The sequence below is a fragment of the Halomicroarcula saliterrae genome, assembly GCF_031624395.1.
Taxonomy (GTDB): domain Archaea; phylum Halobacteriota; class Halobacteria; order Halobacteriales; family Haloarculaceae; genus Haloarcula; species Haloarcula saliterrae.
In genome coordinates this window covers 1-53360 of record NZ_JAMQON010000001.1, presented here as the reverse complement: position 1 = coordinate 53360, position 53360 = coordinate 1, and the positions used below count along the sequence as shown (strand labels likewise).

Below are 53360 nucleotides of genomic sequence, written 5' to 3'. Positions count from 1 at the left end.
TTCGTCGGCTGTGACGGCTTCCCCGACTGTCGCAACACCCTGCCGCTGCCCTCGACCGGCGAGCCGCTCGTGCTCGACGACGAGTGCGAGGACCACGAGATGCACCACGTGAAGATGCTCGCCGGCCGGGACACCTTCGTCCACGGCTGTCCCCGCTGCGAGGCCGAGAAGGCCGACGAGAGCGACGACGAGGTCATCGGCCCGTGTCCCGACTGTCACGAACCGGACGGCGGCGAGCTAGCTATCAAGCACCTCCGGTCGGGCTCCCGGCTGGTGGGGTGTACGCGCTACCCCGACTGCGAGTACTCCCTGCCGCTGCCCCGCAACGGCGACATCGAGGTCACCGACGAGTTCTGCGAGGACCACGACCTCCCCGAGCTGGTCATCGACCCGGACAGCGACGACCCGTGGGAACTCGGCTGTCCCATCTGTAACTTCGAGGAGTACCGCGAGCGCAACGCCGTCGAGGAGCTCGAGGACCTGAACGGTATCGGCGGCGCGACCGCGGAGAAACTGGAAGCGGCCGGCGTGGACTCGCTCGACGCGCTCCGGGAGGCCGACGCCGACGTCGTCGCCGCCGAGGTCCAGGGCGTCAGCGCGAGTCAGGTCCGGGACTGGCAGACCGAACTCGAAGCCTGAGCGCGCTACTCCTCGGGGAGGTCGTAGCCGATGGCAAAGCGCGCGGCGGTCCCGAGCGTCCCGAACACCAGCAGGAACAGCTGCCAGCCGCTCCGGACGACGGGGAACACCCGGTCGACGGGCTGGTCGCTCGCCCCGTCCGAGCCGGGGTTGGGGTCGACGCCGGTGCTCATCTGCACCTCGCTGGAGTCGCCCATGGCGTCGAACGTCGGGCCCGACTCACCCAGATCGACGAACGTCTGGACGAGGCCCCGCTGTGAGGAGATCTCCAGCCGGCCCGAAACCCGATAGAACTGGTCGTGGAGGGGCCAGAAGAGGTTCGCACCGCCCGTTATCATGTCCATGAAGACGTGGCCGACGGCGTAGACGACGACACAGAACCACGCGACGCGGACGCCGTAGGCCCCCCATCGCCGGCGGATGACCGACTCCTCGCGCGCGTACAGGTCGACGGCGACGAGCGCGCCCGCCAGTGCCGGAATCACGAGGTTAGTGGTCGCCGCCCGGTGGCCGACCGACCAGAACAGCCCGATGAACGCGTCGACGTCCGGGATGGTGACGACGACGAGCGAGAGCGCCAGCGAGCGCCTGTCGAACGCGGCACCGAGTACCGTCGCCGCCAGCAGTCCCACGAAAGCGTAGTGGACCACCAGAGATGGCATCTACACGTGATGTAGGCAGCTAGACAGATAACGGCGCGGGGTCAGAAGGCAGTCGTGTCGACCACCGCGACCCTCACGCTCCGCTGGGCCGGCGACACCGACGCGCCGCAGTGGGACGACCCAGATCGAAGGTGGGACTGAACGCGACGCGCTCAGCGCTCTATCTTCACTGTCTCGCTGGCGGCCGCGACCAGCCGCTCGATACTGTCGCGCAGCCCCAGGAACTCCCGCTCGAAGTTCGTGTCCTGTTTCAGCGCCTGTCGCTTGGCGCGTTCCTGGGTGTACCAGTCGCTCATCGTGCCCTCTGCAATCCGCTTCTCGTAGTCCGCCGGGAGATCGTAATCGTGTCTGGCCATTGCTGTACCTGTGATGACCGGTCACCGTCACGGGGCGTCCACGTCGGAACGCGGCCGACCGCGAGTTTTGATACCGGCCACTTTCTGGTTATTACTTAGACGCGTGTCCTCTAAAGTCTTTTTCTCCACTGTTTTTGCTGCACATTTGATTCAATAATTGGACTATCTCCGCTCATCTGGTCACGAGTTCGGAACACACGGCGTGACCGTCGGTCAAAGCCCCAAATGCGACGTGGAGCTGGGCCCCTCGTCGTCGTCGATGCCGCCCTCGTGGGCGAACTCGTAGTCGTCGTCGACGAGGAAGACGGTGCCGTGGCGCTCGGCGAGGTCGACGGCGGGCAGCGTCGTCCCGGCCGCCTCGCCGTTGTCGCAATCGCCCTCGCAGGCGTCGAACAGCGAGCCGTGCCGGGGACAGATAATCTCGCCGTCGCGCATCGGCACCCCCTGTCCGGTGTCGAAGCGCTGGTCCTCGTGCGTACAGCGGTTGCGCCACGCCTCGACGCCCTCCCCACAGGGCACCACGATTACCTCTTCCGGGGCGCCGTGGGGACCCTCGGCCGTGAACAGATACGAACCGTCGTCGTGGACCCGCTCGACGCTGGTGAGCTGGTGCATGCTCGAAAGCAGTGGCGCGAGGGGCTAAGCCGTGGCGGTCACGCGACCGCGGGAGGCCCTCTCAGACGAACGTCGGCGCCTCCCGCGACCAGTCCCACGCCAGATAGTCGATGCTCGCCGTCTCGTCGGGTAGCTGGCCGTACCGCCGCAGGAACTCACGCGTCCCGGCCCGCCCGCCGAAGTCGCCGGGGAACCACCGGAAGACGCGGGGTACCCGAACCGTTCCCGCCTCGGGGTCGTGCTCGACGGTCGCGTCGAGATACGTCCGCGTCGCCAGGTCGAGCTGGTCGTCGACGGCGGCCGGCTCGTAGGCCCGGATAGCCGGACAGCTCGCCGCGCCGCAGTGCAGTGCGAAGTGGACGCGGGGGTCGACGGCGTCGAGCCTGTAGCGGTGCTCGAAACTGTCGGGCAGCAGGCGCGGCAGGTAGCCTAGCCCGTACTTCGAGCGCGAACCCCGGAGGATGCCGTGCTCGATGTCGTCCAGCCCCAGCGGGTGTCCGGCGACCGACAGCGCCGGTGCGCGGAAGAAGCGCCAGCGCGACTCGTAGAGGTCTGGCCGCTCGGCCAGCAGGTGCGTCGTCCCGGCGTTGTAGCAGTTCAGCCAGAACGCGAGCGCCGTCTCGCGGTCCGAGCGGACCGGCGCGAGGTCGGCCTCCGACAGCGATTCGAGCGCCCGCAGGAACGGGCCGGGGTCGTCACCGGTCCGCAGCGCCACCAGCAGGTCCGCCGCGAGGGCGGTCGGGGTGGCCGAGCGCTCGCCGGTCGTCTCCATGTTCCTCGGGACGGTCCCGCGGTGAAAAAGACTTCCGCGGGCGTGTTCGGTCGGCGTCTTTCTGTCTCGGCGGCCCGTCGATACCGCCCGGTATCCCGTCGCCGAGCCCACGTACACGGGATTTCCTGTCGGGTCCACCCTTCCGAAGCCGTTATGCCGACAGGCGAAGGTCATTGCGGTATGAGCGACTGGGCGGACTGGGACCACATCACCAAAATCGACCCCGACAAGACACTGTACGCCGAGGAGACATACGAAGACGTGGCGGCGACCGGTACCGACGCCATCGAGGTCGGCGGCACCACCGGGATGACAGAGGCGAAGATGAAGCGAGTCGTCGACGCCTGTAGCAAGTACGACATCCCCGTCTACATCGAACCCTCTAATCCCGCATCGGTCGTCCACAGCAACCGCCACGACGGCTATCTCATCCCTGTCGTGATGAACGCCGGCGACGTGACCTGGATCACCGGCGCCCACAAGGAGTGGATCCGCATCGACGACGACATCGACTGGTCCCGCACCTTCACCGAGGCCTACATCGTGATGAACCCCGACGCCTCCGTCGCCACCTACACGCAGGCCAACTGCGATCTGGACGCCGACGAGGTCGCAGCCTACGCGGAGGCCGCCGAACACCTGCTCGGTCAGGAGATCGTCTACGTCGAGTACTCCGGCACGCTCGGCGACACCGGGAAGGTCGCCGCGGCCGCGGACATCCTCGACGAGGCCACGCTGTTCTACGGCGGCGGTATCCACGACTACGACTCCGCCCGGACGATGGCCGACCACGCAGACACCATCGTCGTCGGCGATCTGGTCCACGACGAAGGCGTCGAAGCGGTCCGCGAGACCGTCGAGGGCGCACAGGACGCCAAAGCCGCGACGCCGACCGAGTAACCGACGTCGTTCTACACCCGTCTCATGGCCCAGCTGACAGCGGAGTCGTTGTTTCTCGTCGCAATCATGGCGGTGACAGGGCTGTCGCTGGTCGGGTTCGGGCTGTACGTTCGGCGGACCCGGGACCTCTCGCTCGTCGCCGGAGCCCGCGGGGAGACGGTCACCGACGCCGCGGGGCTGACGGCGCTGGTCGGGACCGCGACCATCGCGACCGGCGCCCTGACCGTCTCGGTCGGGCTGGTCCACCCGCTGGTTCCCGCCCCCGAGCGCGGCCTGTTGTGGGGCGGCTACATCGTCCTCACACTGGCACTCGCCGGGTGGGCACACAGGCGCGCCGCGCAGTACACCGCGTGAGAAGCGCGGCTCGCTGCGCTCCGCGCTCACGTTCCCGAGACGCGGAACGGAAAGAGGCGTCTCGCCGCTCCTCCACGGCTCACTTCGTTCGCCGTGTCGGCTTCGAGGTGACTCGCTGCTCACGGCTCCCCTAGGTCGCCGTTCGCATTTCCGAGACGCCTCACTACGTTCGGCGTCTCGCACAGAAAGACTGTCCTTAAGTCCCACCCATCAATAGCTGCCCCCATGGACGACCGCACCTACACCGCAGACGCCGAGCCGGGCGACACCGTCACCGTCGCCGGCTGGGTCCACGAGATCCGCGACCTCGGTGGTATCGCCTTCCTCATCCTCCGGGACACCACCGGGAAGATCCAGGTCAAGTTCGAGAAAGACGAGATGGACGAGGACCTCGTCGACACAGGTCTAGACGTCCAGCGCGAGTCGGTCATCTCCGTGACCGGTGACGTCGAGGAAGAGCCCCGCGCGCCCACCGGCGTCGAGGTCACGCCCGAGTCGGTCGACGTCGTCTCCGAGGCCGACCCGGAGCTCCCGCTCGACCCCTCCGGCAAGGTCGACGCCGAGCTCCCGACCCGGCTCGACAACCGGACGCTCGACCTCCGGAAAGACGAGGTCAAGGCCATCTTCGAGATCCGCGCCGAGGTCCTGCGCTCGGTGCGCGAGGCCTTCCGCGAGCTCGGTAGCACGGAGATCAACACGCCGAAAATCGTCGCCACGGGGACCGAGGGCGGCACCGAGCTGTTCCCCATCACCTACTTCGGCCGCGAGGCGTTCATGAACCAGAGCCCGCAGCTGTTCAAGCAGCTGATGGTCGGCTCCGGGCTGGAGCGGGTCTTCGAGATCGGCCCGATCTTCCGCGCGGAGGAGCACAACACGCCGCGACACCTCAACGAGGCCACCAGCATCGACTTCGAGTCGGCCTTCTACGACCACACCGAGGCGATGGACGCCTGTGAACACGTCGTCAAGGCGGCCTACGAGGGCGTCGCACAGAACTGCGCCGAGGAACTCGAAGCGCTCGGGCTCGAAGACGACTTCTCGGCTCCCGAGGGCGAGTTCCCGCGGCTGACCTACCAGGAGGCCATCGACAAGATCAACGCCGCGGGCGAACTCGACGAGCCGCTGGTCTGGGGCGACGACCTCTCGACGGAGGCCGAACACGTTCTCGGGGAGGAGGTCGGCGAACACTACTTCATCACCGACTGGCCGAGCGAAATCAAGCCGTTCTACATCAAGGACCACGACGACGACGAGGACGTCTCGACCGGCTTCGACATGATGCACCCGTCGATGGAACTGGTCTCGGGCGGCCAGCGTGAGCACCGCTACGACCGGCTCGTCGCCGGTTTCGAGCAGCAGGGACTCGACCCGGAAGCCTTCGAGTACTACACCAAGATGTTCAGGTACGGCATGCCGCCCCACGCCGGCTGGGGTCTCGGTGGCGAGCGGCTGGTCATGACGATGCTCGGGCTGGAGAACATCCGCGAGGCCGTGCTCTTCCCGCGTGACCGCCAGCGGCTCTCTCCGTAGAGCGCGAGGCCGCACGAAGGAGCGGTGAGCGGAAGGAACCGCGAGCACCGTCCGGTGTCACAGCGGTTCGAGGACGGCAGCCGATACACCCGCAATCTTTATATTTCGCAAATCTATTGGCAGTAACAATGCGCCCCCCGGGCTCCAGATATTTTCCGGTGTGATGGCGTTCGGTTTCCTGATATTCGTACTGCTCTTTGGTCTGTTCTCGTTTCTGCTATCGGTTTATCTCGTGTACTGGACGTACAAGGACGCGACGAGGCGAAGGATGGATAGCCCGGAACTGTGGGCCCTAATCGTCGTTTTCGGCAATATCCCGGGCTTCGTCGCGTATCTGTTGGTTCGGGAGTGACCGTCGGCTCGTGTGACGGACTGCCGGACGCGTAGGCCGGGTGACCTGCGTCCGGGAGACGCCACGGCGCTCGGAGTCTCAGTAGTGGTAGCCGTCGCACGACAGTAGCGCAGGCGAACGCCATCCAGCGCCGCCCGCCCGCGGCGACGGCGAATCAGTCGAGCGCGGCAGCGTCAGTCGTCGACTGGCGCCGCGCTCTCGGGACCGCCGAGCCGGACGCCGACGTCGGCCACTGCGCCCTCGTTGTCGGCCACCCAGCTCAACAGCAGGTACGCGAAGACGTACTTCGCGACGATGTCGAGGGCGGAGTAGCCCCAGGAGGTGAACGCGGTGGAAAGCACCGCGATGCCCGAGGTGCCAAGCGCCCAGAACAGCGGGTAGCCCAGCCACAGCACCACCGTCAGCAGTTTCAGCGTGCCGAAGATATCGCCCGTCCCGGCGGCCGCGGCGTCGTCGGGCCACTCGACGAGCAGGACGTACAGGACCGCGAGGAAGAAGGCCGAGCTAATGCCGAAAAACACCCAGCGCAGCGCGTACGAGGACGTGATGAGCGCGGCGGCCAGCCCGGTGACACACATCGCGATGTCCATCGTGATCGCGGTAAACAGCGTCGCCAGGTCCGTGTTCGCGAGCAGACCGAGCGCCAGCAGTATCATCGGCGTCGAGAGCGTCCACGTGAGATAGCGCCCCCACGGTGTGAGGACCGCCTCGCCGGCCAGCGGATGGCCCGGCGGCATCGGCAAGAAGCTGACAGTCAGTCCGGAGGCCAGGCCGACGTAGCTCGACAGCGAGACCAGCGGGACCAGCAGTGTCGCGACCCAGATGAGCCGCGCCCGCGGAGACTCGATGTCTCGCCCCATGTACACGAACAGGAGTATCGCGGCGCCGGCGAGCGCGATGTTCACCCATAGCGAGGCGTTGAACAGCACGTCGGACTGTATCTCTCGAAGGACCCCCGACTGCGTCGCCTGAAGGGGCGTGGTACTGGGAACTGACATACGACCCACTGTAGGAGGGTGCGCGTTAAATGTCTATTTCCCAACAGCTTTTGTGCCGGGGCCGCCGACGCTGCTCACTCAGGGAAGAGCTCTTCCTCGCGCTCGATGGCTTCGATTCGGGCGATGTCGTCGTCGCCCAGTTCGAGCCCCGCGGCCGCGCGGTTCGCGTCCAGATGCGCCCGCGAAGAGGCCTTGGGAATCGTCACGACGTTCTCGTAGCTCGTCGCCCAGGCGATGGCGACGGCGGCGGGCGTCGCGTCGTGGTCCGCCGCTATCGCCCGGAGGGTGGGCGCTTCGGACACCAGCCCGCCCGCAAGCGGCGCGTACGCGACCAGCGGGTAGCCGTGGCGCTGTGCGTGGTCGAGCAGCGATCGCTGCCGGAAGAACGGGTGAAACTCGACCTGGTGGACGGCGATATCGACGTATTCGGCGGCGGTCTCCAACTGACCGAGCGAGAAGTTCGAGAGGCCCACGTGGTCGGTGAGGCCCGCCGCCCGGACGGCGTCGAGCGCGGGCAGCGTCGTCGCGGGGTCGTAGTCGCCGCGGGGCCGGTGGACGTACAGCAGGTCCACCAGGTCCAGACCGAGGCGGTCGAGGCTCCGTTCGGTGCCGGTCCGGACGTCGTCGGCGGCGAGGCTGTCGGTCCACAGCTTCGTCGCGACGGTCAGTTCGGCTCGGTCGGCGCCGGCGAGGCCGTCGCCCACGACGCGTTCGTTCTCGTAAATCTGTGCGGTGTCGAAATGCCGGTAGCCGGCATCGATGGCGGTCTCGACGACGTCCGGGTCGTCGATACCCATCGTGCCGAGGCCGACCGGGGGGAGGTCCATACGCGGTGGAGGGCCGGCGGGGACCTACGGCTGTCGGTCAGAACTCGCTGCGCTGGGTGACTGCGTCGGCGTGTTCGGCCCACTTCTCGACGGTGGGCAACCCCCAGTAGTGGACGGCGTTGCTCCGCTCGTCGAAGTCCAGCAGGCCGATGCGGTCGAGCGCTGGCAGATGCGTCTCGACCAGCTCGCGCTCGACGGCCTCGACGGTCGTCTCCGACCCGGAGACCTCGCTCGCCTGTCCGCGCTGGGCGACAGCGGCGGCCAGCGTCTCGACCTCGACGCCGGTGTCCTCACAGTTCACGAGGTACTGGCAGACGGCTCGCCGTCGCCAGTCGGACAGCGCCTCGAACACGTCGTCTATCATCGGCGCCGTGAGTCCGCGGTTCTGGGGGGTCATCCCACGCCACTGTTCACCGCGCGGTCCGTTTTGCTGGTCGTTCATGCTCGCCTACCACAAATCACGGGCGTAGGGGACATCAACAGGACACCTAGTCGTCTAGGTTCATCCCGATTTTGCCTACCAACTATGCTTCAATTGGCATTATATATCAAGCATCTCTTGGAACAGGTTCCGTTCGGCCCGCCGGAGATGCTGGTGGAGCGTCGACGAGGCGATATCGAGTGTCTCCGCCAGCTCCTCGGCCGTCGTGTCGCGGGGCCACTCGTAGTATCCGGCGAGGTAGGCCGCCCGCAGGACCTCCAGTTGCCGTTCGGTCAGCTCCTCCGTGAGGAGGGACTCGTCGTCCTCGGGCGTCGGGCGCCGCTCGCGTTCCTGCTTGGCGACGAGCTCGAAGCCCGGCGCGTACTCCGTCAGCGTCTCCTGTATCGTTCGCGCGTCGGCGTCGGTCGGGGCCTCGACAGTGACGGTGAGCTGGGTCCCGTCGGCGACGACGTCGACGGCCCTGACGCCGACGTCGAGGAGGATAGACTGGTAGGACTCGGCCGCTCGGAGCTCGATGACGCCGCCGTCGTTCTCCGCCCGGATGACCCGCGCGCCGCGGACGAGTTCGTGGTCGCGGAGGCTTTCGAGGACGCGGTCGGGCGCCGCGCCCTCGACCGTGACGTACTCCAGCGCCTCGTCGCCGACGTCCACGCTACCGGCCCGCTGGATTCGACAGTCGTGTGCCGACGCGGCCCCGAGGAAGTAGGCGTCCGCCGACGAGGACTGGAACTCCATCTCGACGACCCGGTCGTGGGCCAGCAGCTGCCGGTTCTGGACAGCGGTGAAGGCGAACCCGACCATCTCACCGAGCACGGTGAACGCCTCGATAGCCCGCTGGCTGAACGCCTCGGGCCGGTTGGCGTACACCGCGAGGACACCGTGGACGGCCTCGTCGTGCCGGAGCGGCACGACCACGGCCGACCGGAACTCCCGCTCCAGGGCCGCGCCGCGCCACGAGGCCATCCGGTCGTCGGTCTCGACGTCGTGGACGACCTGCACCTCGCCGGTTCGGATGGCCGTCGTCCCCGGACTCACGGTCTCGGGCGTGGACCGCTCGGCGACGATATCCAGATAGCTGTCGTCGTCACCGGCGACCGTCTGGCGCGTCAGCTGCGTGCTACACCCCTCTCGCTCGCCGATCCAGGCGAACTGGTAGAGGTCGGACTCGACGAGCTCCTCGCAGACGGTCTCCTTTATCTCCGCGCGGGTCGCCGCCGACCCCAGCGCGCGGATGACATCCTGAATGAGGACGTGGACCTGTGCGAGCGTCGCCAGTTCGTCGCGCTGGCTCTCGATCTCGCGTTCGCGCTCCTTTCGCTCCGTGATATCGCGGACGACGCCCATCAGGCCGCTGTAGGAGCCGTTCTCGTCGCGCAACAGCGTGTAGTGGATGGACATCTCCCGGTCGATGCCGTCTCTCCGGCGGAAGGTCAGGTCGACCGTCGTGCTGTCCTCCTCGGCCGCCAGCAGCTCGCTGATGGTCCGCTGGCCCTTCTCCAGTTCCCCCGGTGCGAGCGTCACTTCGGCGTGTTCGCCCCGCAGGTCCGCCGGTTCGTACCCCAGATTCGTCGCGAACGACTCGTTGCAGAAGTCGATGATGCCGCGTTCGTCGAGCGTGTACAGCCCGTCCTGTGCCCGCTCGGTCAGCAGTTCGAGCAGCGCGAGCCGGGCCGCGCGGCCGGCCGTCGTCGTCACGTCTCTGACGATGACCAGCGTGTGGCTGTCGGCGACGGCCGGCAACCGATACCCCTGCAAGAGGAGATGCTGGTCGGCCGCCTCCAGCGCGGTCCGGACGGTGACCGGGTTCGTGGGGCGCTCGCGGAACCGCTCGACCGTCTTCACGTCGGGCGTGTTGGCACAGAGGGCGGCCAGCGCGTCGTAGAGGTTCCCCGCCGTGTCGTCGGGCGTCGTCCCGACGAGCGCCGCCAGAGGCTGACTCGACCAGACCACGCCGCCCTCGTCGTCGACGAGGAAGACGGCCTGCCCGGTCTCGGTCCGCCGGGTCACGTCGTTGAGCGCCTGCTGGAGCGCGTACTCGCTCCGGTCGGCCGGGCTGTCGGCGGCGCTGATGACCTTCTCCGCGAGGAAGGCGCCGCGGTTTGTCGGCCCCTTCTCGACGATGGTGGCCGCCATCTCCGTGAGGTCGCTGTTCAGTTCGGCCGCGGTGCGGTCGCTGTACAGTATCATCGGCGCGTCCACCGCCGCCAGCAGGGACTCGATGTCCGTGATGTCGACGGGGTCGATAACGAGACACGACGGCGGCGTGGTCGCGGCCACGTCGAGCGCCGCGTCGACGGTTCCGACTCCCGCCACGGAGATGTCAGCCCGATGGGCGGCCATGGCGGAGCGCGTCGTCTCGCGGACGGCCGCGTGGGCGTCGACGTACAACACCTCGATAGTGCCACTCGGTGCCGGCACGTCCGCGCCACTCACGATGAGTTCGTGACTGGGGGATTCCTTCGTCATACTGGCGCGTGCTACCGATACCAACAGGCCCGGGCGACTATATACTATCGATGACAGGGCCCGGAACTATCCCTCGCCGTCCAGCCGGACCCCCGCGGTTTCGGCGACCGAAGAAAGTGTCAACCACGTATTACACCCGGCGCGGAGCGCGACGAGGTCGTCGGCCTCGACGGTGATGCGAAGCGTCGGGCCCTCTCGGGCCAGCGTGGCGGTCGTCCGGTCGCCGTCGATGTCGCCCACTTCGGGACGGAGGCTCCGCTCGACGCGGCGTGCCCGCGCGCTGTCGGGAAAATCGAAGGTGAGAACGGTCCGGTGTGGCGGCGTCATACGGATTGGTAGCGTGGTGTACCGGTGTGTGCCGACCCGGCGGGCGCCGTCGTGAACTGCGCTACAACGGCCCGCCTCACTTGACGTCGACTTCTTTCACGTCGGGCGAGCGCTCCTTCAGGAGCACGCGGTGACCACAGTACGGACAGCGGACGCCACCGTACTCGTCGAGTGTTACGTCGCGCTTACAGCGTGAACACTTGTAGCTCATAACTGGGAATGGGGGTTCGAGACTTTACTCCTCGTCTTCGGCGAGGGCGGCGCGGATGGAGCGGCGGACGGTCTTGCCACCGGGCGTCTCGGGCTTGTAGCTCCCGCCGGTGTACTTGTAATCGCAGTAGCTACACTGCCAGATGCCGGTGCCCTGTCGGTCGACCTTGTCCTCGCCGCAGTTCGGACAGGTGTGGTCCTCGTTCATCTCCGACTCGATTTCGGCGACGCGGCGACGCGAGACGCGACCGTAGCGAGCGCCGAATCGGCCGGAGCTCCCGGTCTTTCCGCTCTTGCTAGCCATAGTACTCTTTCGTCGGCCCAGCGGCCACATAAGCCCTTCGAGATACGGTTCGCGAGGCGATTTTTTCACAGCCACAGCCGTTAAACATCTCCGCGGCGAACCCACGCGACGCCATGGACGAAGTACTGGAAGTCGTCGACGTGGTCGCGGACTCCGGCTTCGAAGGTATCGTCGCGTGGTTGCTCCGCCTCGTCGGGTTGGTCGCGATACTCGCGGGGCTGGGACTGTGGCTGTTCACCGAGATAGGACTGCTGGTGTTGCCGGCACTGCTCATCGTCGGCGGTCTCGTGCTGGTGGTCGCGCCGAGCGTCCTCCTGCTGGCCGCCGAGTTCGCGTGAACAGCCACTTGCCGTCCGCGGTCCAACAGCCGAGTCGATGGCTGTGACCGACGGCCTCCGAGCGCGTCTCCGGCACGTCGCACCCGCCACCAGCGGCCGCCTCGACGAATCGGGATTCCTGCTCGCCGGCGGGACGGCCGGCCTGCTGGGCTGGGGCGGGACACAGGTGCTTGCCTGGGTCGCCGTACCCGACAGCGCACTCCTCGCGACGGCGCTGTGGGTCGTCCTCGTCTGTGGCTTCGCCGGCCTCACCGTCCTACACGGTCCCGACGACGTGCGCTTTTCGGACGCCATGTTCGGCTGGGGGACGGTCAACGGGACCGCGACGGCGCTGACCGTGGCCGGTGTCAGCGGTCTGGTCCCGCCCCGGGTCGCGTTCTGGTTCGCGTGGGTCGGGGCGGCCGCGCTCGGGTATCTGTGGACCGGCGGGCTGCTCGTGCGGGCGGGGGCGGCCGAACGGGGCCGGAGCTACCTCGCTTCGGGCGGTGTCGCGCTCGCGGTGCTCGCGCTCGGGGCAGTCGCCTTCGAGACCATCGCGCCGGTGGCGTTCCTCCTGCTCGCAGCGTTACACGCCGTGCCGCTGGTGCTGGACGCGAAAACGGAGTTCTCGCCGGTGGCTCGCGGGGCCGTCGTGGCGCTGGTCGTCGGTGTCATCGTCGGCACGGGGTTGCTGGCCTGAGAGCTATCTGGCGACAGTCGGCAAAACGGATTTATCACAGGCTCGTCTACGCTCCGGGACGGATGCGTCACAGTCAAATCGCGGTGCTCGCCGTCGCGGTGCTCTCCCTGCTGCTGTGTGGCTACTGGCTCTACGGCGGGCGGCCGCTCCAAGCGGGCCTCTCTGTCCTGACCGCGACCCTCGCCCTGCTCACCTTCCGGCGGCTGGAAGACGCGCCGCGTGCAGTCTGACTCACTCGTCCTGTAACTCGGCCTCTATCAGCGCCTCGTTCAGGTCCGCGCGGACGTGCTCGCCGAGTTCGCGGTCGCCCGCCGTCGTCACGACGCGGTTCTCCTGGACGCTGGAGCCGTCCCGGATGAGCACGCGGACGTTCCCGTTGGCGTCGGCGCGGGTGGCCTTCGCCCGGACGCCGGTCGGCGAGGAGGCCCCGCCGGCGTCGATCGGCCCCGGAATCACTTTCTTGACGTGCGGGTGGCCGGCGACGGTGTAGACGACCCGCTGGCCCGCCCGACCGCCGATGAGCGTCGAGTGGCTCCCGCCGAGTTTCGACTCCGGCGGGGCGTCGACCACTTCGAGCGCGGGCTCGCCCTGCCGGTCGATGACCCGACCGACGGGGTCGTCGCCTTTCACCCGGAAGAACTCGTGGTGGAGCTGGCCCCGCACCGCGCTGATAACCTCGTACTCGCCGGTGACGTACACTTCCTCGGGGCGCTTGCGTCGCACCTCGTCGGCGACGAGGCCGGCGAAGTTCCGCAGTTCGACGACGACCAGCTCGTCGCTGCCCTCGCCCTCCGGGGTCGTCGTCACCGCTCGCTCGCCGACGACCGACCCGTCGAGCAGACAGGTGACCGTCGCTCGGTCGCGTTCGAGTTCGAGGACGACGGCGTCGGCGTTGGCAGTGTGACAGACCAGACAGTAGTCGCCCGGTCTATCGAGCGGCGTGGCACACTGCCGACAGTCCATACCGAGTCGTAGGGCGGCTGGCGTGGATAAGCGAGGCGGTTCTCCGTCGGTAACGTTGCGCTTGGATATCGGAACGCGAGCGTGGACAGCCGGAGATCCCTGCTAGCGATTCACAGCGACTCCGCCACAAACAGCCAGTCGCCCCTTTCAGTCCACCCGTAACCGGTTGGCCAGCCGGCATGGGTGGGACTGAAAGGGGCCGCGGTCTCGGCGAAGCACGGCGAAGTAAGCACTGTAGCGAACGCAGTGAGCGAAGCGCGCAGCGAGCCGCGCGAGTCGAGACTGCGGGGGCTTTCTGGCTCTCGCGGACAGTAGCCAAGAGAGCGCTCTCGAAAACGGCTTCGGATTATGCCGCAGGGTCGTTCTTGCGGAACTCCCGCAGCAGGACGGTGGCGTAGCTCCCTTTCGGCAGTGCGAAGTCGAACGTCAGGTCGTCGCCGTCACGCGAGACACCCAGCTCCGTCCGGACCTGTATCGCCCGCCGCGTGCCCTCGCTGTCGAACTCGCCCGGCAGCGCGAAGTCGCCGGGTTCCAGCCCCACGTCCGCCAGGACCTCGCGCGCTATCTCGCCCGGCTCGCCGTCGGCCAGCTCCGTCCCCGTCCCGACCAGCGGCGCAGTGACGAACGCGCGACCGCGCTCGCAGTGGCGCTCGACCGTCGGCAGCCGCTTCCCGGTGACCCGCTGGATGCGGTCGGTGTCGGGCAGTGGGAGGTCGCCGGGAGCGTCCGAGTCGGCAAAGCAGACCACGTCACCCTCGACCGGCCGGTCGAAGGGCAGGCCTCGCTCCAGCCGTTCCGAGAGAATCCGGTTGAAGACGTACGACTGGCCGGCGTTGACAAAGAGCGTCTGGAGGTTCGTCGGGAGCGTCTCGACGGCCTCGCGGAAGTCTTCGGGCGTCAGGCCGCTGTCTCGCGGACCCCGTTCGCTCGACTGGTTCGAGGCGCTTCGCGCCTCGCTGTTTTCGACCAGTTTGTGACACATCGACCGCTCGAACCCGAGCGCCCGCGGGAGGCGGTCGAGCGCGCCCGCCCAGTCCTCGGTCTCGTCGACGTACGCGCGGGCGGCCTGTGTGTCCTCGGGCTCGCGCTCGTGTGGGTTCCCCACGTAGGCGAGGACGGCCTCTTTCCACTGCTCGCGGACGATAGCGAGGCCGACCTCGTGGGTGACCGGCCGGCGCGAGCCAAAGCGCTGCTGGCCGAAGTAGTTCGGGACGGCGACCGTCGCCCCGCCGTCCGCCGAGTCGTCGGCGCTCTCCTCGCCGGCAAACTCCCGCAGGTCCGCGACCACTGACGCCGCGTTCTCGGGCGCGTCGGTGTCCCGAACGACGATTTCGAAGCCGTTGCCGGCCAGGTCCCCGAACAGAATCGGGCGACCGGCGCGGCCGACGACCTCGATGTCGGCGCCGTCGAGGTCGGGGAGGGCCGCCGGCTCGATGCCTTTCACCGAGAACAGCTGGCGGGTGACCGCTCGCTTGTCCTTCGTCCCGGCCCAGGAGACCCGCTCGCGGGAGACGCCGAGTCGGTCCGAGAGGGCGCTGGCGAAGTCGTTCGTGTCCCAGTTGCGGAGTTCGACCCGGCAGACGAGGTGGGGGTAGCCGCCGGTGTCGGCGTCGACCGGCGCGGTGTCGAACGACTCCAGTTCGGTGACCCGGAAGTCCTCGGGGCTCGCCCGGAGGTGCCCGCCCACGCCGTCGGCGTCGCTGACGTAGTACTCCATGCCGACCGTTCGCTCGATGGGATGGCCCTCGCGCATTGTCCGAATGTTCGCCGGGCCGGCTTTAGCGTTGGCGTTCGGTCCTCGCCACCGACGCAGCGGGCCCACGTTTTATGTAATACCCTACAGATAGTCGACACGAAAGCGCCCGTACCCCTGCCCGCGTTCCGCTTGCCCTCCACTCGGCGACCCCGTCCGCGCAGCTTCGCCGCTGTGGCTCGCCCGAACATGTGGTGAGACGGGCTGAATACTCTCAGGACAGATGAGCGAAGACGGCTCCCCCACCGACACCCCGAACCGAACGGCGACCGACACACAGCCCCAGGAGCAGGCCCGTCTCTCCACGGCGCTCGCGGGGATACCCACGGTGACCCAGCTCACCGTCGTGGTGGCGCTGCTCGCGTTGCCGGTGCTGGTGGCACTCGTCGACGCGCTGGGGCTGACGCCCGGGCCGTTGGCCGAGGTGGCGCTCCAGTGGGCCGTCGCGCTCGCTGTCCTCGGTGTCGTCGTCAGCGTCGAAGACCGGCCCCTCGCCTCGGTCGGCGTCCGCCGGCCGGCGTGGCGGGACCTCGCCTATCTCGTCGGGACGGCCGCCGTCGTCATGGCCGTCTTCATCGTCGGGCCGACGGTGCTGGCGGCGGTCGGACTACCCGTCGCGGACGGCCTCGGAAGTCTGGAGTCCACCCCCGGCATCGGGGTCGCCCTCCTGAGCGCGGTGACGACCGGCGTCGTCGAGGAGATACTCTATCGGGGCTACCCGCTCGAACGGCTGCTAGAGTACACCGACAGCGCCGCGGTCGCCGGGAGCCTCACGGTCGCGGTCTTCACGCTCGCCCATCTCGTGACCTGGCCGGTCGGCTCCGTACTCCTCGTCGCGGCGGTGTCGGTCGTGCTGACGGCTGTCTACCTCCGGCGGCGGACGCTTTTCCCGGTGGTCGGGGCCCACGTCGGTATCTGGGTCCTCGCCGTACTGGGACAGTACTACGGCTGACGGGTCGGCCGGCTCACTCGTACGGGTCGAACTCCCGGCCGAAGACGGCGAAGTAGACGACGCCGAGGACACCGACGGCGGTCGCCACGGCGAAGGCCAGCTGTGGGCCGCCCTGGAGCGTCACACTCCCGACATCGAGCGCCCAGTCGGCGCCGTAGAGCCAGCCGCCCAGCGCGGCGCTCGGGATGACGAGCGTGTTCCTGACGAGGTAGTAGCTCCCGGTGACGCGGCCGCCGGAGTCGCGCTCGGCGGGGCCGACGATGAGCGCCTTGTGGGCCGGCAGGCCGGCAAAGCGCAGGCCCGAATAGGCAAAGAGCAGCACTAGCACCCACTGGTTCGCCGGCGCGAAGATGAGCAGCAGCGGGAACAGGGCGTACACCGAAAAGCCCAGCGCGACGGCGGGCTTGAGGCCGGCGTACTCCGCGAGCTTCGAGACGGGCGCCATCGAGAGGATGGCGACCACCATCTCCACGCCGAGGAGGACGCCGAAGAAGGCGTCCGGTCGCAGGGAGAGGCCGAAGCCGGTGAACCCCACCGAGAGGAAGTCAGTGACCACGATGACGAAGAAGACGTACACCATCCCGTTGGCGAAGCGGACGAGCGTGTCCGCGACCAGCAGCGGGCGAAGGGGGGCGGGGAGTTCACGCAGGTCGGTGACGACCTGTCCCACGCCTTCGAAGGACTTCCCGAGCGTGTCCTCGCTCGCGTCGTAGAGGAAATGCTGGGCCACGGTCGCCACCGCGCCGAAGCCGATGGCCACGAGCAACACGGCCTGAAAGCCGCCGACGAAGGAGGCCGTCGCGGCGAGCAGTCCCGCCGCCAGCAGCGGGCCGACGAGAAACCCCAGCCGGCGAAAGACTTCGGTACTGGCAAACCCCATCGCCAGGCGCTCGGGCGGGACGGCCTGTTTCACGATGGCGAAGGTCGCGCCCAGCCCGAAGGATTTCCACGCCTGTGCCAGGAAGAGGCCGACGAAGACGAACGTCCAGGCGGGCAGGGTCAGCGGCCCCACAGTGAGCGAGCCGACGGCGGCGGCGAGATACCAGACGCCAAAGCCCAGCGTGGCGAGCACGCCGAAAGCGGTCAGCGCGAACCGGGAGCCGAGTCGGTCCGAGACGGCGCCGCCGGGGTAGGGGTAGACGGCGCTGATGAGGTTCCCGACGCTACCGTACAGCCCGATGACGCCGGCGCTCGCTCCCAGCACGCGCATGTACTCCGGCAGGTAGCGGCTCGTCATCTGGAAGGAGAGGGAGAACGCGAGCATCGACAGCGAGAGGACCAGCACGTCCCGTTCCAGCGCGAAGAACTGCCGGAACGAGTCGAGCGGGTCGACCGCCTCGTCGGCGCTGTCGGCTGCCATTACCGGAGGGAGTGCTCCCTCGCATTTATATCCATCAATGACGCCGCTCACACAGCTATAGAGGGCTATTGCGGGGTACCGAGTGGCCGGTAGGCGGACGATAACGAGGACGGCTCCGGAGCGACTGCCGGACAGGTGTCGTCACGTGGTCGAACACGACGGAACACAGTACGGCGAGGGCGGACCGACCGACTGGTGGCAACGCACCGAAGTCGAAATAGAGGAGTGTAGCGGTCTCACGGTCGCGCACCTCCCGGAGACCGACGACGCGTGGATATCCGGCTGGGTCGAGGTGCCGCGATGACCTACTCCGCCGACTCGTAGTCGTCGAAGCGGTCGATGTCGACGCCGTCGGCGGTGATTTCCGCCAAGACGATACCGTTGCCGGAGCCGGTGTCGCGCTCGGCGGCCGCGTTGACCGCGCGGATAGCCAGCGCGCGGGCGTCCTCGATGCTCATCTCTGGGTCGTAGTTGCCCTCGATGGTCCCGGTGGCGACCATCGTCCCGGAGCCGGTGACGGTGTAGTCGTCCTGCAGGACGCCGCCGGCCGGGTCGACGCTGTAGACGTGGCTGCCCTCGTCGTCCACCCCGCCGATGATGGGGTTGATGGCGAAGAAGGGACCACCGCGGGCGAAGTTACCCGCGAGCGTCGCCAGCGCGTGGATGCTGAGCGGTTCGTCGCGGCGGACCTCGTAGAGGTTCGCCTCGGAACGCAGCGAGCGGATGAACGACTGGGCGCCGCCGACGCTACCGACCAGCGTCATGGCCGCAGTCGGGTGAATCTGCTCGACCTTCTGGACATTTTTGTTCGAGACGAAACGGCCGCCCAGCGAGGCGCGGCGGTCCGTCGCGATGACGACGCCGTCCTCGGTGGAGAGGCCGACGGTCGTCGTTCCGGTCTTGGTGACGTTCTCCTCGTCGCGACCGCCGTCGTCCGAGGGGATCGTACCGACGTCCGGCTCGTAGGCGTCAGTGAGTCGGTTTTCGGGGTCGTACATCACTCCTCACCTCCGATGTCGAACTCGGCGAGCCGCTCGGCGATTTCCTCCTCCGTGACCTTGCTGAACTGTTCGCTCTCGACGTCGATGGTGGCGATGTCGACGCCCGTCGCGTCGAGGCCCTCGTCGTTGACCGACGCCAGCGCGCGGAGCGCGAGTTCGAGGCCGCCTTCGAGGTCCATCTCCTCTGTGTACTCCTCTTCGAGGTAGTTCTGTATCTCCTCGCGGGAGCCGCCGATAGCGACGGCCTGCCACTCGTAGGGCGTCCCCGACGGGTCCGTCTCGAAGAGGCGGGGTTCGCCGTCCTCGATACCGGCGACCAGCAGCGCGACACCGAACGGGCGTGCGCCGCCGGTCTGGGTGTACTGCTGGATGTAGTCGGTGACCTCCTTGGTCAGCGACTCGACGCTCGCGGGCTCGTCGTAGCGCAGGCGGTTGACCTGGGCCTGGCGACGCGCCACGTCGATGAGCTGTCGGGCGTCGGCGACGTGACCGGCGCTCGCGACGCCGACGTGGTCGTCTATCTCGTGTATCTTCTCGATGCTGTCCCGTTCGATGAGCGGGGAGCGCGCGTGGCGGTCCGCCGCCAGCACCACGCCGTCGGCGGTCCGCACACCGACACTCGCGGTGCCGCGTTTGACTGCCTCGCGCGCGTACTCGACCTGATAGAGGCGTCCGTCCGGGGAGAAGATGGTTATCCCGCGGTCGTAGGCCTGCTGTTCGTTTCCTTGCATTGTAGGTGCTCTCTGGTGTTCACCTGAGGTTAGTGTCTCTAGTATATAACCACATCGGCCATCTCGGTGCCCTCAGTACAGCGAGAGGTCGCCAGTGATCCGGTCGACCACGTCCTCCTCGCCCGGCCCCACCGCGAGTGCGGTGACAGTGCCGGGCTCCAGTTGGGTGTGGCCGGCGTCCCTGACGACGGCATGTGGCAGACCAGCTCGCTCGGCCGCGTCGGCGAGCTCGAACAGTTCGGACTCGCCGGTCGCTTTGAGGACGACCTTCTTCTGGCCCGAGCCCTTCCAGGCTTTGCGGACCTGCCGACCGGTGTCCTCGTAGGCCGACAGCGAGGCGTGGGCGACCTGGGCGGCGAGTTTCCCCTCGCCCATCCCGATGTCGGCCCGCGCGACGATGGCCTGCTTCATACCTCGATATAGCGACCCGTACATAAACCCCCGTCGGAGTCCCGCCGCGGTTGCACGTACCACAGGGCACTTACGCCCTGGGTGAGCAATCAGTGGGGCTGCTCGGGACTCAGACGACCTGGCCGTCGGCCTCGGTCAGCGTCTCGCCGTCGTGGATGACCTCGACGGTGAACTCCGACCCCTCGTCGTTGTTGGACATATCGACCGTCGCCGAGAACTCCCCGCCGTCCTGGACGGTCGTCTCTGGCAGCTTGACGAAGGGGTCACTCGCCGTCTCGCTGTCGAGCTGGATTTCGAGGCCCGTACCGGGGTCCAGATTGGAGGTCCCCCGAATCTGCTGCTCGGAGGCGTTATCGAGCGTGAGGGCGTCGCCCTCGTACTGCAACTGAGCGCTTGGGGACTCGCCGTCGGTCGGCGTCCCGCCATCGGCAGTGGAACTCGATGTGGCTGTACTCGTCGAATCGTTCGTCTCGCCCTCTTGACCGGTCAGTTGGCTACAGCCGGCTGCGCCGACGGTGAGGAGGGCGGCGGACGCGGAGACGTATTCTCGTCGTCGCATCGTTGCGGTAATTATCGGGTTGAACTAAATACTTTCTGTCAGAACCTCAGTCACCGCAGCGGAGACGGACGTCGACAGTCCACGACCCCGGAGGGACGAGCCCAGCGGGTTCCAGTTCGGACGCGACGACAGCGAGAGAACCCAAGTACTCACGCCGGGTCCTGCGCCGGGGTCACAGGCCGCCGCCGAGACACGATACTTTAGGTGCCCCACACCGGTAAGTCGGGTAATGATACTCTCGGACGCCGATATCCTGCGCCGTCTGGAGGACGGCGACCTCGTCGTCGAACCGCTCGACGACCCAGACATACAGATACAGCCCGCCAGCGTGGACCTGCGGCTCGGCCGCGAGTTCCTGGAGTTCCAGCACGCCAACATCCCCTGTATCCACCCGAACACCGAGAACGAGGTCGACGAGTACGTCGACCTGACCGAGGTCGACGAGGGCGGCGAGTACATCCTGCATCCCGGCGACTTCGTGCTCGGCACGACCCACGAGCGCGTCGAGATTCCCGACGACCTCATCGCCCACGTCGAGGGCCGCTCGTCGCTGGGCCGGCTGGCCATCGTGGTCCACGCGACCGCTGGACTGTGCGACCCCGGCTACAAGGGCCAGATAACCCTCGAACTGTCGAATCTCGGCACCGCACCCGTGGCGCTCACGCCGGGCATGCGCATCTCACAGCTCACCTTCACCGAGCTGAAGACCCCTGCCGACCGCCCCTACGGCGCCGAGCGCGGCTCGAAGTACCAGGACCAGTCCGGGCCCCAAGCGAGCAAGATACAGGGGGATCGCGAGTTCGGAGGCGATCAGTGATGACCGACGCCGGCGGCGTCGTGTCCGCGTCTCGGCTGCGAGCGAGTGAGTTCGGAGGCGATCAGTGATGACCGCTGTGCGTGTCATCACGGTATCGGTGAGAAACTCGGTGGAGTTCGGAGGCGATCAGTAAGATGCGCTTCATCGAGGAGATCGTCGTCGACGAGTTCCTCCCGACCTTTCGCTCGATGCTGGCCGAGGAGCTCCGGGAGCACGGCCTCACCCAGTCGGCGGTCGCCGACCTGCTGGGCATCAGCCAGAGCGCCGTCTCGAAGTACGTCCACGGCGAGGTAGAGCGCAACGAACAGCTACTGAACCACCGCGGGCTGAGCGAACTCGTCGACCGTGTCGCCGAGGGGCTGGCGAGCGGCGAGATGAGCTCCGTGCAGGCGCTCGTCGAGACGGAAGTGTTGATCCGCGAGCTCGAACAGGGCGGGGTGCTCGCCATGCTCCACGAGGACGCCGTACCGGGGCTGGCCGACTACGACAGCGAGTTCGCCGTCCACGACCCGGACTCCCAGCTCCGGGCCGCCGAGCGGACGCTGTCGTCGGTCCGGCGGGGGCTCCGGGTGCTCGAAAACACCAGCGGCTTCGCGACGCTCATCCCGGCGGTCGGGTCGAACCTCGTGCAGGCGCTCCCCGAAGGGGACGGTATCGACGACGTGGCCGCCGTTCCGGGCCGGATTCTCGACGTGAAGGGACGGGCGACGATTCCCGCCGACCCGGAGTTCGGCGTGAGCGAGCACGTCGCGTCGGTGGTGCTCGCCGCCCGCGCGGCCGGCAGTGGGGCGCGGGCCGGGCTGAACGTCCGCTACGACGAGTCAGTCGTCACGGCGCTGGAGTCGGCGGGCCACACCGCCGTCGAGTTCGACGCCGAGGCGTCCATCGAGCCGGGCATCGCCGAAGCGCTCGCCGACGGCGACGCCGACGTCATCTACCAGACCGGGGGGATGGGCGTCGAACCGGTCGTCTATCTGCTCGGTCCCGACGCGGTAACGGTCGCCGAATGGGCCCGCGATATCCTGTGAGCGGACAGTTCTACGAGCGGTGGGCGTCGCTGTACGACCGCGTGGCCAGAGTCCCCCTCCTGCGGTCCTGGCGGGCGGGCGCCGTCGACGCGCTGGACCTCGCCCCGGGCGACACCGCCGTCGAGATGGGGTGTGGGACGGGCGCGAACGTCCCCGAACTCCGCGAGCGGGTCGGGCCCTCGGGACGCGTGGTCGGGCTGGACATCACCCGCGAGATGCTCCGTGCGGCGCGGCGACACGCCGAGCGAACCGGCCCCGGCGTCGACTATCTCCGGGCCGACGCGACCCGGCCGCCGGTACGGGGTGTCGACGCCGTCCTCGGGAGCTTCGTGGCCGGCGTCTTCCCCGACCCGGCGGCGGCCGTTGATTCGTGGTGTGACTGCGTGGTGCCGGGGGGGCGGGTGGCGCTGCTGAACTTCCAGCGCAGCGGCCGCCCGGTCGCGGCGCCGCTGGACCTCGCCTTCGAGGGGTTCGTCCGGCTCTCGGCGCCGGGAACACGCCTCTCGACGCGGTCACACGCCGACAGCTTCGAGCAGCGAGTCGCTGCCGCGCGGCGACGGCTCACCGAGCGGACGGTCGACCGCCGCTACGAGACGTTCGGCGGCGGGTATCTCGGGCTGGTGTCGGGCACCGTGCCAGCCACTGACGGATAGCAACAATTTTGTAGCCCCTGTAGGTCGGAATTTACATGTCGAGAGACAGGGTGGGACCGACCGTCGCGGTCGCTGCTCTCCTCGTACTCGCGGGGTGTGCCGGCGTTCCGCTGGGGGGGTCGGGCGACACGACAGCATCGCCGACCGGGGCCGACGACCCGGGGACCCCTGACGGCTCACCGTCGGCGCCGGTCGAGAACACCGTCGCCGTCGAGAACGGGACGTTACCGGTGAACGCGACGCTGACCTACGCCCGCGTGCAGGCGCTGATGGGGAGCGATACCGACCCCTGGCCGGTCCGGGTGCGGAACCTGAGCGAGTGGCGCGCGAGCGTACAGCGGGTGGGCGCCTCGCCGCTGAACCGGGCGCTCGGCTTCGAGAACGTCTCGACGGACTGGAGCGAGCCGACCGGCGTCACCGTGAACGGGGCGGTGTACGTCCACCCCGGTGACGGGTCGCCCGAAAAGACCGAGCGCGTCCTCGCCCACGAGTTCGCCCACCTCGTCCAGTACCGGACGACGATGCTACCGTGGCAGGGCCGGCTCTCCCAGCCGCGGCCGACGACCGACTGGCGCAACACCCGGCGCGCGCTGAGCGAGGGCGGCGCGGTGTTCGTCGCGGACGCCTACGCCGACCGGTATCTCGGCGTGCAGAGCAACTCCGCGTACGCCCGCGGGCTCTACCGCAACGGCTCCGCGACCTACCGGTCGGCGCTGGCGCCGTACGTGTTCGGGAGCCAGTACGTCGCCCATCGCATCGACGACCCGGCGAATCTCTCCGCGGCCTACGAGACGTATCCGCGAACGACCGAGCAGGTCGTTCACAACGAGACGCCGGCCGAGGAACCGCCGGCGAACCTGTCGGTGCGGGCGAGCGGGAGTGACAGCTGGACGTATCTGGGTAACAACACCCTCGGCGAGCTGGCCACGCGCGCCGCGCTCGACACCGAACTCGACCGCGAGCGGGCGGCCGCCGCGGCGAGTGGGTGGGGCGACGACCGGCTGACCATCTTCCGGAACGCGACCGACGAGAGCCGCTACGGCTGGGTGTGGGTCATGCGCTGGGACAACGAGAGCGAGACCGACGAACTCCGGGCGGCGCTGCTCGATTACACGTACGTTCGGGGACAGAACAGCGACGCGGCGTTTGGCTACCGAAAGCTCGACGACACGACCGTCGCGGTCGTGTTCGGTGACCCCGGATTCACCGCCCGCGCCGACGTACGGGCCACGGACGACGACGTGAGCGTCAGCGTCGACGAGTCCTGAGACTGTCTCAACTCGTTCCGCGTTCGGTCGGCGCCAGCAGCGGGTGGTCGCCGAGGCCGGCGTCCGGTCCCCTGGCCCCGGCCTCCAGCGCGTTCAGAAACTCCGGAACGGTCCAGGTCGTCGTCCCGTCAGTACAGGGGTAGACGCCGACCAGTTCGCCGTCCTCGTAGGCGGCCGCCAGCAACATCGGCGTCGTCAGCACGTCCTCGCTGTCACCGACCAGCATCGACGCCGTGCGCGTCTCGAACGGCGGGCGCAGGCTCAGCCCGCGGTCGGCGGCCCAGTCCTCGAAGCGCTCGATGGTGTCGAGTAGCTCCGCCTGTCTGTTCGCCCCGGTGAGCACGAGCTCCTCCGGCCAGGTCGTCACCGAGAAATCAGCGAGGGACCCCGACGCCCGGAGACCGCTCAGGCGGTCGATGACCGTCGTCCGGGGCCCACACACCGGCCGTCTGACCCAGAGGTCGACCTCCAGGGCGCCGCCGGGAGCGTCGCTTTCGTCCGTCTGTCCCGTTTCCTTCGACATAGTGTGATAATCACTAGCTAAAGCCGGTGCGAAACTGAAAACCCTATGTATTAACGTAATATAACTGTTTCAACAGGAATAATGGCATCCGGGGCCGACTCGCTCGTCTCGCGGGTCGTTCCACTCTCCGCTCGACTGCACCGAGGGTCCCACTCCGGTCGAAACCCCGCTAGTCGTCCGCGGGCGCGGGCCCACTCGTCGACAGCGTCACGTCGGGCGCGTCCACCTGCAACTCGTCCAGAGCGGCCTGTGCGGCCTTCTTCCCGGAGACGAGCATGGCGCCGAAGGTCGGGCCCATCCGCGGGAGGCCGTGGGTCGTCGCCGTCGCCATCCCCGTGGCGATGAGTCCGTCGTGGACCTTCCCGGTGTGTTCGACGACGGCGTCCTCGCTCTCGCCGACCCACATCGAGTCGTGGCCCGGCGAGTCGTGGCCCGGCGCGCCGTAGGTGTCGCCGCCGGTCTGGTCCATCCCGGTGTCGCCCGCCTCGGGGCCCTCGCCTTCGAGGACGCCGCGCTCGTCGAGCTTCTTGACCGCCATCGCGTCGTGGCCCGTCGCGTCGATGACGATGTCGGACTCCACGGCGATCGGATCGACGCAGGTTATCTCGCGGGGCAGCGCGTGAACCGGCGTCCAGTTCATCACGATGCCGCCGACGCGGTGGTCCTCGCGGATGACGATGTCCGTAAACTCCGTCATGTTCTGCATCTTCGCGCCCGCGTCGCAGGCGGCCTTGATGAGCCCCGAACAGGCCTCGGGCCCGTTGGCGACGTAGAGACCCTCGCTCTCGTCGGACTGGAGGTAATCGACGTCGAGGTCCTCCAGAATCTCCTGGGCCGGGTCGCGCACGGTGACCTTGTTCATCAGGAAGCCGCCGAGCCAGAAGCCCCCGCCGAGATAGTTGTTCTTCTCGACGACCATGACCTCGACGCCGCGCTCGGAGAGTTCCTTCGCGGCCATCAGCCCCGAGGGGCCGCCGCCGATGATGATGACCTCGGTCTCCGAGAAGTCCATGAACTCCTCGGACCACTCCTTGCCTATCGCTCGGGTCACTTCCGCCTCGCCGACGTCGCTGAACTGGTCGAAATCTCGCATACCACCTAGTGATATTCTAGAGTGGTAAATAGTCGTTTTGGTGTGGTGACTACGAATCTACGGAACAGTCTCCGGCACTGTCGACGCCGGGACCACGGGTGAAGAGGGCAAAGAGAAGCGTTCGAGCCGATTTAGACCGGTTCAGCGACGATATCGTACTTCGCTAACGGCGGGATGACCGTGTTAAACACTATTTCGATTGTTTTGCCGCGGCCAACACTGTCCAGTTTGTTCGGTGGTTCTCTCGGGTTGTATCCTTGCGTATCCTGATACTCGAACCTGAACTCGATTTCGCCGCTGCCACCCGTGTTCTCGAACACGGCACCGTGTGACGCCGGCCACAAGGCAAAGCCGTAGTCGAACGAATCCGACTCCATAAGTGGATGGTCGTCCCCCGTGACCGCTATGTCCCGCCGTTCTCCGCCGGCAAAATAGCGCGCTTTCGCCGACTCGAAATGTCGGTCCTGGTACTCACCGTTCAGGTACGTCGCGGCTGCGCCTGGCCTCGGTGTATCAGGGGACCGGTAATACCACAGTTCGACGGCTATCTCTCCGCCGTCTCTCGTGTTCTGTATCGTCGCTACGTACTCTTCACCATCGGCGTCCTGGGAGACCATACGCGGGTCGGGAACGACGAAATTCTGAAACTCCATGACAGGAGTCGCCGAGTCGCTACATCCCGCTATCCCACTGATGCCAGCGGTCGTCCCACCGACAATGAACTCCCGGCGTTTCATGGAAGGGGCACTCGACTGCATGTGTCGGTCACTGCAGACAAAAATCATCCGGTGAGAGGTGCAAATAACCGCCGGGCTGCGTCGTGGCCCCCGATTTTCTATGCCCAGGCGTGCAGGCCGCCCTCGGTGAGCACGTCGGCGCCGCCGTCGGGCTGGCAGACGGCCCACCGCGAGCGGTCCGCGCCGTCGGGGAGAAGATGTTCCGGGACGAGCGGCATCGGGACCGGGGCGTACCCGCCGCGACGCATCGCCGTCGGCCCGGGGAACCGGTCGACGACCTCGCCGCTCTCGGTCACCTCGAAGCGGCCGTCGTCGGCCCGGCGATAGGCGTACTGGAACGCGTGGCGACCGGCGGCGGCCAGCGCGTCGACGTGCTCGAAGACCGCCACGATTTCGGTGCCGACGCTCAGTTCGAGCCGGGGCCGCTCCTCGTCGACGCGGACCTCGCGCCACTGGAGGTCCGAGGCCGGCGCGCGGGCACAGGCGTAGCTGCCGTCCGAGAGCGGCACCCGGTCGGGCCCCTTGTAGAACTGCCGGCCGTCCGGGCCGTCGGCGGCGACACAGGCCGGCTCGCCGAGCACCGTGGCGGCGACCTGCGTGAGCGTCGTCCCTGTGTCCTCGGTCGAGGGGACGACGAAGAGGCAGTCGCGGTCCGCCCGCAACGCGTCGGCAAAGCGCGGGACGAGCCCGGAAGGGCCGATGTCGGCCTCGGTCAGTGGCTCGATGGCGACCGGGCGAGGGCGTTCGGGCGCGACGAGCCCCACGGCGTCGTCGGTCGGTTCGGCGAGCGCGGGCGGGCCGTCGAGGCTCCGGTCGGGTCGGACCGTCACGTCGTAGCCGGCCCGCTCGCACAGCCCGACGGCGTGGTCACGAACCGAGGGATAGACGGGCATTCGTCCGAACTGAGGGGCCGAGACGCAATGAAGGCACCCCACGGCGGACACGACGGCGTGGTCAGCGGCTCGGCCGCGCGAGGACGGCGTAGAACGGGTCGGCGCCCGGCCGCTCCCGGACCACGTCGACGACGGCCAGCCCCGCGGCGCGACAGTAGGACTCGACCAGTTCGGCCCGCTCGTCCATCGACGCCGCGCGCCACGCGCGGACCGCTTTCGTCGGGAACATACGATTCGTAAACGTCACCGCGAGGACCCCCTCGGGTGCGAGGACGCGGGCGAACTCGGTGAACACCGCCTCGGGATACTGGAGATACTGGACCGACAGCGCACACAGCACCGCGTCGACGCTGTCGTCGGCCAGCGGGAGCGACTGGTCGGCGTTGAAGTCCTGAACGAACCACTCGGTCAGCGCGTCGTTCTCGGCCAGTTCCGCTTCGTTGAGGCCGTGACCGACGACGCGGGCGAAGGGGTAGTCGGGGAGATGTGACACCCAGCTGCTCATCGCGTCGAGGACGCGGTCGCCGGGCGCAAGCACGTCCGCGTACAGTTCGGTCAGCCGCGCGAGGAAGGCGTCGTCGGCGTGCGTGACGAACCGGGGGCTGTCGTAAAACGCGTCGTCGTCGCCCGAGTCGAGCTTCGAGCGCTCGCGCTCCGAGAGGACCATACCCGAGGCCAGGGGCGCCACGGACAAGAGCGAGTCGGCGCCCGGGGTTACCAATCGGAGCCAGCTGGCCCCCGCTGGCCATGCGGACGGATAACTATCTCGAACGTAGACATTTACAGCGCCGCTCGGTACTGCGACGACACGGATGCTCATCAGACACCTCCTCAACGGCGCGCTCTCGTTCGCCATCAGCGTCACGGTGGTACTCACACTGGCGGGGAACGGCGGGGGTGAGCCAAGCGGTGCAGGGCAACCGTCGTCGGACGACTCCGACCCCACGTGGGACCGGACGGATATGGTGGTGACGGCCGGCATCTCGGCGTTTCTCTCCGGGGTCTGTGCCAGCTACTTCGGGTCGAGCCGGCGGAAGTATCTATAGGGTCCGGGGCCTACTGTGCGAGTATGGGTCAGTGGAAGAAACACTTCGTCAACGGTGTCGTCTCGCTCGTACTCAGCGTCGCTATCACGGTCTGGCTCGCCGACGACGACGACGGTCCGTGGGACCTGTCGGACATGGCCCTGACCGCCGGCATCTCCGGGTTCTTCTCGGGGCTGTTCACCAGCTACTTCGCCAAGTAGGGCACATCACTGGCTCCCGAGCGGTAGTGACAGTCGAGCGCGGTTACACAGCCGACCGTCGTGGGGTTGGGTGGCTGTTCAACGGCTACTGTACGAGCTCCGTTCGTCCTCGGCGTAGCGCTCCTTTTCGGCCCAGTCCTCGATACTGGAGCGGGTCTCCCACACCGCCGTTTCGAGATGCTCCTGCCGTATCTCGGAATCGGCCCGGAGGGCCTGCCGGGCTGCGTCCTCGGCCAGCAACTCGATGTCGCTCGCCGCGTAGCCGGCGGTCGGTTCGACGACGGCGTCCCAGTCGACCGCGTCGGCCACCGGGCGGTCCCGGAGGTGAATCTTGAGAATCGCCTCGCGGGCCCGGGCGTCGGGCGGTGGCACCTCGACGCGTTCGTCGAACCGGCCCGAGCGCCGTAAGGCGCTGTCGACGTCCTCGACGAAGTTGGTCGCGCCGACGGTGACCACGTCGTGTTCGGCGGCCCCCTCGACCTCGGTGAGGAGCTGGTTGACCAGCTGTTGCTGATTGTCGCTGGTCGACCCGCGACGCGAGCCCGCGACGCCGTCTATCTCGTCGATAAAGAGGATACAGGGGGCGTTCGCCCGGGCTATCTCGAACAGGTCGGCGACGTTGCTCGCGGGCTCGCCCATCCACTTGCTGGAGAGGTCCGCCGGCGTCACTTCGATGAAGCTGTGGCCCAACTCCCCCGCGAGCGCGCCGGCCAGATGGGTCTTCCCACAGCCCGGCGGCCCGTAGAGCAGCAGCCCCGAGAGCACGTCGATGCCGTACTCGTCGTAGGCCTCGCTGTTCTGGACCGGGTCGATGACGGTGTTTTGCAACCGCTCTTTCAGCTCTTCCATCCCGCCGACGGAGGTGAAATCCCGGCCCGGCTCGGGCTCCACGAGGTTCGTCGCCTGCAGGTCGACGCCGTTGGGCTGGACCACCCCGCCCTCGGCGGCGTCCGCGGGGTCTATCCAGTCCGGGATGCTCGTCGCGGAGTCGTCGGCCGCCGCCTGCAGGTGGCCGGCCCCGATGGGCGCGTCTTCCCGGAGCGCCTGTCGGGCCGCGTTCTCCGCCAGCAGTTCGAGGTCACTGGCCGCATAGCCCGCCGTCGCCTCGACGATGGGGCCGAGGTCCAGGTCCTCGGCGGTCGGCCGACCGGCCAGATGGAGGTCGAGAATCGCCCGGCGGGCCGCGGCGTCGGGCGGTGGCACCTCGACGCGTTCGTCGAACCGACCCGACCGGCGGATGGCCCCGTCCACGTCGTCGACGAGGTTCGTCGCGCCCACCACGACGACGTCCTCCTCGGCGATGCCCTCCAGTTCGGTCAGCAGCTGGTTGACCAGTTGCTGCTCGCTGGAGTTCATGTTCGAGTCGCCGTCCCGGTCGCCGGCGATACCGTCTATCTCGTCGATGAAGAGGACACAGGGCGCGTTGGCCCGGGCGACGGCGAACAGCTCCTCGACTTTCTGGGCCGGTTCGCCCATGTACTTGCTCGTCACGTCGGCGGGGCTCACCTCGATGAAGGCGTGGTCTACCTCGCCGGCCAGCGCGCCGGCGACGTGAGTCTTCCCACAGCCGGGCGGGCCGTGGAGCAAGACGCCGTTGACGACGCCGATGCCGTACTCCTCGAAGGCCTCGGGGTCCGCCAGCGGCCGGACCACCTTGTGGTTGAGCGTCTCCAGTAGCTCGCTCATCCCGCCCACGTCGGCGAAGCTCCGGTCGGGGTCCGGGTCGACGACGCTCTCGGCCTGCATCTCGACGCCGTCGGGCTGGACGACCTCCGGTTCGTCGTCGCTCGGGCGCTCGCGGTTGACGGTCGGGGCGCCCTCGGATTCGGTCGGTGTCGGCCCGCCGTCGTCGCGGGAGCCGTCGGCTTCCTCGCGGGAGCGGCCCACCCGTTCCCGAATCGCGCGTTCGACGCGGTCGGGGTCGGCCTCGTAGCTGTAGGTGGCCAGCCGCCGGGGCTGTTCGCTGATGAACGCAGAGAGCCAGCCGTGCTGGCGCATCGCTTCCGCCGACGCGTCCGGGTCGCGAAAGGCCACCAGCGCGATGTCTTCCGAGTGTGGCGAGTGGAACTCCGCGAGCCAGAACGGGAGGTAACAGCGCTCGACCTCGGTGACAGTGTCGAACCCGTCGGGGTCGAAATCGCCCGGCAGCCCGTAGGACTCCCGGAGCTTCCGGAGGAAGACGTTCGCCGTGCCGTTCTGTTGCTCGCGGTACTCCTCGATGCGACGGGGGAGCAGCGACTCGGCCTCGCCGGTGGGGACCTGGAACTGCATGAGGACGGAGCGGCCGAGCTGTGGCGTGTCGACGCCGAAGTCGTAGTCGTTGGTCGCCCGGCGGACCAGTTCGGCGGTGCCGTCGGTGTACTGGGCTAACGCAGCGTCGTTGTCGGCCCACAGCCCGTCCAGTAGCGCCGTCGCCGTCTGCTCCTCAGTCCCGAACAGCTTCCCCTCGCCGGTCTCGTAGCGGTACGTGACGCGGAAGACGGGGTAAAACACCCGGTGGAGCCGTTCGAGCCGTTCGTCGTCACCGAACTTCGTCAGGGTGCGCTCGGCCAGCGTCTCACGTACCGTCGCCTCGTCCGGGAGCCGGCGGTCCGCGTAGATGTATGGGGCGAGACCCACGCTCAGACACCCCCGCGAATCGCCGCTTCGGCGTCCGAAAGCGCCGCGTCGGCGTCGAAACGCTCGATGGCAGCTCGCTGTGCGTCGGCGTCGTCCGCGAGGTCGCGAGCGTGGGCGGTAATGCCCGGAATCGCCCGGATGATGTTGTCCACGATGGGGACCGTCGCGGCCCGTGCCGACCGCGAGAGCGGATTCAGGTCGACGACCAGCTCGGTCTTGCCCAGCTCGCCGAGCGCTTCGGCGCGGTCGCCGTCTTCGAGCGGGACGAGCACCACGTCGGCGTCGCCGATGCCGTCGGCGTCGACCTTCGCGCGCTCGTGGTCCAGCCCCGGAATCCGCCCGTCGGCCGTCAGGCCCTTGACCTCGTCCGCCCCGTGTTCGCGGAGGTAGTCGGCGATGCGTTCTATGCGTTCCTCGGTGCGGTTGAAGAGGTTCACTTCGAGGTCGGCCCCGGTCGCCGCGGCGAGTTCGACGAGCTCGCCGGGGACGAGCGCCGCGGCGTTCCCGTTGACCGAGACGACCGCGTGGTCCGCCCCCAGCAGATACGCGGCGGCCGCTCGTTCGGCCCGGTCGGCGCTGTCGATGGTCGCCTCGCCCAGCAGATAGTCGTACGCCTCGCCCCGCCCCTGTGCGATAAGCCCCTGTCGTGAGGTGATACCCGCGTCGACACCCGCCTCGATTCGGTGCCGAGTCAACAGTGACTCGTACCGCGGGTGACTCTCCGGCACGTCTACGTCGTCGCTCATAGGCTTCGTTCGATATCACGCGTACAAAAGTCCTCGGTACGTGCGTGACAGGGTCACATTCCCCGGCGGCGCCTACTCGTCCAGCGTGCCGCCGGCGGGGTACACCGCACACGAGCGGGCGTCGTAGCCTGCGTCCGTCAGCCCGGTGCCCAGCGCGAACACCGTCTCGCCCAGCATCGCCATCGCCGCGTCGCCGCCCGCGTCGGTCACGTCCGCCACCACCTCGCGCACGTCGTCGGTCAGCAGCCCCGCCTCCCGGGAGAACTGCCGGGACGCCCGTGTCACCGTCGGGAGCGTCGGTTCCTTCACCACGGCCGAGAGGGCTCGCTCGCCGGCGGTCGTCAGGGCCTCGGTGTCGCCGCCGACGACCTCCGGCGTCGACAGCTCCCCCAGCGTGTAGTACTCCACGCGGGCGCGCTCGGGGACTGCGTCGACGTAGTTGTACTGCGGTCCGCCGGGCTCCAGCCGCAGCGGGATGCCGCCGCGCGCCTGTGCGACGACGTCGCCGAGACCGGTACCGGCCTGAACCTCCGCGCCGTGGGCGATAGTCACCAGTTCGTTGTAGGAGAGCCCGCGGTCGAACGCGGCGTTCGCGGCCAGCGCCGTCCCCAGCGCCAGCGCGCCGGAGACACCGAAGCCCGAACCGAGCGGGAGCGGCGTCTCGGCCGTGACCCGCGCCTCGGCGCGCAGCGCCGAGAGCACCCGCTCGACGGCCTCCATCTCGACCGCCTCGCCGTCCAGTTCGACCGTCGTCTCCGCCGCCTGCTCGACCGTCACCGAGACGCCGTCTGACAGCGCGATACCGCCGCCGCGGGAGCCCGCCTTCGTCGGGTCGTCGTCCCGGTCGACCGTGAAGAAGCCGGTCACGTGGCCCGGGACGAACGCTCGTGCGTCGTCGCTCATTGCCAGTTCGTGGGTGGCGGTGCGGTTAACGGTTGACGGTTCGCGAAGCGACGACCGTCGCGGCATCGGAACGAGAATGGACGACGTTCCGTTCGCGAAGTCGTCCCCCGCTCTGCCGACGCGTCCGCCGTCACCCTTACCTTGATGTGTGTTTACGCTAACGCGCTGCGTATACGATGCCGACTATCAGTGCACGACTCGCCGACGACGAGAAGGCCGAGCTCGACGACGTGGCCGAGTTGCTCTCGGAGGACCGGTCGACGACCATTCGGAAGGCGCTGCGGGAGGGGCTGGAGACGCTGCGCCTGCGGGTCGCAGTCGAGCGGTACCAGTCGGGGGACGTGTCCGCGGCCGAGGCCGCACAGATAGCGGACTGCTCTATCGCCGAGTGGCTGGACGTGGCCCGCGAGCGGAACCTCACGACCCAGCTCAAGCTGTCGGACCTGGAGCTGGACGCCGACACGGCCGCCGAGCTATGACGCGCATCTACGTCGGCCCGACCTCGCTGTACAGCCTCGGTCAGGTCGGCGAGCTCTCGCTGCTCGACGCCTTCGACGGCGACATCGTCGTTCCGGAGCCCGTCATCGACTCCGTGGACGTCGAACCCGCCGCCACGAACCTCGCGGCGTTCCTCGACGGCGGAGTCGAGACAGGTGTCGACGAGGGGCGACTCGGAGCAGCGCGGTCCGTGCTGGGGGCGAAAGACATCGGCGCCGGTGAGACTGTCATCGCGGGCGTGCTCGCCCACTGTGACCCGGCGGACCGTACAGCGGTCGCGGTCGTCTCGGAGGACCGCACCGTCCGACGCACCGCACAGGGTCTGGGCGCGGAGATCACCAGCAGCTTCGGCGTCGTCGTCCGGGCCGCCATCGAGGACAAGTATCTCAGTCCGGCCCAGGCAAAGCGCATCGTCCGGCGCATCGACCAGCACGGGATGCACCTGACCGGGGAGTTGCGTGAGCGTGCTGTCGGTGAGGTCGGAGAGTGAGTCTGACAGCCGTGGTCGAGCGGGCCGACGAGGGGTGAGTGCGACGCCGCCGTCGAGGCCGTGGCCGTGACAGCACAGCGGGAGGTATTTTACAGCCGAAAGAGACAAGTATTTTGTCCTGAATCGCAAGGTATGAACCTCGGAAGGCGGCGATTGCTACAGCTCTCTTCCGCCGGATTACTCGGCGCTGTGGCTGGCTGTGGCGGAGACACGGGTGGCGAGGCGCAACCGACGGACGCGAACCCCGGCGGTGGGAGCGACGGGGAGCCCACAGTCGCGCTCGGGGAATCGACGGCACTCAGCCTGGGAAGCGAGACGGAGTTGACCGTCACCCCGACCAGCGCCAGCCTCCAAGACGCGCTGGTGTACGGGGTGATGGAGAATCTGTATTCGGAGTCTCCCGAGGGGTCCGAGCAAACGTACCTCACGATAGCGACCGAGGTGGAGAACACGGGAACCGAGGACCTCAAAGTCCCCGATACCCCCGTATTCGAGTACGATGGGGAGGAGCACGAAAACACCTACACGAACACGTACGAGGATGTCTTCCCGCGGTACGCTCGGCTCGCGGCGGGTGAGTCGACGACCGGCTGGCTGGTGTACGAACTCGCGCCGTCGACGGCAGGCGGCCGCCTCCGTCTGGAGTACGAGGGGAGCGAGGGGGAGTCGACAGCCGAGTGGCCCATCGACGTCCAGCAACTGGACCGAGAGCAGTACGACTTCGACACGCTGGACCTCGGCGAGCGCCAGGCCTTCGGCACCGACACACAGCAGATATCCGTCAGCGTCCTCTCGACCGAAGAGACCCAGTCGTATCTGGACAAGGACAGGGCGGACGGAGACCGAGCGGAGGCTCCGGAGGGAGAGAAATTCGTCCTCGTCACGCTCTCGACGAAAAATATCGGTGAGAAGTTCGTCGCCGTCCCGTCAGTGTTCGATATCAAGCTCCTGACCGACGAAGACAATTATCTGAGGGGCGATTACAGCGGCGATGCCGAGGAGTACAAGAGCGGGACGATAACCCCAGGGGAGGAGGAGCGGGGGTTACTCCTGTTCAGGGTGCCCGAGAGCGCGTCCGCAAACGAAATTCGCGTGCAGTTCACGTCTGATATAGCCGCCAAGTGGCGTCTGTAGGCCACAGTCAACCGCGCCCGGAGTCCGACACAGCAGCGGGACGGCGAGGCTCCGGACATCCCGACCGGACATAGATGCGTGGGTTTAACAGTCCGGACCCCGACCGGGCGAGTATGCAGGGTAATCTTCCGCCGGAAGCACAGGAGAAGCTCGAGGAGCTACAGGACCTTCAGGAGACCGCACAGCAGGTCGCGACACAGAAACAGCAGGCCGAGTCGACGCTACAGGAGTCCAAGACCGCACTCGACGAGCTCGACGACGTGGACGCGGACACCACGATGTACCGAGAAGTCGGCGAGCTCCTCGTGAAGACGGACCTCGACGAGGCCCGCGAGGACCTCGAAGAGAAGGTCAGCAACCTCGAAGTCCGCGTCGAGACCCTCGAAAAACAGGAAGAACGCGTCCAAGAGCAGTTCGAGGAGCTCCAGAGCGAGCTTCAGCAGATGCTCGGCGGCGGCCCGGCCGGCGGCCCCGGCGCAGGCGCGTAAGGCGATGCCGACCGACGACGAAGTCGTTCAGACGGCCGCTGAAGCGGCCGAAAACGTCATTTTCTCTCGGCTTGGCGTGAGCGAAGTCGAGGACTACGACGTGACGGTCACGTTCGAGGACGGCGTGCTCGACGTGGACGTGTACGTCAACGCTCCGGATAGCTCGGCCGACGAAGGGCGGCTCGCGGACGACGCGGCGCTGGCGGCGCGGGGTGCTGTCGACGAGCTGTTTGGGGAGTAGCGAGGCACTGAGCGCAGCGAAGTGCCTCGAAGCGACACGGCGACCGCTGGGAGCCGTGGAGCAGTAGCGAGGACCCGACCGAAGAGAGTCCTCGAATAGGCGAGCGGGGAGCGATGTGACCCGCGAGCAGTAGCGAGGCACTGAGCGCAGCGAAGTGCCTCGAAGCGGAACGGGGAGCCGCAAGCCGGAAACGGCCCGCGCCCGAGCGTCAGGTCCGGTTACTCGCGAAGCCGGTCCGAAACGCGATCCAGCCCAGCACGCTGACGAAGAGAATCGGTGGGAGAATCATGAAGCCCCACAGCGGGTCCAGTCCCCACCCGAGCAGGAGGACGAGGTCGAAGAGACCGATGGCCACGAACGGCGCGATGAACAGCGTGGCCTTCTTGCGGGTCATCCCCTCGACGAGCCCCTCGTCGTCGTCGTCCTCCAGCAGGTCCGCCGTCGTCCGCTCGGTGGGCTCGTCGCGGCCGAGTCCGGACTCAGCGGTGTCGTCCATACAGGCGCTCGGGTCGCCACGGTGAAAAACATCGCGTTCGTCATACTGGTGGCTGTAACTTCGTGGAGATATCCGCCACCCCGGGGTGGCGATATTTTCCACGTGATGACAGCCGACAGTATCAGCCGTCGATATCGGTGACGGTCGCCTGCTGTCCGGGGCGTTCGGCCGCCGCGTCTCGCCAGCGACGCCCGACCAGATAGCCGTCGGCGCCGTCGTCGGCCCACGCGGGGGCGTCCTGCACCCACACCGTCGCCGAGGCGCTACAGCAGGCCCGCGCCCACTCGCGGGCGAGGGGTTTCGAGTCGAACGCTCTAGTGGTCCCCTCGCGGTTGACCCACCGGCCGACGCGAGCGCTCACTCGCCGCGCGGAGGGTTTCACGGCCACGAGATAGCCCGAATCGGTCACAGCGGACACTCACGCGCCCGCCCGGTAAAACGACAGCGGGCTAGTTTTTCATACCCACACACCGAACCGTTTTATATGGAACACGAGGCCACGGTCGAGGGGGTCGGTGTGGGGGTAAGCGAGGAAGGGGCGGGGACGCCGGTGGTTCTCCTTCGCGTGCGCGAGGAAATCGTCCCGATATTCGTCAGCTCCGACCAGGCCCAGTCGATGCAGCTGGCCATCGACGGCGAGCCCTTCGAGCGGCCGCTGACACACGACCTGCTGGTCGAGATGGTCGCGGAGTTCGGCGGGGCAATCGACCGTGTGCGCATCGACGACCTCACTGACGGCACCTTCTACGCGAAAGTCGACACCGAGCAGTATCTCGAAGACCGGCGCAAGGAGATGGTGTTCGACGCCAGACCCTCCGACGGCATCGCCATCGCGCTGCGGGTGGACTGCCCGCTCGTCGTCTCCGACGAGGTGGTCGACGCGGCCGGCCGGTCGCCGGAGGAGTTCGACGTCGACGAGGAGCTGTAGTCCGACTGGCGAGGGAACACCCGCAGGTAGCTGGTAGCTATGCCGGGACTATGCTTTCGGCGTTCAGGTGCTGACCCCTCCCATGGAGCATCCCAGCGAGGAGCGGCGTGTGAATCGCGCCGCCGATGTCTCGGCCGTTCCCCTCACGCTACTTACCCTCCTGATACCCCGGCTCGCCGAACCGGCGGCGGTGCTCGATGAGTCGGCCACCGTAGTCGCGGCCAACGAAGCGCTGTCGACGCTCGCAGGCGGAGACGGGGAACTCGTCGACGAGTCGCTCACGGCCGTCTTCCCGGCGCTCACGGGCGATGCCATCGAGAGAAACATCGAGCGTCCCGGCGAGTACGTGACCGTCCGGACCGGCGACGAACCCGAGCGCTGGGTCGAGTTCGGGTTCGACCGCCACGGGGCATACGTCCTCTGTGTAGGCCACGATGTCACCGGCTATCGGGCGAAGGAACACCGTCTCGAAGAGCACGAACGCGTCCTCGACACCATCCACGACGCGGTCTACACGCTGGACCACGAGGCGACTATCAGGTCGGTCAACGGCGCGGTGGAGACGCTGACCGGCTACGACGCCGAGGAGCTGGTCGGGGCGGACGTCTCGTTACTGGTCGACGAGGCGACCGTCGAGCGGGGACAGGAACTCACCCGAGCGCTGCGCGACGGTGAGCGGGACGTGGCGACGCTTTCGAGCGAACTCACGACCGCCGACGGGGAGACCGTCCCCATCGAGACGCAGTTCGCGACCGCGCCCCGGGAGAACGGCCCCGACCGGCACGTCGGTGTCGTCAGAGACATCGCCGACCGGCAGGCGTTCGCCGAGACGCTGGCGTCGGTCCAGCGGGCGACCCGGGAACTGCTCTACGCCGAGACCAGCGAGGCCGTCGCCGAACACATCGTCGGGACGGCGACCGAAGTGCTCTCGCTGTCGGGCGCCACGCTCTACCTGTTCGACGCCCGGCGGAACGTCCTGTGGCCGGCCGGCGCCGCCGGAGTGGCGGGCACCGACGAGCGACAGGCCCTCTGTGGCGAGGACGAGGGCGTCGTACGCGACGTGTTCCTCGAGGGAACCGAGCGCTCGGTGGACAGCGGCGACCGGTACCAGCCACTGGGCGACCACGGCGTGTTCCACACGGTGGCGGCCGAGCCCGACGACCGGACGCACGAACTGGTCGAACTGCTCGCGCGGAGCGCCCGGGCCGCTCTGGAACGCGTGGGCCGCGAGGCGACGCTCCGGGAGCGCGAGGCGACCCACCGCCGGCAGGCCGAGCGCGTCGCCGAGCTGGAACGGGTGCTTGCGGTCCTCCGGCGGACCACCCGGTCGCTCGTCGACGCCGACAGCGTCGAGGCGGTCGAGCAGGGCGTCTGCGCGGCGCTCACGGAGTCCGACTGGGTATCGTTCGCGTGGATCGGTCGTGTCGACGCGGACGGCGTCGACCCGCGGACGTGGGCCGGGCGGGGGTCGAACTATCTGGAGGCCGTCTCGCTCTCGACGGCCGACCCGGACGGGCCGCCGGCCGTCCGGACGGCGCGGTCGAACGAGCTGACGACCGTCGACGCCATCGCCGAGGACATCCGAGAGCAGCGCTGGCGAACCGCGGCCATCGCGCGGGACTTCCAGGCGGTCATCAGCGTGCCGCTTCGCGTCGACGGCGTCAGCTACGGCGTCCTGAGCGTCTACGCGAACCGCCCCGTGGAGTTCCGGGAGCCGCTCACGTCGGTGTTTGCCGACCTCGGGGACAGCGTCGCAAACGCCGTCCGCGAACACGAGCTTCGGACCCGCTACGCCAGCGACAGCGCCGTCGAACTCTCACTGACCATCGCTGTCCCCGACTCGCCGCTGGGGCGGCTCGCTGCCGTCCTCGATACGACGGTACACGGCGAGGCGGTGATTCCGGTCGACGGGACCGCGACACGGCTCTTTCTGCACGTCCCAGACACCGACGCGGAGACGGTCGCGGACGCGGTGACGACGGTCCAACACGTCGACTCGGTGGTCACCGTCGCCGACGATGACCGGTACGAACTGCTCGCCCGGGAGCCGACCGTCGTCGGCCGGCTGATGCGACACGGCGCGCGCCTGGGCGAGGTGCGCGTCGCGGACGACGAGATGGAGCTGACGGTCGTACTCGCGGCCGAGACCGACGTGCGGACGTTCATCGACCAGACGGCGGAGTTCTGCGAGGGCGTGCAGTTGACCGCCCGGCGCGAGCGGCCCTCGCCGACCCATCGGGGCGGGGTCCGCGACTCGCTCGAAGCCCAGTTGACCGACCGCCAGCTCGAAGTGCTCCGGACGGCCTACAGTAGCGGCTTCTTCGAGTGGCCACGGACCACGACCGGCGAGGGCGTCGCCGAGATGTTAGACGTGTCCCAGCCGACGGTGAACAGACATCTCCGGGTCAGCCAGCGGAAACTGCTGGAACTGGTGTTCGACGACTGAGACGGCAAGGGGTATACACGTAGTGTCGGCGCTTCGGCGTGGCTATCCACGTAGCCACAACTAGTTTTTCGGCTCCCTTGTAACTGAGAAACAGCGAGTCGAGATAATGACAGGTAATTCCACCGAAACAACCGTCCCGGAGACTGAGCCGCTGAGTCACGCTGTCGTCTACGCTGTCGCGGAACTGAACAACGTCGACCCCCTCGACCTGAACGAGCGCCTCTTCGATTGCATCGACCCGGACGCCCTCGATAAGCTGTTCTCGGGTGGCGGCGCCTGTGGGGCCGTGCAGTTCACGATGGCGGGTTGTCACGTGGAGGTCTCCGCGGACAGAACTGTCAGCGTCCATCGGCTCCACGACGGCGCGGCGACGGCCGAAGCGCGCGTATAGCGCGCCACACAGCGTCTCCCGTATCCAGTGTTCCAGCCCGCTAGTCGTCGGCGACGAGCTGCTCGCCCTCGTCGGAGACGAGCCGGTCCATCGCGTCGACCATCGCCCGCACCGAGGCCCGCGTGATGTCGGAGTCACTGGCCGAGACGGCGACGTGGTCGTCCCCGCGGGACATCTCGATTTCGACGGTGACGATGGCGTCCGTACCGCCGGTGATAGCGTCGACGTGGTAATCTTCGAGCGTGGCGTTGGCGGTGTGGGAGAGCGCGTCTTCGGTGGCGTTCATCGCGGCGTCGACGGGGCCGGAGCCGACCGCCGCGGCCTTGCGCTCCTCGCCGTCGACCGAGAGCCGCACGCTCGCGGTCGGCGTGTCCGAACCGGAGACGGCGGTCAGGCCGAGCAGCTCGACCCGGCGGTCCTGCTCCTGGCCCGTGACCTCGTCGGCGATGGTCAGCAGGTCGGCGTCGGTGACGCGCTTGCCGCGGTCGCCCAGTTCCTTGACGCGGCCGACGATTTCGGAGAGCTGGTCGTCGGTGACCGCGACGTCGTGTTCGTCCAGCGCGGCCTCGACGCCCGCACGGCCGGCGTGTTTGCCCAGCGCGAGCCGTCGCTCCCGGCCCACCTTCTCGGGGGCGTAGGGCTCGTACATCGCGTCGTCTTTCAGCGTGCCGTCGGTGTGGATGCCCGACTCGTGGGTGAAGGCGTTCTGACCCACCACGGCCTTGTTCGGCGCGAGCTGGATGCCGGTCCGGTTGGCGATGAGCTTCGCGAGGTCGTACACCTCGGTCAGGTCCATCGAGTCGACGCCGTAGCCGTGGTCTAAGGCGATGGCGACCTCTTCGAGGGCGACGTTGCCCGCGCGCTCCCCGATACCGTTGATGGTGCCGTGGACGAGGTCGGCCCCCGCCGCGACCGAGACGAGGGCGTTCATCACGGCCAGCCCGAGGTCGTCGTGGGTGTGGGCGCTCACCGGCCCCAGCTCCGAGAGCCGGGAGACGCATTCGAGGGCGCGGTCCGGCGTCGCGTGACCGACGGTGTCGGCCCAGCAGATGCGGTCCGCGCCGGCCTCCAGAGCGGCCGCCAGTAGCTCTTCGAGGTAGTCCAGGTCCGCCCGGGAGCCGTCCTCGCCGATGACCTCGACCCACAGCCCGTGGTCTTTCGCGTACTCGACGAGTTCGACCGTCGACTGGACGTTGTCCTCGCGCGAGGTGCCGACCTTGTCCTCCACGTGGCGGTCGCTGGCCGGGACGACGAGGTCGATGCCGTCGACGCCACACTCCAGTGCGAGGTCGATGTCGTTCTGGATGCCACGGCAGAAGCTGGTCACCGTCGCCGACAGGTCGAGCCCGGCGACCCGCGAGATGGTCTCGCGCTCGCCCGGCCCGGTGCAGGCGCTGCCGGCCTCGATGACGTCGATAGCCGCGGTGTCGAGTTTCCGAGCGATAGCGGCCTTGTCGTCGGGCGTCAGCGAGACGCCGGGGGCCTGCTCGCCGTCGCGCAGTGTCGTATCCAGGAACTGTACCTCACCGACGTCTGAGAGCGCACGCGTCGCTGGGTGCCCTCCGAACAATGTGTTCTGACTCACAGAAGATCCACTTCCATCACACAGCTGGACGAATTTCACACCCAGTCGCCTCGCGGCGACTTCCTCTATCCTCCGTCGGGTAGTCCGACATAGTAACCGGTACTGGGACGTTCATGGTCTTTAGTCTGTTGGAAGCGAACCGGCGTCAGGACTCCACGACGACCGTATCGCCCACCTCGACGCCGTCGGCGGCTCCCGCCGGGAGTTCCAGCACCGTATCGGCCTTCGCGTAGTCGACCGAGCGCCACGGATACATCGTCCTGGCCTTTCGGACCTCCTCGCCCGCCAGCCAGACCACGTCGATGGGCATCCCGACGAACAGCATGTGGATGAGCCGCCGGCGAACCGCGCCGAAGGGCCACGCCGGCTCGAAAATGAACGCGAGCGCGTAGTCGTCCGGAATCGACCGCCGGAACATCAACCCGCGGGACTGCTCCAGCATCGTCTCGGCCACGTCGACCTCGGTGGCGAGAACGCTGGGAGAGCCCTCGGGGTCGTGAACGACGCGCATACGCCGGGCGACGGGACGGGGTGAAAAAAGCGTTCCGTCGGGCGGGACCGTCGTCGAGTCGAGGGAAAAACACGACGAGTGCCAGAGCCCAGCCGAGCCCGGGGTAGTTCATCGTGTCTCGGCCCCTTGTAGCGATTTACCGGTACGCGCCGACCCCGGGGTCGGTCCGGACGGACAGATTCAGGTGGCCGGACGCCCGACAGCGGGTATGGAGAAGGCACCGGGCGGGACGAGCGTCGGCGTGGAGGACCCGTACGACCACGTCGACCGGTGCGATTTCGTCACGAGCGAGGGGAAGTGCCGCTGGGCGCGCGAACACGGCCACCACGACCCGGAGTTCGCGAACGCCCGTAGCGCCGAGGCGTTTCGCTGTCCGGCCGCCGTCGGGGAGGACGGTGACCCCGACGATTCGGACTGGGCGTGGGCGGAGTGCCCGCATTTCCGCTGTCAGAACCACGACCGCGAGTGCGTCCGCTGCGGGCTCGAAGAGCGCCGTATCGCCCACGACGACTCGCGGCCGCTGCTGGAGGAACACCATCTCTCGTACGCCGACGACGACGAACTGAGCCACGAGATAACCGTCTTCCTCTGTCGGTGGTGTCACGCGAAGGTCCACAACTCGTGGGCCGCCATCGACGACGACGCCAGCCCCGACCCCGAGGCAATCGCCACACGGGAGGGCCGCAAGACCACGGAGCGGTCGGAGCTCGGTTTCCAGTCCGCCGCCGACCGGTACGGCGACGGAACCGAAGACGTGTAGCCGCGCTGCCGCGAAAGGTATCAGCCGTGATAATCAGGCGACCGGGTTCTAAGTAGACCGCCCCGGAATCTCCCGTATTGTGAACCGGCCGGAGCTCTCGAAGCAGTCGCTGGGCACTGGCTACGTGGTCGGGGCAGGCGCCGCGCTGTCACTGGCGCTCGTGGCCCACGCAGCGACGGCGATGGCGGTCGGTCCGACGGCGACGCTGGTCGTCCTGGCGGGGCTCGGGCCGGCCCTCTGGCTGGTGGCGGCGAACCAGTGGCTCCCACGGAGCGGGCTCGAAGGTGAGCAGGTCTGGCGGGTCGCGGAGTGGGCCGGACTGGGTATCGGCCTGCTGACGCTGCTGCACGTCGGCGTGGTGCTCGCCGGGACGCCGGTCGCGACGCCGCGGACAGCGCTACTCGCCAGCAGCGTCGCTCTCGGCGGGTTCGTCGGCCTCCTCGTGGGGACGGTGCTCGAACTGCGACGGACCAAGCGGCGCCTCGCCCAGAGCAACGACGTGCTCAACCGGGTGCTCAGACACGACCTGCGCAACAGACTCAACGTCGTGCTCGGCCACCTGAGCGAACTCGAACGGACGACGTCGGGCGAGGCCGCGACACACACCGAGGAGCTTCGCCACACCGTCGAGGAACTGCTCTCGACCACGGAGAAGGCACGCCAGATCGACGTGGCACTGGGCGCCGCCGACCGCGAGCAACACGCGGTCGACCTCGTGTCGGCCGTCGAGAGTCGCCTCGACGCCCTCGAACAGACGGCCCCGGACGCGACCGTCGAACGGGACCTCCCCGAGCGGGCGATGGTCCGGGCCGACTGGCTGCTCGACTCCGTGCTCGACAACGTCGTCGAGAACACCCTCGTCCACAGCGAGACGGCGCCGTCGCTCTCCGTCGCCGTCGAGGTCGACGGGCGGACCACGCGGCTGCGCCTCGTGGACGACTGCCCGTCGATTCCCCAGACGGAGCTCGACGTCTTCTCGTCGCGAAGCGAGACGCCGCTGTGTCACTCCAGAGGCGTCGGGCTCTGGCTCGTCATCTGGGTCGTCGAGAGCTACGGGGGAGCGGTAGCGTTCGAGCGGACGGCCGACGGCGGCAACGTCGTCACGCTCTCGTTCCGGACGGCGACGTGGCTGACGAGGCGACCACAGCGTCTGCCCTGACAGGGCGGTGTGCTATCAGGAGATATATAGGCCCAGATAGCGTCTCGCCTACCAATGACCCACATCGTCGTCATCGACAACCACGGCCAGTTCACGCATCTGGAGCAGCGTGCGCTCCGTGACATGGGCGTAGACGTGGAGCTGCTGGACAACGACACGCCGCCGGAGGAGATCGACGCGGACGGTATCGTCCTCTCGGGCGGTCCGGACATGGACGACATCGGCAACTGCGCCGACTATCTCGACCTCGACGTCCCCGTGCTGGGTATCTGTCTGGGGATGCAGCTCATCGCCGACCAGCTGGGCGGCGAGGTCGGCGGCGGCGAGTACGGCGGCTACGCCGACGTGACCGTCGAGATTCTCGACGAGGACGACCCCCTCATCGGCTCGCTCGCACCGGAGACCCGCGTGTGGGCGAGTCACGCGGACGAAGTGAAAGAGGTCCCCGACGGCTTCGCCCGCACCGCGACTTCCGACGTGTGTGGCGTCGAGGCCATGAGCGACACCGAACGCGGGCTCTACGGCGTCCAGTGGCACCCGGAAGTGGCCCACACCGAGGAGGGCGAGGCCGTCTTCGAGAACTTCCTCGCAGTCTGTGACCAGCAGTCGGCACCGCGACAGTAGGCGCGACGACGAGCGGCTGGATTTATGTAGTGCGGCTGGATGTGATAGATAAATGACGACGACACAGGGAAATCTTGCGGGCCTCTCCCGGTTCATTTTCCGGGCGCCGAACTGGTACGCCAGTATCGGTTTCGCCCTGTTTATCGCCGCGCTGACCGGCATCGCGGCCTTCGACTCGCGGTTCGTGCTCGACGACGCCTGGCAGGGCGTCTTCTTTATCGGACTGCCGACGGCTATCGCCGGCGCGGTGACGCCGTGGGTCGACCGCCGAATGGGCGGCCAGTTGACCCCCAACCGGGCCTCCCTGCTCGCGCTCATCTGTGAGCTCGTCACCATCGCCTTCCTGACGGTCGCGGGCGTCATCGCCCTCGTGAGTTCGACGCTCGGGTCGAACTTCGTCTTCGACGTGTTGCTGGTCGCGTTAGCGTCGGTGTTCGCCTTCCGGCTGCTCATCCTGCTCGCCGTCTCCCGGTACAGCTTCCTGAAGGCGACGGTCCCGGCCAGCGTCCAGACCGTCGCCGCAGCGGGCATGCTCGCAGTCTACAGCGGGGCGACCACCTACCTTCTGGACGACCCGATGCTACAGGACATGCTGGCCCGCTCGGAGCAGGCGCCGCCGGCGCTCCAGGGATTCATTCCGGCGGACTTCGTCCTGCTCGCCGCTATCTGCCTGCTGTACGCGCTGGCCGTCTGGGTGTTTCTGGTCGCTATCGACCGGCCGTGGCGCTCCTCGCTCGGGGTCTCCGCGCTCGATTTCCTCCGTGGCTTCGTCGGCTATCTCGCCGAGGGGTCCGACGAGCTGGAGACGTTCTTCGAGGACATCGGCGAGGAGGCCATCGTCCCCGTCACCGTGCTCGCGGTTCGCCGGCCCGACGGCGAGGAGAAAGCCCGGTTCGTCCTGCCGATGATACACCCCGGACCCATGGGGGAAATCGGCGGCGGGAACCTCCCAAAGCGGGTCGCCGAAGTCGCCGACGGGGTGGCGTTCCCCCCGCACGCGACCGCCGGTCACGACTTCAATCTCGTCACGGAGAGCGAGGTCGAGACTATCCTCGACGCCGCCGAGACTGCCTTCGAGAACATCGAGTACAGCGCCGAGGCCACCGCGGGCAAACGCCACGTCGAAGGCGAGGCGACGCTGCTGGGCCAGGCGTTCGGCGACGACGCCATGGTCGTCACCACCTACGCGCCGGGCTGTGCCGACGACGTGGACTACGCGGTCGGCCTCTCGGCGATGGCCGAGGCCCGGACCGGCGGGCTGGAGGACGTGTTGCTGGTCGACGCCCACAACTGCAACGACGGGCTGGCGGGCGAGGACCTCGGCCACGTCGTCCCCGGGAGCCAGCGCTCCTTCGATATGATACACGGCGCCGGCAAGCTCGGCGAGCGACTCGCCGCGGCGGAGACGGGGACGCTCCGCTGTGGCGTCGCCTGGGCGGAGACGCCGTGGGTCCCCGAGGAGGGCATCGGCCCGCTCGGCATGCGGGTCGCCGTCTTCGAGGTGGAAGACGAGCGGACGGCCTACGTCCTCGTCGACGGCAACAACATGGAGCCCGGCCTGCGAGAGGCGATTCTCGACGCCGTCGAGGGCGTCGATACGGTGGAGGTGATGACCAGCGACACCCACATCGTCAACACGATGGACGCCGAGAACCAGGTCGGCCAGGTCATCCCCGAAGCCGAGGTGGTCGAACGCATCGAGGCGCTGGTCGCGGAGGCCATCGACGACCTCGAACCGGTCGAGGCCGGGATGGAGAGCGAGACGGCCGAGGTCACCGTCTTCGGCAACGACCGCACCGAGACGCTCGCCTCGACGGCCAACGCGATGGTGTCGCTGGGCGGCGCGCTCGCGGCGGCGTTCGTGCTCGCGGTGATGGCCGTCAGCGTCCTCATCTTCCTCGCCGCCGGCGTGTAGCCGGCCGCCGATCTCCCCGGTCGAGACCGCCCCGGAGAGCCGTCTGTGGAGGGGGTCTCCCGTGACCACCACATTACTAACGGAGAAAAGTTAGTAGTGAAAATATTTATATCGGTGGCGTCCGCTTGACATTCACACAACATGAAACTGACTCGACGTGACGCCATCGGGGCGCTTAGCACGGCCGGCATCGCGGCGGTGGCGGGCTGTGAGTCGCTCGGCGGCGACCGGACCGACACGGAATCGGGGACCAAAACGGCGGCGGGGACGCCCGGCGACGGCGAGATGGGCAGCGACTCGGGGGCGATGATGGCACTCGCCGAGGCGCTGTACCCCTCCGATGCCGAGGTGACCGAGGAGTACCTCGGGACGTATCTGTACGGCCGGATGGTGGACGAGGAGTCCTACCGGACCGAGGTACAGGCAGGGGTCGACACGCTCGATAGATTGGCACGGGACGCCCACGAGAGCCGGTTCGCCGAACTGAGCGGCGGCGAGCGCGTCGGACTCATCGAGGACACCGACCTGCGGACCGGCGACTCCGTGCCTGACGGCACCGATATCCAGCGGGCGAACTACTACCTCGTCGACGAGTTGCTGTTCGCGTTCTACGCCTCCCCGACCGGCGGCGAGCGGGTCGGCAACCCCAACCCGCGAGGCTGGCCCGGCGGCTACGGCTACAACGGGGCTGGGTCACCATGAGTGACGCACAGTCCGACGGCACGGACTGGACACCGGTAGAGGGCGCCGACGTCTGCGTGATCGGTGCGGGGCCGGCGGGGGCGTTGCTCTCGCACTCGCTGGCGAGACGCGGTCACGACGTGGTAGTCCTCGAAGCCGGCCCGCGTTTCGACAAGGCCGAACGGGTCGACCGGATGAAGACCCAGCTCCGGCCGGGTCCGAGCCACGACGAGATCTGGGACATGGGCGGGGAGCGCGACGAGTACTCCGCGTCCGGGGCCCACTCCTGGCCGCTGAACCAGCGCCGGGTGAAGGGTGTCGGTGGAACCAGCCTCCACTGGGGAGCCGTCGTCCCGCGGCTGTTCGAGAAGGACTTCGAGATGCAGAGCCGCTACGGGATCGGCCGGGACTGGCCCATCAGCTACGAGGACCTCCGCCCGTACTACGCGCGAGCGGAACGGGAAATCGGCGTCTCCGGCGACGAGGACGCTCCCTACCAGCCGCCCCGAGAGGAGCCGTTCCCGATGGACCCGTTCGAGAAGAGCCGTCCCAGAGCGCTGTTCGAGGCGGCCGGCGAGGCCCTCGACATCACGGTCCAGGACATGCCGATGGCGATCAACAAAGGCGACTACGACCGCAACGCGTGCCAGGGGTACGGTACCTGCCAGTTCGTCTGTCCCTCCGGCGGGAAGTACAGCGCCGACATCCACGTCGACAAGGCCGAGGCCGAAGGCGCCACAGTTATCGACCGGGTACCGGTCCAGCGCCTCGAACACGGGCCCGACGGCGAGGAGATCACCGAGGCCGTCTACGAGACCCCGGAGGGGGAGACCCACCGCCAGACTGCGGACGTGTTCGTCGCCGCAGCCGGCGCCTACGAGACGCCCCGACTCCTCTTGCTCTCGGACTCGCCCCAGTATCCCGACGGCCTCGCCAACTCCAGTGGAACGGTCGGGAAGTACTTCATGGGCCACCCGCCCGCCGGCGTCCTCGGCTTCATCCCCGGGGAAGACACCCTCCAGGGCGCGTTCGGCCCACAGGTAACGACGGCTATCCACCAGTTTTACGACGACAACCCGCCGGAGAACGGCTGTGTCAACATGTTCCCGCTGAACACCGCCGGCCCCTCGCCGGCGACCATCGCCATGGGACAGGACACAATCGGTGACGAACTCCTGGAGACGGTCGACAGTCAGTACGGGAGTACGGTGGGCGTAAACATGAGCACCGAGATGCTCCCACGCGAGCGCAACCGCATCACCCTCGACCGGTCCAAGACGGACAGCTACGGGAACCCGGTCCCGGACGTGCAGGTCGAACCCGGAGAGTACGCCCGGAACGGCCAGGAGACGGGCATCGAAGCCGCGAGCTCGCTCATCGAGGAACTGGGCGGTAACGTCGTCTACGCCGAGGGGACCATGACCGCCGAGCACGACGAGTTGGGTCCGCTCGGGAAGGGTGGCTACCACCCGATGGGCGGGACGCGGATGGGGACCGACCCGGACGAGAGCGTCGTCGACCCCAATCTACGGACACACGACCTGGAGAACCTCTACATCTCCAGTGGCGGCGTCTTCGTCACCGGTGGCGCCGCGAATCCGACGCTGACGATCATGGCCCTCTCGTTGAAAGCGGCCGACCACATCCACGAGACAGCACTGTAACTGCGATTGTCGTCGAGTTCGGGCGCCCGAGCCGTCGAACCAGCGCAGCATCGCTGGCCACCGAACGGCGGGCTGACCGCCGGCTATCGTTCACCTGGAACTATCGGGAGCAGCGCAGACGGGGACCGCCGAGCGTTCAATTACTCGCGGTCGGTGTCCGGGTACCCTGGTTCCGGACGGACTCCGGAACCCAGGATAGCACCAGCCATTCGCCGTCGGACGGTGCGAGCGTGAACCAGTCCGTCTGGACGGCCGACCCAGCGGGCGAGGCGTAGGCGACGTCCGCGTGGACCTCCGCCTCGCTGTCCGACTGGGAGATGACCGCCGTCGACTCGATCGCCGCGCTTATCGCGGAGACCGCGCCGAAATCCGAGAAGTTCGCTTCCCGTATCGGGGGCGCCTGGCTCTCCGGATGGTACAGTTCGTTGGCCCCTTCGATGTCGTCGTTCCCGTACAGCGTGTCGTAGAACCGCCGGACCGTGGCCTCCGGCGTGGCGAGGTCGCCGTCCCCACTCTCGTTCGTACTCCCGGATGGAGTTCCGGCCGGCGTCCCAGTCGACGTCTCGGTTCCGTCTCCACCGGAGTCACTCGAACAGCCAGCGATACCAGCCGCGCCGATCGCAGTCGCGGTCAGCAGTTGTCTGCGTCGCATACGCTACCGGCCTCGCGTTAGTGACTTGACTCTAGGGCGCTAGTGTTAGTATCGTTAAAAAGTAGGTCAGTTGGGGAGCAAAAGTAAGTCAGATTCGGTAACGCCAGATAGTTATAGAACCGGTGGAACGGGGGTGACACAGCCGGCCCGGCGCCACAGGGCATCGCTGTCGGTCGGTCCCCGACGCGAACAGACGACAGTTACAAACCCGATCACGTCCTGTAGCCAAGCAATGGAGGTAACGGACCGGGTTCACGTCGCCGCCCACGGCTGGGAAGTGGCGCGGCTGGTCGAACCCCTGTTCGAGCTCAAGGGGGACAAGCTGGTCCTCATCTGTCCGATGGACGACGCCTATCTGGCCGACTTCGAGCACGAGATGATCGCGGACCTGGAGTCGATGGAACGCCTGGAAGTCGAGCTCCGTCAGGCGAACTTCTACGACCTCGACAGCAGCGTACAGGCCTTTACCCAGGCGGTCAAGGACCACGAGGGCGACGAGGTGTACATCAACATCTCCACGGGGACCAACATCGCGGCCATCGCCGGCATGATGGCCGCCCAGACCTCGGACGCGACGCCGTACTACGTCACGCCCACGCTCACCGACAGCGAGGACATCGAGGACGGAGAAGAGGTCTGGACGCCCGACCGACCTATCTTCGACCAGGCCGGCGAGATATCGGAGCTACCGGTGTTCGAGCTCCAGGGGCCCTCCGCGGAGCAGCTCCAGATCATGGGTTTCCTCTTGAACAAGGACGGCGTTACGAAGAAGGAGCTCATCCGCTTTGCGGAGGAGAGGGAGCTCCCCTTCATCGCGACCACCGAGGCCAAATCAGACGAGGGTCGCTACCGGCTCCTCGAATCGCACATCATCGACCCGCTCACCGACGGGGGCTACGTCCGCGTCGAGAAGGCCGGCCGGAAGAAGAACGTCTTCCTCGAACAGCGTGGTATCGACGCGCTGGCCGCCTTCCCGCTCGACGAGGAGACCGTCGAGACCGTCGAGGGGAACGGGGTCTACGGGAAGCCGAACTTCCCCACGCTGCCCGACCGCGAGACGACGGTGTCCGATATAACCGGGTTCAAACCCGAAATCGACGAGGAGTAACAGCGCCGAAATCGTCGCCCCGCACCGAGTTCTCAGGACCGTCCCAGAAGAGCCACCGCGACCACCAGTGTGACTACTGCGCCAGCGACGCCGAGGCCCGGCCCGCTGGCGCCGGTTGTCGACTGTCCGGTGGCGGTCGCCTCACCTGACGCCCCGGTCGCCGGCCCGACGGCCACCGTCGCCGTCGCGCGGGTCACGGTGTCCCCGTCGTCGGCGGTCGCCACCACGTCGTAGCTCCCGCTCGCGCCCGCCGGAACCGAAAGCGTCAGCGACGGCGTGACGGTCGACCCGGCCGTGACGGTCTGAAACAGCCACTTCCGTTCGCCGTCGTTCCAGAACCCACCGTCGTCGGTCCGGCCTTCGACTGTCCAGTCCGCGGGGAGTTCGGTGACGGTGACGATGCCGGAGACGTCCTCGTCGGCGGTGTTTTCCAGCGTGAACGTGACAGTGGCAGTGCCACCGGCCCGGGCGTCGTCGCCCGTCGCCGAGAACGCGACCGCGGCCGACTGCCCGACGACCGGCGCAGCGACGACGACGAGACAGAGCAGTCCGAGCGCGAGTGCGGACAGACGCCTATGCATGACTGCAAGTCAGTCCCCGCCGGCGTTTATTAAATCTGTCTGCCGCGGGAATTATCACAGCGGGTCGGTCGCTGCGCTCGTCATTTGTGCTGCACAGAAGCGCCGAGGAGGAGATTTGAACTCCTGAGTCCGTGAGGACAGTTGCTTTCGAGGCAACCGCCTTGGCCAGGCTAGGCTACCTCGGCTCGTTTCTCAGTTCCGCCGTCTGGTGTTTAGGCGTTTCGATTGGTCGAGTGACTCGGTAGCACGTCTCAGAACCCATCGACACTGCCGTCCGCGGGCCCCGTCCGTCGCCGACCACCGCGAAGTCGGGACGACGCTACCGCTTACTCGTCCGGGTCACCGTAGCCGCCGCCCCCCGGCGTCTCGATGCGGACCGTCGTGCCGGCCTCGACCTCGCGGGTGACCTTCGCCGGGACCGCTTCGCCGTCGATGGCGTTCGTCCCGCAGGCGCCGTCCAGTCCCCCGGCCAGTCCCCACGGCGCCGTCCGGCGCCGCTCGGTCAGCAGGGAGACGGTCGCGTCGGTCTCGATAGTGAGTTCCCGGACGATACCGTCGCCGCCGCGGTGGCGCCCCGCCCCACCGCTGCCACCGCGGAGGCCGTACTGCTCGACCCGGAGCGGATACGCGACTTCCAGTGCTTCGACCGGCGTGTTCAGCGTGTTCGTCATGCCGACCTGCACGCCCGAGGGGCCGTCGGCGTCCCGGCTCGCACCCATCCCGCCGCCGATGGTCTCGTAGTAGCTGAAGCCGGACCCGCCGACGACGAGATTGTTCATCGTCCCCTGACCCGCCGCGGGGACGCGGTCGGGCACCGCCTCGGCGAGCGCTCGGAACACGACGTCGGCGACGCGCTGGCTCGTCTCGACGTTCCCGCCGACGACGGCCGCCGGCAGTTCGGGGTTGAGCAGCGACCCCGCCGGCGCGTGGACGCTGATGGGGTCATAACACCCCCCGTTGGGCGGCACGTCGGGGTCGGTCACCGAACGGACCGCGAAGTACACCGCGCTCTTTGCGACCGACAGCGGCGCGTTGACGTTGCCCGCGACCTGTGGCGCGGTCCCCGAGAAGTCCACGGCGAGTTCCCGGCCGTCGACGGTCACCGTGACCTCGATGGGGATGTCGGCGTCGGTGACGCCGTCACCCTCCAGCCGGTCCGTCGCGGTGTAGCTGCCGTCCGGGAAGTCGGCCAGTTCGGCCGCGACGCGCTCGCGGGAGTAGTCCCGGACGGCGTCGAACGCGGCCAGCAGGCGTTCCCCGTGGTCCTCGAGCAGTTCGCCGACGCGCTCGGCGCCCCGCTCGTTGGCCCCGAGTTGCGCCCGGAGGTCCGCCCGGCGCTGTGCCGGGTTCCGGACGTTCGCTTCGAGGAGGTCCCAGACGGCGTCGACGCGCTCGCCGCCGGCCACCAGCCGCGTCGGCGGGATACGCAACCCCTCCTGCTGGATGTCCCGGGCGCCGGCCGGCATGCTCCCGGGCGCCATCCCGCCCACGTCGGCGTGGTGAGCCCGCGAGACGGCGTAGCCGAGGATGTCGTCCCGGCGGTCTCGCGGCGCCGAGGCGCGGGGCGCCTCGCTGATCGGCGAGACCAGCGTCACGTCGGGGAGATGGGTCCCGCCGGCGAAGGGGTCGTTGAGGACGAACACGTCGCCGGGCCGGGGGTCGCAGTCGAGCACGGCGTCGACGGCCTCCGGCATCGCGCCCAGATGCACCGGGATGTGCTCGGCCTGGGCGACCAGTCGGCCCTCGGAGTCGAACAGCGCCGTCGAGCAGTCCCGGCGCTCGGTGATGTTCGGCGAGAACGCGCCCCGGACGAGCACCTCGCCCATCTCCTCGGCGACGCTCTCCAGTTGGTTCCTGAGGATTTCGAGTTCGATGGCGTCGATGTCGTGGTCGGTCATCGCGTGGCCTCCAGTGATCGACCGGCCGCGAGTGGAACGAGCGGCCGGCCTTTTTCACCCATGTTTTTCGAGTCGAGCGGGAC

General features: G+C 68.0%; 63 protein-coding genes and 1 tRNA gene (1 of these 64 running past the window's edge). 30 read left to right on the top strand and 34 right to left on the bottom strand.

Annotated elements, in window-relative coordinates; translation table 11 throughout:
* Positions 1–639: the 3' portion of a DNA topoisomerase I gene (locus tag NDI56_RS00320; RefSeq protein WP_310917404.1), read on the top strand. Its footprint begins 1845 nt before the window's first position; only the last 639 of its 2484 coding nucleotides appear in the window; its start codon lies off the left edge, out of view; it ends in the stop codon at positions 637–639.
* A 5-nt stretch (positions 640–644) separates the two neighbouring features.
* Here NDI56_RS00320 and NDI56_RS00315 read toward each other — a convergent pair whose 3' ends face one another.
* The 4 genes from NDI56_RS00315 to NDI56_RS00300 form a co-directional block, all read right to left on the bottom strand.
* Positions 645–1301 carry a metal-dependent hydrolase gene (locus NDI56_RS00315; RefSeq protein ID WP_310917403.1) on the bottom strand — a complete coding sequence of 219 codons (657 nt, stop codon included), beginning with the start codon at positions 1299–1301 and terminating at the stop codon, positions 645–647.
* A gap of 152 nt (positions 1302–1453) precedes the next feature.
* Positions 1454–1657 carry a hypothetical protein gene (locus NDI56_RS00310; RefSeq protein ID WP_310917402.1) on the bottom strand — a complete coding sequence of 68 codons (204 nt, stop codon included), beginning with the start codon at positions 1655–1657 and terminating at the stop codon, positions 1454–1456.
* A gap of 213 nt (positions 1658–1870) precedes the next feature.
* Entirely contained in the window at positions 1871–2272 is a 402-nt protein-coding gene (locus NDI56_RS00305; RefSeq protein ID WP_310917401.1) for a Rieske (2Fe-2S) protein, read from the bottom strand.
* A 61-nt stretch (positions 2273–2333) separates the two neighbouring features.
* Positions 2334–3044 (bottom strand): DUF547 domain-containing protein, encoded by a 711-nt coding sequence (locus NDI56_RS00300; protein WP_310917400.1) that lies wholly within the window; start codon positions 3042–3044, stop codon positions 2334–2336.
* Between the two features lie 180 nt (positions 3045–3224).
* Here NDI56_RS00300 and NDI56_RS00295 point away from each other — a divergent pair, with 180 nt between their 5' ends.
* From NDI56_RS00295 to aspS, 3 genes are all read left to right on the top strand, one after another.
* On the top strand, positions 3225–3944 hold the full coding sequence (locus tag NDI56_RS00295; protein ID WP_310917399.1) for a phosphoglycerol geranylgeranyltransferase: 720 nt from the start codon (positions 3225–3227) through the stop codon (positions 3942–3944).
* A 24-nt stretch (positions 3945–3968) separates the two neighbouring features.
* A complete protein-coding gene (locus NDI56_RS00290; protein WP_310917398.1) occupies positions 3969–4298 on the top strand; it encodes a hypothetical protein in 330 nt (109 codons plus the stop codon).
* 225 nt (positions 4299–4523) lie between these two features.
* A complete protein-coding gene (gene aspS, locus NDI56_RS00285) occupies positions 4524–5828 on the top strand; it encodes an aspartate--tRNA(Asn) ligase (RefSeq protein WP_310917397.1) in 1305 nt (434 codons plus the stop codon).
* Positions 5829–6353: 525 nt separating this feature from the next.
* Here the strand turns inward: aspS and NDI56_RS00280 are convergent.
* The 7 genes from NDI56_RS00280 to NDI56_RS00250 form a co-directional block, all read right to left on the bottom strand.
* On the bottom strand, positions 6354–7187 hold the full coding sequence (locus NDI56_RS00280) for a bacteriorhodopsin (RefSeq protein ID WP_417935935.1): 834 nt from the start codon (positions 7185–7187) through the stop codon (positions 6354–6356).
* Between the two features lie 65 nt (positions 7188–7252).
* The gene (locus NDI56_RS00275) at positions 7253–8005 is read right to left on the bottom strand and encodes an aldo/keto reductase (RefSeq protein WP_310917395.1); all 753 of its coding nucleotides are present in this window, start codon (positions 8003–8005) and stop codon (positions 7253–7255) included.
* A gap of 37 nt (positions 8006–8042) precedes the next feature.
* A complete protein-coding gene (locus NDI56_RS00270; protein WP_310917394.1) occupies positions 8043–8447 on the bottom strand; it encodes a DUF7344 domain-containing protein in 405 nt (134 codons plus the stop codon).
* A gap of 99 nt (positions 8448–8546) precedes the next feature.
* Positions 8547–10913: a bacterio-opsin activator domain-containing protein gene (locus tag NDI56_RS00265; protein WP_310917393.1), complete on the bottom strand. Its 2367-nt coding sequence runs from the start codon at positions 10911–10913 to the stop codon at positions 8547–8549.
* Between the two features lie 66 nt (positions 10914–10979).
* Positions 10980–11240 (bottom strand): KEOPS complex subunit Pcc1, encoded by a 261-nt coding sequence (locus tag NDI56_RS00260; RefSeq protein WP_310917392.1) that lies wholly within the window; start codon positions 11238–11240, stop codon positions 10980–10982.
* A 76-nt stretch (positions 11241–11316) separates the two neighbouring features.
* On the bottom strand, positions 11317–11451 hold the full coding sequence (locus NDI56_RS00255) for a DNA-directed RNA polymerase subunit P (protein WP_188993464.1): 135 nt from the start codon (positions 11449–11451) through the stop codon (positions 11317–11319).
* 24 nt (positions 11452–11475) lie between these two features.
* Entirely contained in the window at positions 11476–11784 is a 309-nt protein-coding gene (locus NDI56_RS00250) for a 50S ribosomal protein L37ae (protein WP_310918908.1), read from the bottom strand.
* 83 nt (positions 11785–11867) lie between these two features.
* On the opposite strand from NDI56_RS00250, the gene NDI56_RS00245 reads away from it, so the two are divergent.
* From NDI56_RS00245 to NDI56_RS00235, 3 genes are all read left to right on the top strand, one after another.
* Positions 11868–12092, top strand: coding sequence for a hypothetical protein (locus tag NDI56_RS00245; RefSeq protein WP_310917391.1), 225 nt, complete (start codon positions 11868–11870; stop codon positions 12090–12092).
* A 37-nt stretch (positions 12093–12129) separates the two neighbouring features.
* The gene (locus tag NDI56_RS00240) at positions 12130–12771 is read left to right on the top strand and encodes a hypothetical protein (RefSeq protein WP_310917390.1); all 642 of its coding nucleotides are present in this window, start codon (positions 12130–12132) and stop codon (positions 12769–12771) included.
* Positions 12772–12833: 62 nt separating this feature from the next.
* Positions 12834–13001: a hypothetical protein gene (locus tag NDI56_RS00235; RefSeq protein WP_310917389.1), complete on the top strand. Its 168-nt coding sequence runs from the start codon at positions 12834–12836 to the stop codon at positions 12999–13001.
* A 1-nt stretch (position 13002) separates the two neighbouring features.
* Here the strand turns inward: NDI56_RS00235 and NDI56_RS00230 are convergent, their stop codons facing one another.
* Entirely contained in the window at positions 13003–13734 is a 732-nt protein-coding gene (locus NDI56_RS00230) for a DUF2103 domain-containing protein (RefSeq protein ID WP_310917388.1), read from the bottom strand.
* Positions 13735–14080: 346 nt separating this feature from the next.
* Positions 14081–15487: a tRNA pseudouridine(13) synthase TruD gene (gene truD, locus NDI56_RS00225; RefSeq protein WP_310917387.1), complete on the bottom strand. Its 1407-nt coding sequence runs from the start codon at positions 15485–15487 to the stop codon at positions 14081–14083.
* Positions 15488–15710: 223 nt separating this feature from the next.
* On the opposite strand from truD, the gene NDI56_RS00220 reads away from it, so the two are divergent.
* Entirely contained in the window at positions 15711–16439 is a 729-nt protein-coding gene (locus tag NDI56_RS00220; protein WP_310917386.1) for a CPBP family intramembrane glutamic endopeptidase, read from the top strand.
* Positions 16440–16452: 13 nt separating this feature from the next.
* Here the strand turns inward: NDI56_RS00220 and NDI56_RS00215 are convergent, their stop codons facing one another.
* Entirely contained in the window at positions 16453–17799 is a 1347-nt protein-coding gene (locus NDI56_RS00215) for an MFS transporter (protein ID WP_310917385.1), read from the bottom strand.
* 145 nt (positions 17800–17944) lie between these two features.
* Between NDI56_RS00215 and NDI56_RS00210 the strand changes: the two genes are divergently transcribed.
* The gene (locus NDI56_RS00210; protein ID WP_310917384.1) at positions 17945–18103 is read left to right on the top strand and encodes a hypothetical protein; all 159 of its coding nucleotides are present in this window, start codon (positions 17945–17947) and stop codon (positions 18101–18103) included.
* Position 18104: 1 nt separating this feature from the next.
* Here NDI56_RS00210 and psmB read toward each other — a convergent pair whose 3' ends face one another.
* The 4 genes from psmB to NDI56_RS00190 all read right to left on the bottom strand — a co-directional run bounded on the left by psmB (position 18105) and on the right by NDI56_RS00190 (position 20501).
* Positions 18105–18797 carry an archaeal proteasome endopeptidase complex subunit beta gene (gene psmB, locus NDI56_RS00205; protein ID WP_310917382.1) on the bottom strand — a complete coding sequence of 231 codons (693 nt, stop codon included), beginning with the start codon at positions 18795–18797 and terminating at the stop codon, positions 18105–18107.
* Positions 18797–19531: an archaeal proteasome endopeptidase complex subunit alpha gene (gene psmA, locus NDI56_RS00200; RefSeq protein WP_310917381.1), complete on the bottom strand. Its 735-nt coding sequence runs from the start codon at positions 19529–19531 to the stop codon at positions 18797–18799. Before psmA ends, psmB begins: the two co-directional genes overlap by 1 nt.
* A 72-nt stretch (positions 19532–19603) precedes the next feature.
* Entirely contained in the window at positions 19604–19942 is a 339-nt protein-coding gene (gene pth2 / locus NDI56_RS00195) for a peptidyl-tRNA hydrolase Pth2 (RefSeq protein ID WP_310917380.1), read from the bottom strand.
* Between the two features lie 109 nt (positions 19943–20051).
* Positions 20052–20501: a BGTF surface domain-containing protein gene (locus NDI56_RS00190; protein ID WP_310917378.1), complete on the bottom strand. Its 450-nt coding sequence runs from the start codon at positions 20499–20501 to the stop codon at positions 20052–20054.
* A gap of 229 nt (positions 20502–20730) precedes the next feature.
* On the opposite strand from NDI56_RS00190, the gene dcd reads away from it, so the two are divergent.
* The 4 genes from dcd to NDI56_RS00170 all read left to right on the top strand — a co-directional run bounded on the left by dcd (position 20731) and on the right by NDI56_RS00170 (position 24267).
* The gene (gene dcd / locus NDI56_RS00185; RefSeq protein ID WP_310917377.1) at positions 20731–21318 is read left to right on the top strand and encodes a dCTP deaminase; all 588 of its coding nucleotides are present in this window, start codon (positions 20731–20733) and stop codon (positions 21316–21318) included.
* 134 nt (positions 21319–21452) lie between these two features.
* On the top strand, positions 21453–22346 hold the full coding sequence (locus NDI56_RS00180) for a thiamine-phosphate synthase family protein (RefSeq protein WP_310917376.1): 894 nt from the start codon (positions 21453–21455) through the stop codon (positions 22344–22346).
* Positions 22343–22999, top strand: a complete 657-nt coding sequence (locus NDI56_RS00175; RefSeq protein WP_310917375.1) for a class I SAM-dependent methyltransferase — start codon at positions 22343–22345, stop codon at positions 22997–22999. The genes NDI56_RS00180 and NDI56_RS00175 overlap by 4 nt, the downstream gene beginning before the upstream one ends.
* Positions 23000–23034: 35 nt before the next feature.
* The gene (locus tag NDI56_RS00170) at positions 23035–24267 is read left to right on the top strand and encodes a hypothetical protein (protein ID WP_310917374.1); all 1233 of its coding nucleotides are present in this window, start codon (positions 23035–23037) and stop codon (positions 24265–24267) included.
* Between the two features lie 7 nt (positions 24268–24274).
* Here the strand turns inward: NDI56_RS00170 and NDI56_RS00165 are convergent, their stop codons facing one another.
* The 5 genes from NDI56_RS00165 to NDI56_RS00145 form a co-directional block, all read right to left on the bottom strand.
* Positions 24275–24790: an HTH domain-containing protein gene (locus NDI56_RS00165; protein WP_310917373.1), complete on the bottom strand. Its 516-nt coding sequence runs from the start codon at positions 24788–24790 to the stop codon at positions 24275–24277.
* A 169-nt stretch (positions 24791–24959) separates the two neighbouring features.
* Positions 24960–25883: a sulfide-dependent adenosine diphosphate thiazole synthase gene (locus NDI56_RS00160; protein WP_310917372.1), complete on the bottom strand. Its 924-nt coding sequence runs from the start codon at positions 25881–25883 to the stop codon at positions 24960–24962.
* Positions 25884–26014: 131 nt separating this feature from the next.
* Entirely contained in the window at positions 26015–26620 is a 606-nt protein-coding gene (locus NDI56_RS00155) for a hypothetical protein (RefSeq protein WP_310917371.1), read from the bottom strand.
* A 98-nt stretch (positions 26621–26718) separates the two neighbouring features.
* Positions 26719–27513 carry a hypothetical protein gene (locus NDI56_RS00150; RefSeq protein WP_310917370.1) on the bottom strand — a complete coding sequence of 265 codons (795 nt, stop codon included), beginning with the start codon at positions 27511–27513 and terminating at the stop codon, positions 26719–26721.
* 61 nt (positions 27514–27574) lie between these two features.
* Positions 27575–28180 (bottom strand): class I SAM-dependent methyltransferase, encoded by a 606-nt coding sequence (locus NDI56_RS00145; protein WP_310917369.1) that lies wholly within the window; start codon positions 28178–28180, stop codon positions 27575–27577.
* Positions 28181–28325: 145 nt separating this feature from the next.
* Between NDI56_RS00145 and NDI56_RS00140 the strand changes: the two genes are divergently transcribed.
* Together NDI56_RS00140 and NDI56_RS00135 are read left to right on the top strand one after the other, a co-directional pair.
* Entirely contained in the window at positions 28326–28559 is a 234-nt protein-coding gene (locus NDI56_RS00140) for a hypothetical protein (RefSeq protein ID WP_310917367.1), read from the top strand.
* A gap of 23 nt (positions 28560–28582) precedes the next feature.
* Positions 28583–28759, top strand: coding sequence for a hypothetical protein (locus NDI56_RS00135; protein WP_310917366.1), 177 nt, complete (start codon positions 28583–28585; stop codon positions 28757–28759).
* Positions 28760–28837: 78 nt separating this feature from the next.
* On the opposite strand, the gene NDI56_RS00130 is transcribed toward NDI56_RS00135, so the two are convergent.
* From NDI56_RS00130 to NDI56_RS00120, 3 genes are all read right to left on the bottom strand, one after another.
* Complete coding sequence (locus NDI56_RS00130; protein WP_310917364.1) at positions 28838–31378, bottom strand: AAA family ATPase; 2541 nt, start codon at positions 31376–31378, stop codon at positions 28838–28840.
* A 2-nt stretch (positions 31379–31380) separates the two neighbouring features.
* Positions 31381–32124 (bottom strand): 4-phosphopantoate--beta-alanine ligase, encoded by a 744-nt coding sequence (locus NDI56_RS00125; protein ID WP_310917362.1) that lies wholly within the window; start codon positions 32122–32124, stop codon positions 31381–31383.
* 72 nt (positions 32125–32196) lie between these two features.
* Positions 32197–33027: a pantoate kinase gene (locus tag NDI56_RS00120; protein WP_310917361.1), complete on the bottom strand. Its 831-nt coding sequence runs from the start codon at positions 33025–33027 to the stop codon at positions 32197–32199.
* Positions 33028–33203: 176 nt separating this feature from the next.
* Here NDI56_RS00120 and NDI56_RS00115 point away from each other — a divergent pair, with 176 nt between their 5' ends.
* The 5 genes from NDI56_RS00115 to NDI56_RS00095 all read left to right on the top strand — a co-directional run bounded on the left by NDI56_RS00115 (position 33204) and on the right by NDI56_RS00095 (position 35878).
* Complete coding sequence (locus NDI56_RS00115) at positions 33204–33506, top strand: UPF0175 family protein (protein ID WP_310917360.1); 303 nt, start codon at positions 33204–33206, stop codon at positions 33504–33506.
* The gene (locus NDI56_RS00110) at positions 33503–34015 is read left to right on the top strand and encodes a PIN domain-containing protein (RefSeq protein ID WP_310917358.1); all 513 of its coding nucleotides are present in this window, start codon (positions 33503–33505) and stop codon (positions 34013–34015) included. The genes NDI56_RS00115 and NDI56_RS00110 overlap by 4 nt, the downstream gene beginning before the upstream one ends.
* 132 nt (positions 34016–34147) lie before the next feature.
* Complete coding sequence (locus NDI56_RS00105; protein ID WP_310917357.1) at positions 34148–35149, top strand: DUF4352 domain-containing protein; 1002 nt, start codon at positions 34148–34150, stop codon at positions 35147–35149.
* 113 nt (positions 35150–35262) lie between these two features.
* The gene (locus NDI56_RS00100; RefSeq protein ID WP_310917356.1) at positions 35263–35637 is read left to right on the top strand and encodes a prefoldin subunit beta; all 375 of its coding nucleotides are present in this window, start codon (positions 35263–35265) and stop codon (positions 35635–35637) included.
* A 4-nt stretch (positions 35638–35641) separates the two neighbouring features.
* On the top strand, positions 35642–35878 hold the full coding sequence (locus tag NDI56_RS00095; RefSeq protein WP_310917355.1) for a DUF3194 domain-containing protein: 237 nt from the start codon (positions 35642–35644) through the stop codon (positions 35876–35878).
* A gap of 208 nt (positions 35879–36086) precedes the next feature.
* Here NDI56_RS00095 and NDI56_RS00090 read toward each other — a convergent pair whose 3' ends face one another.
* The gene (locus tag NDI56_RS00090; protein WP_310917354.1) at positions 36087–36374 is read right to left on the bottom strand and encodes a DUF8142 family protein; all 288 of its coding nucleotides are present in this window, start codon (positions 36372–36374) and stop codon (positions 36087–36089) included.
* Positions 36375–36495: 121 nt separating this feature from the next.
* Positions 36496–36783: a DUF8081 domain-containing protein gene (locus tag NDI56_RS00085; RefSeq protein WP_310917353.1), complete on the bottom strand. Its 288-nt coding sequence runs from the start codon at positions 36781–36783 to the stop codon at positions 36496–36498.
* Between the two features lie 75 nt (positions 36784–36858).
* Here NDI56_RS00085 and NDI56_RS00080 point away from each other — a divergent pair, with 75 nt between their 5' ends.
* The 3 genes from NDI56_RS00080 to NDI56_RS00070 all read left to right on the top strand — a co-directional run bounded on the left by NDI56_RS00080 (position 36859) and on the right by NDI56_RS00070 (position 40139).
* Entirely contained in the window at positions 36859–37302 is a 444-nt protein-coding gene (locus NDI56_RS00080; RefSeq protein ID WP_310917352.1) for a bifunctional nuclease family protein, read from the top strand.
* A gap of 82 nt (positions 37303–37384) precedes the next feature.
* Positions 37385–39748, top strand: a complete 2364-nt coding sequence (locus NDI56_RS00075; RefSeq protein ID WP_310917351.1) for a bacterio-opsin activator domain-containing protein — start codon at positions 37385–37387, stop codon at positions 39746–39748.
* Between the two features lie 106 nt (positions 39749–39854).
* Positions 39855–40139 carry a HalOD1 output domain-containing protein gene (locus tag NDI56_RS00070; protein ID WP_310917350.1) on the top strand — a complete coding sequence of 95 codons (285 nt, stop codon included), beginning with the start codon at positions 39855–39857 and terminating at the stop codon, positions 40137–40139.
* Between the two features lie 40 nt (positions 40140–40179).
* On the opposite strand, the gene NDI56_RS00065 is transcribed toward NDI56_RS00070, so the two are convergent.
* Positions 40180–41724, bottom strand: coding sequence for a (R)-citramalate synthase (locus NDI56_RS00065; protein ID WP_310917349.1), 1545 nt, complete (start codon positions 41722–41724; stop codon positions 40180–40182).
* Between the two features lie 145 nt (positions 41725–41869).
* Positions 41870–42235 carry a DUF192 domain-containing protein gene (locus NDI56_RS00060; RefSeq protein ID WP_310917348.1) on the bottom strand — a complete coding sequence of 122 codons (366 nt, stop codon included), beginning with the start codon at positions 42233–42235 and terminating at the stop codon, positions 41870–41872.
* A 208-nt stretch (positions 42236–42443) separates the two neighbouring features.
* On the opposite strand from NDI56_RS00060, the gene NDI56_RS00055 reads away from it, so the two are divergent.
* The 6 genes from NDI56_RS00055 (at position 42444) to NDI56_RS00030 (ending at position 49038) form a co-directional block, all read left to right on the top strand.
* Complete coding sequence (locus tag NDI56_RS00055) at positions 42444–42995, top strand: DUF7097 family protein (RefSeq protein ID WP_310917347.1); 552 nt, start codon at positions 42444–42446, stop codon at positions 42993–42995.
* A 79-nt stretch (positions 42996–43074) separates the two neighbouring features.
* Positions 43075–44154, top strand: a complete 1080-nt coding sequence (locus NDI56_RS00050) for a sensor histidine kinase (RefSeq protein ID WP_310917346.1) — start codon at positions 43075–43077, stop codon at positions 44152–44154.
* Positions 44155–44208: 54 nt separating this feature from the next.
* Positions 44209–44778, top strand: coding sequence for a GMP synthase subunit A (locus NDI56_RS00045; protein ID WP_310917345.1), 570 nt, complete (start codon positions 44209–44211; stop codon positions 44776–44778).
* A gap of 52 nt (positions 44779–44830) precedes the next feature.
* Positions 44831–46693 (top strand): DUF2070 family protein, encoded by a 1863-nt coding sequence (locus NDI56_RS00040; protein ID WP_310917344.1) that lies wholly within the window; start codon positions 44831–44833, stop codon positions 46691–46693.
* A 141-nt stretch (positions 46694–46834) separates the two neighbouring features.
* Positions 46835–47395: a gluconate 2-dehydrogenase subunit 3 family protein gene (locus NDI56_RS00035; protein ID WP_310917343.1), complete on the top strand. Its 561-nt coding sequence runs from the start codon at positions 46835–46837 to the stop codon at positions 47393–47395.
* Positions 47392–49038 carry a GMC family oxidoreductase gene (locus NDI56_RS00030; protein ID WP_310917342.1) on the top strand — a complete coding sequence of 549 codons (1647 nt, stop codon included), beginning with the start codon at positions 47392–47394 and terminating at the stop codon, positions 49036–49038. Before NDI56_RS00035 ends, NDI56_RS00030 begins: the two co-directional genes overlap by 4 nt.
* 136 nt (positions 49039–49174) lie before the next feature.
* Here NDI56_RS00030 and NDI56_RS00025 read toward each other — a convergent pair whose 3' ends face one another.
* Positions 49175–49690, bottom strand: a complete 516-nt coding sequence (locus tag NDI56_RS00025) for a hypothetical protein (RefSeq protein WP_310917341.1) — start codon at positions 49688–49690, stop codon at positions 49175–49177.
* 232 nt (positions 49691–49922) lie between these two features.
* Between NDI56_RS00025 and NDI56_RS00020 the strand changes: the two genes are divergently transcribed.
* Entirely contained in the window at positions 49923–50798 is an 876-nt protein-coding gene (locus tag NDI56_RS00020) for an HFX_2341 family transcriptional regulator domain-containing protein (RefSeq protein ID WP_310917340.1), read from the top strand.
* Between the two features lie 32 nt (positions 50799–50830).
* Here NDI56_RS00020 and NDI56_RS00015 read toward each other — a convergent pair whose 3' ends face one another.
* The 3 genes from NDI56_RS00015 to NDI56_RS00005 all read right to left on the bottom strand — a co-directional run bounded on the left by NDI56_RS00015 (position 50831) and on the right by NDI56_RS00005 (position 53277).
* Positions 50831–51379, bottom strand: a complete 549-nt coding sequence (locus NDI56_RS00015; protein ID WP_310917339.1) for a COG1361 family protein — start codon at positions 51377–51379, stop codon at positions 50831–50833.
* A 100-nt stretch (positions 51380–51479) separates the two neighbouring features.
* A tRNA-Ser gene (locus NDI56_RS00010) sits at positions 51480–51564 on the bottom strand.
* Between the two features lie 141 nt (positions 51565–51705).
* Entirely contained in the window at positions 51706–53277 is a 1572-nt protein-coding gene (locus NDI56_RS00005; protein WP_310917338.1) for a hydantoinase B/oxoprolinase family protein, read from the bottom strand.
* Positions 53278–53360 lie beyond the last annotated feature (83 nt).

What these genes read in the sequence shown, in the direction of transcription:
- NDI56_RS00315 (WP_310917403.1), bottom strand. Translation starts at nt 1,301, where the DNA reads ATGCCATCTCTGGTGGTCCACTACGCTTTCGTGGGACTGCTGGCGGCG.
- NDI56_RS00310 (WP_310917402.1), bottom strand. Translation starts at nt 1,657, where the DNA reads ATGGCCAGACACGATTACGATCTCCCGGCGGACTACGAGAAGCGGATT.
- NDI56_RS00305 (WP_310917401.1), bottom strand. Translation starts at nt 2,272, where the DNA reads ATGCACCAGCTCACCAGCGTCGAGCGGGTCCACGACGACGGTTCGTAT.
- NDI56_RS00300 (WP_310917400.1), bottom strand. Translation starts at nt 3,044, where the DNA reads ATGGAGACGACCGGCGAGCGCTCGGCCACCCCGACCGCCCTCGCGGCG.
- NDI56_RS00295 (WP_310917399.1), top strand. Translation starts at nt 3,225, where the DNA reads ATGAGCGACTGGGCGGACTGGGACCACATCACCAAAATCGACCCCGAC.
- NDI56_RS00290 (WP_310917398.1), top strand. Translation starts at nt 3,969, where the DNA reads ATGGCCCAGCTGACAGCGGAGTCGTTGTTTCTCGTCGCAATCATGGCG.
- aspS (WP_310917397.1), top strand. Translation starts at nt 4,524, where the DNA reads ATGGACGACCGCACCTACACCGCAGACGCCGAGCCGGGCGACACCGTC.
- NDI56_RS00275 (WP_310917395.1), bottom strand. Translation starts at nt 8,005, where the DNA reads ATGGACCTCCCCCCGGTCGGCCTCGGCACGATGGGTATCGACGACCCG.
- NDI56_RS00270 (WP_310917394.1), bottom strand. Translation starts at nt 8,447, where the DNA reads ATGAACGACCAGCAAAACGGACCGCGCGGTGAACAGTGGCGTGGGATG.
- NDI56_RS00265 (WP_310917393.1), bottom strand. Translation starts at nt 10,913, where the DNA reads ATGACGAAGGAATCCCCCAGTCACGAACTCATCGTGAGTGGCGCGGAC.
- NDI56_RS00260 (WP_310917392.1), bottom strand. Translation starts at nt 11,240, where the DNA reads ATGACGCCGCCACACCGGACCGTTCTCACCTTCGATTTTCCCGACAGC.
- NDI56_RS00255 (WP_188993464.1), bottom strand. Translation starts at nt 11,451, where the DNA reads ATGAGCTACAAGTGTTCACGCTGTAAGCGCGACGTAACACTCGACGAG.
- NDI56_RS00250 (WP_310918908.1), bottom strand. Translation starts at nt 11,784, where the DNA reads ATGTGGCCGCTGGGCCGACGAAAGAGTACTATGGCTAGCAAGAGCGGA.
- NDI56_RS00245 (WP_310917391.1), top strand. Translation starts at nt 11,868, where the DNA reads ATGGACGAAGTACTGGAAGTCGTCGACGTGGTCGCGGACTCCGGCTTC.
- NDI56_RS00240 (WP_310917390.1), top strand. Translation starts at nt 12,130, where the DNA reads ATGGCTGTGACCGACGGCCTCCGAGCGCGTCTCCGGCACGTCGCACCC.
- NDI56_RS00235 (WP_310917389.1), top strand. Translation starts at nt 12,834, where the DNA reads ATGCGTCACAGTCAAATCGCGGTGCTCGCCGTCGCGGTGCTCTCCCTG.
- NDI56_RS00230 (WP_310917388.1), bottom strand. Translation starts at nt 13,734, where the DNA reads ATGGACTGTCGGCAGTGTGCCACGCCGCTCGATAGACCGGGCGACTAC.
- truD (WP_310917387.1), bottom strand. Translation starts at nt 15,487, where the DNA reads ATGCGCGAGGGCCATCCCATCGAGCGAACGGTCGGCATGGAGTACTAC.
- NDI56_RS00220 (WP_310917386.1), top strand. Translation starts at nt 15,711, where the DNA reads ATGAGCGAAGACGGCTCCCCCACCGACACCCCGAACCGAACGGCGACC.
- NDI56_RS00215 (WP_310917385.1), bottom strand. Translation starts at nt 17,799, where the DNA reads ATGGCAGCCGACAGCGCCGACGAGGCGGTCGACCCGCTCGACTCGTTC.
- psmB (WP_310917382.1), bottom strand. Translation starts at nt 18,797, where the DNA reads ATGTACGACCCCGAAAACCGACTCACTGACGCCTACGAGCCGGACGTC.
- psmA (WP_310917381.1), bottom strand. Translation starts at nt 19,531, where the DNA reads ATGCAAGGAAACGAACAGCAGGCCTACGACCGCGGGATAACCATCTTC.
- pth2 (WP_310917380.1), bottom strand. Translation starts at nt 19,942, where the DNA reads ATGAAGCAGGCCATCGTCGCGCGGGCCGACATCGGGATGGGCGAGGGG.
- NDI56_RS00190 (WP_310917378.1), bottom strand. Translation starts at nt 20,501, where the DNA reads ATGCGACGACGAGAATACGTCTCCGCGTCCGCCGCCCTCCTCACCGTC.
- dcd (WP_310917377.1), top strand. Translation starts at nt 20,731, where the DNA reads ATGATACTCTCGGACGCCGATATCCTGCGCCGTCTGGAGGACGGCGAC.
- NDI56_RS00180 (WP_310917376.1), top strand. Translation starts at nt 21,453, where the DNA reads ATGCGCTTCATCGAGGAGATCGTCGTCGACGAGTTCCTCCCGACCTTT.
- NDI56_RS00170 (WP_310917374.1), top strand. Translation starts at nt 23,035, where the DNA reads ATGTCGAGAGACAGGGTGGGACCGACCGTCGCGGTCGCTGCTCTCCTC.
- NDI56_RS00165 (WP_310917373.1), bottom strand. Translation starts at nt 24,790, where the DNA reads ATGTCGAAGGAAACGGGACAGACGGACGAAAGCGACGCTCCCGGCGGC.
- NDI56_RS00160 (WP_310917372.1), bottom strand. Translation starts at nt 25,883, where the DNA reads ATGCGAGATTTCGACCAGTTCAGCGACGTCGGCGAGGCGGAAGTGACC.
- NDI56_RS00155 (WP_310917371.1), bottom strand. Translation starts at nt 26,620, where the DNA reads ATGAAACGCCGGGAGTTCATTGTCGGTGGGACGACCGCTGGCATCAGT.
- NDI56_RS00150 (WP_310917370.1), bottom strand. Translation starts at nt 27,513, where the DNA reads ATGCCCGTCTATCCCTCGGTTCGTGACCACGCCGTCGGGCTGTGCGAG.
- NDI56_RS00145 (WP_310917369.1), bottom strand. Translation starts at nt 28,180, where the DNA reads ATGGTCCTCTCGGAGCGCGAGCGCTCGAAGCTCGACTCGGGCGACGAC.
- NDI56_RS00140 (WP_310917367.1), top strand. Translation starts at nt 28,326, where the DNA reads ATGCTCATCAGACACCTCCTCAACGGCGCGCTCTCGTTCGCCATCAGC.
- NDI56_RS00135 (WP_310917366.1), top strand. Translation starts at nt 28,583, where the DNA reads ATGGGTCAGTGGAAGAAACACTTCGTCAACGGTGTCGTCTCGCTCGTA.
- NDI56_RS00125 (WP_310917362.1), bottom strand. Translation starts at nt 32,124, where the DNA reads ATGAGCGACGACGTAGACGTGCCGGAGAGTCACCCGCGGTACGAGTCA.
- NDI56_RS00120 (WP_310917361.1), bottom strand. Translation starts at nt 33,027, where the DNA reads ATGAGCGACGACGCACGAGCGTTCGTCCCGGGCCACGTGACCGGCTTC.
- NDI56_RS00115 (WP_310917360.1), top strand. Translation starts at nt 33,204, where the DNA reads ATGCCGACTATCAGTGCACGACTCGCCGACGACGAGAAGGCCGAGCTC.
- NDI56_RS00110 (WP_310917358.1), top strand. Translation starts at nt 33,503, where the DNA reads ATGACGCGCATCTACGTCGGCCCGACCTCGCTGTACAGCCTCGGTCAG.
- NDI56_RS00105 (WP_310917357.1), top strand. Translation starts at nt 34,148, where the DNA reads ATGAACCTCGGAAGGCGGCGATTGCTACAGCTCTCTTCCGCCGGATTA.
- NDI56_RS00100 (WP_310917356.1), top strand. Translation starts at nt 35,263, where the DNA reads ATGCAGGGTAATCTTCCGCCGGAAGCACAGGAGAAGCTCGAGGAGCTA.
- NDI56_RS00095 (WP_310917355.1), top strand. Translation starts at nt 35,642, where the DNA reads ATGCCGACCGACGACGAAGTCGTTCAGACGGCCGCTGAAGCGGCCGAA.
- NDI56_RS00090 (WP_310917354.1), bottom strand. Translation starts at nt 36,374, where the DNA reads ATGGACGACACCGCTGAGTCCGGACTCGGCCGCGACGAGCCCACCGAG.
- NDI56_RS00080 (WP_310917352.1), top strand. Translation starts at nt 36,859, where the DNA reads ATGGAACACGAGGCCACGGTCGAGGGGGTCGGTGTGGGGGTAAGCGAG.
- NDI56_RS00075 (WP_310917351.1), top strand. Translation starts at nt 37,385, where the DNA reads ATGGAGCATCCCAGCGAGGAGCGGCGTGTGAATCGCGCCGCCGATGTC.
- NDI56_RS00070 (WP_310917350.1), top strand. Translation starts at nt 39,855, where the DNA reads ATGACAGGTAATTCCACCGAAACAACCGTCCCGGAGACTGAGCCGCTG.
- NDI56_RS00060 (WP_310917348.1), bottom strand. Translation starts at nt 42,235, where the DNA reads ATGCGCGTCGTTCACGACCCCGAGGGCTCTCCCAGCGTTCTCGCCACC.
- NDI56_RS00055 (WP_310917347.1), top strand. Translation starts at nt 42,444, where the DNA reads ATGGAGAAGGCACCGGGCGGGACGAGCGTCGGCGTGGAGGACCCGTAC.
- NDI56_RS00045 (WP_310917345.1), top strand. Translation starts at nt 44,209, where the DNA reads ATGACCCACATCGTCGTCATCGACAACCACGGCCAGTTCACGCATCTG.
- NDI56_RS00040 (WP_310917344.1), top strand. Translation starts at nt 44,831, where the DNA reads ATGACGACGACACAGGGAAATCTTGCGGGCCTCTCCCGGTTCATTTTC.
- NDI56_RS00035 (WP_310917343.1), top strand. Translation starts at nt 46,835, where the DNA reads ATGAAACTGACTCGACGTGACGCCATCGGGGCGCTTAGCACGGCCGGC.
- NDI56_RS00030 (WP_310917342.1), top strand. Translation starts at nt 47,392, where the DNA reads ATGAGTGACGCACAGTCCGACGGCACGGACTGGACACCGGTAGAGGGC.
- NDI56_RS00025 (WP_310917341.1), bottom strand. Translation starts at nt 49,690, where the DNA reads ATGCGACGCAGACAACTGCTGACCGCGACTGCGATCGGCGCGGCTGGT.
- NDI56_RS00020 (WP_310917340.1), top strand. Translation starts at nt 49,923, where the DNA reads ATGGAGGTAACGGACCGGGTTCACGTCGCCGCCCACGGCTGGGAAGTG.
- NDI56_RS00015 (WP_310917339.1), bottom strand. Translation starts at nt 51,379, where the DNA reads ATGCATAGGCGTCTGTCCGCACTCGCGCTCGGACTGCTCTGTCTCGTC.
- NDI56_RS00005 (WP_310917338.1), bottom strand. Translation starts at nt 53,277, where the DNA reads ATGACCGACCACGACATCGACGCCATCGAACTCGAAATCCTCAGGAAC.